We start from the raw sequence: 57,671 nt of genomic DNA, 5'->3' as shown, positions 1-57,671 counted from the left end.
AAGCGTGAAACCGGTGATGACCGGGAACGCGCCGGTGCCGAGACGGCGCAAGGACCCGATACCTAGCTCAAACCCGCCAACGATGAACACCATGCTCAAAGCCAGAAGCCCGGCCCCCCCGAGGGCTCCGACATATGTAAGAGACGGACGGGCGGTCTGATCCTTTCGACGCAAGCGCAATAGAAGGTCCTTCATGGTCCAGATCCTCTTGTGCTTGCTACCGATGTGAAGGTGGTTTCAGGCGCCCCATTAGTCGTGGGCATTGCGCCCGCCAGCTTGGCGAGCCGGGCCCGCATGACCGAAACGACCTCTCCCAGTGCGCAGGTCAATTCTTCATCCGGGTCGGCCGCAAGCCTGTGTTCGAATTGAGCAATCACGGCGGAAATGTCGGTTTGTGCGTGTAGCGCGATAACGAAAGGATACCCGTGATGCCGCAGGTACCGTCGGTTGAGCTCCGATAGTCGCTCTGACAGCTGAAGATCGGGCCGAAGCAATCGAAGCCGACCCTGCTCATTTTGCGATGCCTGTGTTATGTTGGCTGGGTCGGATGGCGACAACTCAGGATGCGCACACAGCAACAGCACGGCTTCATCGTGAGACAAATGGCTCACTTCGGTGGCAAGCCAGGCGGCCAGATGGTCGGCGTCGCGAAACGGTCGCGCCGCTGCCGCGCGATGGGCAAGCCAGGGCGAACGCTCGACGACCCTATCCATCATGGCGGCGGCTTGACTGTCTGTCGCCCTGTTCAAAGCGCTAATCGAAAAAGAGAGTGGCGCGGTGTCCGGCATGTGGTTCTCCGAGTGATCCCGCAGATACTAGCCTCGCTTAGCCATTGCCATCTATTGCAAAAGAATCCATGCTGCATACGCAAAAAGGCAACGCTCTAGGGAGATAGGATGCCGCTTCACCTTCTGCCGAGAAGCCTAAATTATCTCGAAACTGTCGCCCGGGTCGGGTCCATTCAGGCCGCCTCACGGGCACTTGGTATCGCCGCCTCGGCAATCGACCGACAAATCATCGCTTTGGAGGAGCTATGCCAAACTCCTCTTTTTGAAAGGCACGCACGTGGTATGCGGCTCACCTCTGCGGGCGAAACGGCAGTGCTGATGGCACGGCGTTGGCGCGCGGATGAGGCCCGTCTCGAAGAAGACTTGCGCACCATGCGCGGAGAGCAATTCGGCACTGTGCGTCTGGGCGCTATGGACAGCCTCGCAAATTCGGTTCTTCCGGATTTGATAGAGACGTTTGCAGAGCGTTATTCGCGCATCAGGTTCTCCGTTGACATCATGACCCCAAAAGAAGTCGCGCACGAACTCGAAATCGGAAGCATCGATCTTGCCTTGGCCTTCAATCTGCCGACAGACAAGTCTCGGCACGTTCTCTGGTCCGCGCCCTTGCCCCTTGGTTGCGTGGTCGGGGTGGGTCATCCGCTTTGGGGAGCTGAGCGAACCACCCTGAGCGAAGCCGCGAAGCACCCACTCGCTGTTCAAAGCCGCGCCTTGCCGGTGCGCGGATATCTCGACGAACGCTACGGCTGGCTGTTCGATCAAGCCGAACCCACACTGGTGACGAATTCCTTACAGTTTTTAAAACAAGCGCTGATCGGTGGCTCGTATCTTGCGATTACGTCGCAACTTGACACCCTGCGAGAACTAGAAGAAGGCAGCTTATTCTTTGTACCGTTAGCGGATAAGAATTTGCGACCCCAGACGATCAGCGTCGTTGTCGATGCCAGACGATCCTTGTCCCGTGCCGCGCGGTTGGTTGGCGAGGCGCTGTCTGAAATGCTGCCGGCAAGTTTGTTGCGGGTCAGCCTGTCAAAGAAACGCGATCCACCCACACCCATTCGTGTTCTCAAAACCTGATCCTGTTTGCTACTTCTCGGGCTTTTGTGCACCGGGGGCCATGGTCGCTATATTTTCTCGACAGAACCTTGCTCTTTTTCATTCGCTGATGACCTGAGAGATCAACGACATCTTAGAAACGGACAATAACTCTGTATACATGCACCTTCCAATATCGAGGTAACCGGTCAGACACGAGTAGCCCTTAGCAGACGACCAGCTGCTACACACGATGCTGTACTGCAGTTTGCCCGCCCCGGTTGGTGTGGATAGCTCCTGCTCCACCCGGCGTCGCAATGCGCCATACTGCAGTTGTCTATCACTGCTATGAAAGGAGCTACCCAATGCAAGTTACAACAATCGGTATCGATCTGGCCAAACATGTTTTTCAGGTTCACGGAATTACTGAGGATGGGGAGGTTGTCTTCAATCGAGCGATCCGGCGCGCACAACTCATGCAGTTCTTCATCAATCTGGAGCCCTGTTTGATCGGCATGGAGGCATGCGGGTCCAGCCACTATTGGGCGCGAGAACTGACCAAGCTTGGGCACGATGTTCGCTTGATCCCAGCCAATTATGTGAAGCCCTATGTCAAACGCGGCAAATCTGACGCGAATGATGCCGAAGCTATATGTGAAGCGGTGACACGCCCGACGATGCGGTTTGTTGCGCCCAAATCCGAGGAACAGCAGGCCGTCTTGTTCCTGCATTGTGCGCGCGATTTGATCGTCAGGCAACGAACACAACTCAGCAACATGCTTCGCAGTTTGCTCGCCGAGTTTGGTGTCATCATTCCACAAGGAACCGGAGCCGCAGTCAAATACGCCAAAGGTGTTCTGGAGGGAGAAAAGCCCGCCCTTCCGCAAATCGCAATTGATGTTCTGAAACAACTTAGCCACCAACTTGTCGCTATGCATCTCCGGTTCCGCTGGTACGAGATGCGCATGCGACTTCATTCGAAACTGGACAAACGCGTTATGCTGTTGCGCACGATCCCAGGCGTTGGCCCTGTGACCGCGTCCGCCATTGTTGCCACTATCGGCGACGCAAAACAGTTTAAGAATGGTCGACAATTTGCAGCGTGGCTGGGGCTCACACCTCTGAACATGTCGAGTGGCGGAAAAGAACGATTAGGACGGATCACAAAAATGGGTGACCGATACATTCGGCGTCTTTTGGTGACCGGGATGACAGCGAGATTGCGGCAAATGAAAGTGAATCCTGACCGCGTCGATCCATGGGCTATCGGCCTTCTTGAGCGCAAACCTGCTCGACTGGCGACCGTTGCAATGGCAAACAAGACTGCTCGAATTGTCTGGGCGGTGTTAACCAAGAACGAATACTACCGGCCTCACACAGCCTAACAAAAGGAACACCCGAGACAGCAAGACCTACGAAATGATGGCGCACAGTCAGCCCGCCAACCAAGACACCCCGTCGAATGTCCAGGACACATTGTTGTTCGATAAGCCGTTTGGGACTTGGTCGCGGAAACCATCAGGGCCGGCGGCTACGAGTGCCGCGCAAACAGGCCGGACACACGTCTGCTTCTGACCAGTGCGAAATTACTTCAAATATGTCTTGCTATGCAGGAGCTATCCACACAGGGCATTCATGCAGACCGCAGAACTTTCTTGAGCCAAATGATCGAAATGCGGAGTTTTCTGATCTGGGTATCAGCAAATGAACTGGCTGCCTTTTGGATGATCTAGAATACTAAATCTGATGGCAGGTAACTTCTTGGATAATCCGACCGTTTCCAGTCGGCCCAATGCCTATCGTGGCCTTTCAAAAATGAGTTTTGAAGACTTGGTTTCGGTCGAAATATTTTCCGCACTTGTTTACTCTGCGGCGCATGAAACACAGGCGATATCGAGCCGATGGTTGTATCAAGGTGCAAGTCATCCGGAACAGGCCACCAGGGTTGACAAGATGTCACCTACTGGTAGCGCTGAAATATGAAAAATACCCTTGCCAGATCCAAGCCCATTCGCACGCGTGATCCAGAGCGCACCAAAGCCCAAATCCTTGAGGCGGCATTGAATGAATTTGTATCGCATGGATACAATGGCGCAAAGGTCCATCAGATAGCGAAAAGCGCAGGGTGTAACGCGCGGCTTATCTACCATTATTTCGACAATAAAGAGCGCCTTTACGAGGCAGCACTGCGCAGCATTTATTCCGAGATCCGCAAGCGCGAGGTCGCTCTGCATCTGGATACCCTGCCACCTGAACAGGCAATCATGCGACTGACCGAGACAACGTTTGATTTCTTTGAAAACAATACGGCCTTCCTGTCCATTATCCGCAGCGAGAACCTTCTCGGGGGGCGCTTTATCGCCCAGATACCGGAAATCCAGCAGATGTCGGCACCGTTCTTAGACAATATTTCCGATGTGCTGAAGCGCGGCCATGCCGAGGGTGTGTTTCGGGCAGAAATTGATGCTTTGCAACTTTACGTCAGCATTGTCGCTTTAAGTGCGCACCACATTAATGCCAGCCACACATTGTCAGCCACCTTCGGGCTCAATGTGTCTGGAAGTGACTGGCGACGTGACCGCCGTCAGCATGTTTTGGACATGGTTAACAGCGCCGTCAGATAAGCGACGCGTTGCCTTGTCTCACGTTTGGGTCATGCGGCGGTATACCTCTGCATATGTATAATCCTTGCTCGGAGTACATGAAAACAGCCCAATAAGTAGGCAGACCCGAAATAATTCAATTTTCATTTACTTAACTGCTTCCCACTTCAGTCCTTGCCGCTGCTAGCTCTCTGGCATGAACATGACAGCTAGCATACCCGCAGTCGCCGCGCAGCAGGCCAAGCCTGCCAGCGCTCATCCTCGACCGGCGTTGGAACTGGATAACGCCTCTGTTGTTTTCGGCAGTGGAGAAAAAGCAGTCACCGCCCTGTCGCCCACGAAGCTGAAGATGGAAAAAGGCGATTTTCTCGCTCTTGTCGGCCCTTCCGGTTGCGGCAAGTCCACGATCCTTAAGCTTGTGAGCAACCTTATCCAGCCAAGTGCGGGTCTGGTTCTGGTCGGCGGTAAAGAGGCGAAGGCCAAAGAGTTGCGTATCGGTATGGCATTTCAAAACCCAACCATGCTTCCATGGCTCACGATTGAGCAGAACATTATGATGCCGCTTAAGATAGTTGAGCCGTTCAAACACAGTTATCGCAAAGATAAGACCGGCGCGTTCCGTGACCGTGTGCATGATCTGCTTGGGCAAGTGGGTTTGAAGGATTTCGCCAGCCACTTTCCGTGGCAGCTGTCAGGCGGGATGTTGCAACGATCGAATCTATGCCGGTCCTTGATCCACGAGCCTGATCTTCTGCTGCTCGATGAACCCTTCGGGGCGCTTGACCAGTTCACCCGCGAAGAACTGTGGCAAATCATGCAAAAACTGTATCTCGACCGCAAGCCGACCGTTCTTTTGGTCACCCATGACCTGCGCGAAGCCGGATACCTTGCTAACCGCATCTGCGTGATGAGCGCGCGTCCGGGGCGTATCATCTCGGATGAACCTGTAGACATCCCGATGCCCCGCGATATTGGCATGATCTACAGCCCGGAATTTGTCGAAATGACCCAAGGACTGCGCGAACTTATCGCGCAAGTTCGCAGCACATAAGGCCGCGCCATGACTGATAAACAACGCATTCGGGTACTCTCGACGTCGCTAATCATCGGGTTTTTCCTGACATGGGAGGTGCTATGCATCGTCCTGAACGTGTCGGACCTCGTTCTGCCGCGGCCATCTGAAATTCTGGTCACGATGTGGACCCGCTTTCCTGTGCTCTGGCCACATATCCTGCAAACGCTCTATTCTACGCTGATCGGGTTCTCGCTTGGGGTTATGATCGGCGTTACCTTGGGAGTGATTGTAGGCACATCTAAAGTGGCTTATGCGGTTGCCTATCCATTGCTGGTCGGGTTTTCCTCAATTCCCAAAGTGGCAGTTGTGCCGATCTTTGTTCTTTGGTTCGGCTCGGGCACAACGCCTGCAATCCTGACCGCGATGGTGATCTGCGTCTTCCCAATCGTCGTGAATATCGCCACAGGCCTTGCCACTACAGAGCCCGAGCTTGAGGACGTTCTCAAAACGCTTGGCGCGTCAAAATCTGAGATCCTTTGGAATGTCGGTCTGCCACGCGCAATGCCTTACTTCTTTGCCTCTTTGAAGGTGGCAATCACGCTGGCTTTCGTCGGTGCGGTTCTATCGGAAACGGTCGCGTCCAACATGGGCATCGGCAACGTGATGATGACGGCCTCTTCGAACTTCCAAGTCTCGCTTGTTTTTGCTGGATTGATCATCCTCGCCCTGATGGGTGTTGCCCTTTACGCGCTCTTCTCATGGCTTGAAGCGCGCGTGACCGGCTGGGCCACGCGCGGCAATGACATTGCCATTACCTAATTATCCGTCTCTCTCCTCCATCCAATCGAAAAGGACCTTCCCATGAAACACTCTCTGTTCGGTGCAGCCCTCACACTCATGGTCGGAGCCGTTCCCGCCCTTGCAGATATGACCGATATCCGCTTCACGCTGGGCTGGAAAACCCAAGGGTCCGACGCGCCGTTTCTTCTGGCGCTGAATAAAGGCTACTTTGAAGACGAAGGCCTGAACGTCACCATCGACCAAGGCGAGGGATCGGCTGCGACCGTGACGCGCATCATGGGCGGGGCTTACGATGCAGGTTTTGGCGACATTAATGCCATCATCCAAAACGCAGCCGCCCGCCCCGGTGAAGCGCCTGTCATGGTGTACCAGCTGTGGAACCGCCCTCCATTCGCGATTGTAACGCCAAAGACGGCAGGCATCGAAACGCCCGCTGATTTTGAGGGCAAGACACTCGGTGGTGCACAGGGTACGCCGACAACCCGCTTATTCCCAGTCTTTGCGGAACTGAACGGCATCGACCTCGAATTGGTATCGCAGGAAAGTATGGCGCCGAACCTGCAAGAGCCGATGATGATCCGTGGTGATATCGACGGTGCATTCGTCTTTACTTCGACAAGCTGGTTCAACCTGATCGCGAACCGCCAAGACCCTGCCAACGACTACAACTGGTTCAACTTCGAAGACTACGGCATGGACCTGTATTCTAACGGCATGATGGTGTCGCGCAAACTGATGGCTGAAAATCCCGAAGCGGTGGCCGGTCTGGTACGCGCGGTGAACAAGGCCACAATGGAAGTGGCTGCTAATCAAGACAGCTCGGTCGAGGCGATTATGGCTTTTGATAACCTTATTAACCCTGAGCTTGAACTTGCTCGCCTTGAGTTCGCGCTGACAAACCTGATGAACGCGCCTGAAGTGACTGAAATCGGCATGGGTGATCTGGTGGACGAACGACTGACGCGGTCGATCGAAATTGTCGCCAAAGGCTATGACCTTGATCGACTGCCCGAAGCGTCCGAAATCTTTGACCGCTCATTCCTGCCGCCCGTGGACGCGCGCGCCTTCGAAGTGACGCTGAACTAAGTAATCGAATATACATGCGCCAAGGCTCTTGCTTTGGCGCATGTTCTTCGTCTGGAAACCGTGGGCACATGACCAAAACTCTGATCCGGGGCGCTCAAGTTTTTGTTGAAAACGACAATTTTGCTGAAGTATCACTTCTCATCGACAAAGATCAGATCGCGGCGATCCTGCCCAAGAGTGAAACCGTCGCTGATGCAAAGCCTTTTGATGCCACCGGACGCATCATCATTCCCGGCCTTGTTAACGGGCACACCCATTCGCACGGCGCATTGGCGCGTGGAGGTGTTCCAGACGATGCGATCCTTGAAACATTCCTAGCAGGTTCGGCTTGGCTGAACCTTGACCGCAGCCACGACGATCTGGCCTTATGTGCGCAGCTCTCTGCGGTAGAGTTGATCCGCAAAGGCTGCACCAGTTGTTTCGATCTTTTCATCGAACTGCCCGGACCAACGGTTGAGGGCACATATGCGGTCGCACATGCCTATCATGATGTGGGTCTACGCGCAGTTGTGGCACCGATGATCGCGGATCAGACGATTTATCAAGCCCTGCCTGGACTGCTGGATACCTTTGAGGGCCCATTAAGAGAGGCCGTCGCAGCCATAACGCTGCCTGATTGGCGCAGCACATTGGCCGTATGCGATCAGGCACTAAGAAACTGGCCCGTGCCTACGGGTCGTGTGCGCCCAGGGCTTGGTCCAACCATCCCGCTGCATTGTTCGGACGCCTTCCTGCAAGCCTGCGCCCATCTGTCCGACGACATCTCTATGCCGCTCCAGACCCATTTGGCAGAAACGCGGCTGCAACAGGTCATGGCACAACGCAAGTTTGGCACATCACTCGGCGAACATCTGTCCGAACTTGGCGTCCTATCGCCCCGGTTCAGCGGTGCGCACGGCGTCTGGCTATCTGAAGCAGAAATGACGTTGCTGGCCGCGGCCGAGGCAGGCATTTCGCACAATCCGATGAGCAATCTCCGGCTCGGCTCTGGGATCGCCCCTCTGCGCAGGCTTGCAGATGCCGGTGTCGCGATGGGAATCGGCACCGATGCAAGTAATACATCCGACGGCCAGAACATGTTCGAGGCAATGCGCCTTGCCACCACGCTGAGCCGTGTAAACACATCTGACAGCGAACAATGGGTGCGCACAACAGAGGCCTTTGACATGGCGACGCGTGGCAGCGCACGTCTGCTGGGGTTCGACAGCGTGGGCCAGATTGCGCTAGGTTGGGCTGCGGATTTGGTATTCCTCGATCAAAGCTATTGTCACTACACACCGCAGCGCACGACACTGGACCAGATCGTCATGGCAGAAACAGGGGCCGCCGTACGCGAGGTGATGATTGCGGGGCAAATGGTATTTTCTGACGACCGGATCCTGACCTTGGACGAAGCGGCTCTGCGCCAACGCGCTTTGGTGGCGGCAGATCGCATAACCCACGCCAACGTCGGGGCCCGTACGATGAATGCCGCCGCTGCCGAAGTGGTCAAAGGCTTTTGCCAGCGCCATTGCACAGCTCACCTTCCGTAATGAAAGAGGATATTATGGACCAGAAAACCGACCCCGCCATCGCCGCGAAAATGATTGTCGAAGCTTATCTCGAACGTTCAATGGTGCCTGACCCAGTGGGTGCGCGCGCCTATGTGTCGGATGATTTTGATATCACCTTTACCGGTGGCCGTAAATTCACCGGGCCGGACCAGACGGCCGCCTTCAACGCTAAGCGTTATAAGTGGGTGAAGAAGAAGTTTCTGCGCACCGATGCCGCCCATGATCCGGCAACGGGGGACGTTCATGTTTACAATACGGGCTATCTCTACGGCGAATGGCTTGATGGCACGACGTTCGATACCAATCGCTATATGGACAGCTTTGTTGTCCGCAACGGTCAGATCGTAAGCACCAATGTTTGGAACGACAGCGCAGAAATACTGCTTGAAAAGGCAGGCTTGTCCGAGGCTCCGTTATGATCAAATTAAAGAGCCACGACCGATATGATTACACCGCGATCACAGCCAGATCTGATTACTCATGGCCCGGCGGCAAACGATTGGCCGTCTATATCGGTCTGAACCTTGAACACTTTGCCTTCGGTGAAGGGTTGGGTGCAGAACTTGCACCCGGCGGGCCACAACCCGATATTCTGAACTATGCATGGCGCGATTATGGCAACCGCGTTGGCGCATGGCGGATGCTCGAAATGTTCGACGCAATGAACCTGCCCGCGAGCGTCCTGGCTAATTCTGCGATGTATGATTACGCACCTGACCTTATGGCGGCATTCAGCGCGCGTGGCGATGAAATTGTCGGCCATGGCCGTACCAATTCGGAGCGTCAAAGCGCCCTGTCCCCTGCGGACGAAGAAGCCCTGATCGTTGAAGCGACAGAGGTTCTGACCAAGGCCGAAGAAAAAGCCCCAAAAGGTTGGCTCTCGCCCTGGATTGCGGAAAGTCCTGTCACGCCTGATTTGTTGAAAAAGACAGGTTATGACTATACCTTGAACTGGTGCATGGACGATCAACCCATCTGGATGAGAACCGCGCACGGACCGCTTCTTTCCATCCCATATCCGCAAGAAGCCAACGACATCCCCTCCATTGTTGCCCGTAAAGACGGTGCTGCGGCGTTTGCCGATATTCTGATCGACACCTTCGACGAGATGCTGGAGCAATCGAAATCGGAACCCTTGGTGATGGGCATTGCTTTGCATCCTTATCTTGTCGGCCAACCCTACCGCCTGCGTCACCTACGCCGCGCTTTGACCCATATTTGCCGATGCCGCGATGACATCTGGATAACCCAAGCGGGTTCGATCTATGATGTATTCCCCAAAAAAGTTGATGCGTAATACGCTAACCGATTGAGCGCTGCGTAGCGACCTTCTTTAGTGTCCGTCGTCATAGATTTTGGGTCAGAGGGGCGTTGTTACATGGGTCTCAAGTCCACTGATATCGGGTGCGGTCTGTCTTCTTGAGGATGCTGCAAATGCAGTACAATTTTAACGCTGATCGTCGCGCCAGAATCCCGAAGCAAAGGCGTTCTATGACCAACGGTGCCGATTACAATGAGAGCCTGCGGCGGCGTGGCGATCTGACTGTTTAGCTCAGCGAGGATGTACTTGCGGTGTGGCCGGTTCCACGACGCACGACACCTGATGGCCAGCCTGTGTATTCTGATTACGCGATTGAAATGTGGCTAACGTTGCGGATGGTGTTCAGGCAGGCGCTTCGGCAAACGCAAGGGTTGATGCGCTCTATTTCCAAGCGGATGAGGCTTGATACCACGGTGCCGCATTTCACGATCATGTCACGCAGAGGCAATGGGCTGAGCTTGGCCCCCAAAACTGCATCCGAGACCACCAAACCCGTTCAACTGTTTGTGGATAGCACCGGGCTCCAGATCTTTGGCGAGGGTGAATGGCTTGAGGAAAAGCACACAACAAAGAGTAAACGACGTGCTTGGCGCAATCTGCACCTTGGTCTTGAACTTGTGAGCGGAGAGATCGTTTGCTCTGAATTGACCGCGGATGACATTGGCGACCCCAATCTCCTGCCGGGCCTGCTGGATCAGATCGGTGGCCCTTTTGAGAAGTTTCTTGCTGATGGTGCTTACGATGGCGAGCCAACGGTCAGGGCTCTGACCGAGCACTTCGGCCCGTTGATCGAAGTCACCATCCCAACACCCAAGAACGCGGTTGTAAGCGTCGTCGTCGCGCAAAAGCCGAGGATTCGGGACCAGCACATTACCGAAATCGAAGCGCACTGTCGGATGGCTTGGCAGAAGTCATCCGGCTACAATCAGCACAGTCGCATCAAGACGCAGATCGGCCGTTGGAAGGCTGTCATCGGGCACAAGCTCAAGGCGCGCACCCTCAAAAATCATCAAACAGAAGCCAAAATTTGCGTCCGTTTCCTTAACCGGATGACTGAACTTGGCCGCCCTAAGTTCGAACGCAACGCCTGAAATCCGTCTCGGGTAGGGCGCGTTCCGACCTCTTTTTGCTCCATGCAACAACGTCGGTCGAAGGTGGCTTGGGATGCTTCTTTCTATTTGCGGGCTTGAAGCTGACACCTTCTGGGACCCAATAGTGCATTCCCCAAATCCGACTTTCGGACGAGTACAGCATTTCGGAAGACTGGGCTCTCAGCCGCCATTGACACCCTGTTCCTCTAACGACCGCTATGGGTTCATCAGCCTTTGAAATTCCACGATAGCAGCAGATCGATGTGTTTTTGCTTGTGGCCGTTGACGATGGCAGTGAGGACGCCGGTGAGATAGCGGTGCGGTTCGACGTGGTTCAATTTGCAGGTCTCAATGAGTGATGCGATGACAGCCCAGTTTTGCGCGCCGGCGTCATGGCCTGCAAAGAGCGCGTTCTTGCGCTGAAGGGCCAGTTTCCGTTTATTCTGCCCATGTCGGGTCAGTTTATCGCGTGCAGTATAGGTGGCACGCATATTTTGGTGCCAATGTAAAAGTCTATAGGTCCTATCGGCGCGGCGATGGGACGTATGTGGGGATTGAACGAGATCCGGGCGTTGCTGTCATGGCTCCGGCCTGGGTTCTGGATGCTACAGTTTGCGGGCTGATGACATTGGGATCACCGGAGGTGTCGGTGGCCGGATTGCTGGATTTGTCCTCAATTCTGACATTGCAAGGTTTTCGGCGAAGCTTTGATGAGAGCGACTCATCGAAGGAAGCCGAACATGACCACCCTCAGAACAACCAATCTGGCGCAACTGCCTCTTCCATTTCATCCGCCAGTGACTGCCCCGATGAACGAGCAGGAGCGAGAGATGCTGAGGCAGGCTCTTGCACAATTGCTTCTGGAAGCGGCCAGCCTGACACAGGAGGGATCAAATGATGGGTAACAATGACCTCACACCTATCGCAATATTGCCGCCTGCGTTGTTGCAGCGCCGGGCTATAGTCTATGTCCGGCAATCGACACAAAGCCAGGTCATGACCAATCTTGAGAGCCAACGGCGGCAATACGACCTGGTGTCTTCTGCACGCCAGTACGGTTTCCAAGCGGTAGATGTCATCGACGATGATCTCGGGATATCCGCGAGTGGAAGCGCTGTCCGACCGGGATTCGAACGTTTGGTTGCGGCTCTCTGTTCTGGCGAAGTTGGTGCAGTGTTTTGCTTAGAAGTCTCTCGATTGGCCCGCAACGGACGGGACTGGCACCATGTTCTTGAGATCTGTGGCATGGTTGAGGCACGCGTTGTGGATCACGATGGCGTTTATGATCCTCGCCTCCCGAACGACCGACTTCTGTTAGGCATGAAGGGCAGCATCAGCGAGTTTGAACTGGGGATACTGCGAACGCGGATGCTGGACGCTGCCCGTGCGAAGGCCAGGCGTGGCGAACTGCGCTACACCCCACCGATTGGCTATCTTTGGGACCGAGATGCCGGGATCATGTTTGATCCAGACGTGCGGATTCAGGAGGTGATACGCGGGATATTCACTCGTTTTGAAGAACTTGGCAGCGCCAGACAGGTCCTGTTGTCGATGGCTGATCAGGGTATCCATTTTCCACGGCCATCGGACGGTATCCGGCTGACATCTTTTGAGTGGCAGCCAATCCGGTATCGCAATGTCATCAGCATTCTCAAAAATACGTTCTACGCAGGCGTTTATGCTTATGGTAAAACTGGGAAGAAGACGGAGATCAGGGACGGCCGCGCCCATGTCAGCTACAAAAATCACAAATCGCCCGAGGATTGGGAGGTGGTTCTCCACGACCACCACGCTGCCTATATCGAGTTGGGGGCGTATGAACGCAATCAGGCGCAACTCGCGCGCAATGCGTTTGGCAAGGCCGGTGGGACAAAGTCGGCCCGCGGTGGTCGAGCTTTGCTCGCCGGGCTCATGTCCTGTGCCAAATGTGGGAGACGGCTGCACGTTGTCTATGCGGGCCGAACACACCGTCCTGTCTATCGGTGTGACAATCCCAACCTGCTTTTGGGCCAAAAGCGGTGCTTCACATTCGGTGGTGCGCGCGCAGAGACCCTCATTGTTAGCGCCGTTTTGCAAGCCGTTGCCCCGCTGGCCATTGAGGCAGCGCTACAGGCGCAAATCTACATGAGCAATGCAGAGGAAGATCGACGCCAGCTGTTGGAGCTGGAACTGAAGCAAGCGGAATATGACGCCACGCTTGCAGAACGTCGATATGCGGCGTGTGACCCGGAGAACCGCCTGATAGCCGCGACGCTGGAGAAACGCTGGGAGGAAGCTCTCTCGCGGGTCCAAGCCTTCAAGGAACGCATGGCGAGCTCTCCAGACGCGCACGAGACCTTTGATCCAAGCGCATTGAACGGATTGGCGCAGGATCTAAAAGCCGCATGGGAGGCACCTACGGTGAGCATGCGTGCTCGCCAGCAACTGCTCCGGACCTTGATCGAGGACATCGTCGCCGATGTGGATGACACAAGCCGTGAGATTGTGCTGGTCGTCCACTGGAAAGGCGGGCGACACACGGAATTGCGGGTCAAAAAACCAAAGACTGGCGAGCATGGTGCAAAAACCAGCGAGGAGGCCTTAGCGATCATCCGCGAGATGGCAGGGCGATGGTCAGATGGATCCATTGCGGCCTCGCTGAACCGCATGGGCATCCGCACCGGTCAGGACAAAACATGGAATGCAAAGCGCGTGTCCTCCATAAGGCGCGTGAACAACATCCGCGGCTACCTCTCCGCTGACAAGGATAGCCCGTGGCGCACCATGTCTGAGGCCGCAAAAGAGCTCGGTGTGACCAATCACGTGATCCGACGGCTGATCAAGGACGCAATTCTGCCTGCAAAACAGGTTGTCGATGGCGCGCCTTACCAAATCAGGACCGAAGACCTACAATCTGGTCAGGTAATACAAGCACTACGCCGCAAAAAGCGCCCGTGTCGCAGACAAAGCGACCAGCAGCTTTCAATGTTTACAAGCACTTAAAAAGGGGGTGCATAATGACCAACCATTCGCGATGGGGCGGATGGTGCGCTCGACGGCGTTGCTGCCCATCTCGATCCGGCCATCAGTCAGGAACAAGATCAAGCCGTCCCAGTATTTGGCGATATACTTCAGGGCTTCACCCGTTGGGGATTTGGCAGAGACCTGCGAACGTGAGCTATCGAGCCATTCTTTGAACGCTGCAATCTTCGGTGCGGATCGGTCTTGCCGGATGGCCTGGCGTTCTTCGGCTGTCAGCCCGCGGGCTTTGCTCTCTATCCGATAAAGCGCCGCAATCTGCCTGAGACCCTCCTCAGCAATGGGCGCGACATTGTTCTCGGTCAGCTCATAGAGCTTCCGTCGCGCGTGCGCCCAGCAGTAGGCCAGTTGGATTGGTTCATTGTCCCGTGGATCCAGCACGCGGTTGTATCCGGCATAGCCGTCGACGTGCAGGATGTCCTCAAAGCCCTGCAAGAAATCAACTGCATGTTGGCCGGACCATCCCGGCGTATAAGTGAAGACTACACCCGGCGGTTCCGGTCCATTCCAAGCGTGGTCATCGCGGGCCAGCGCCCAGAAATACCGCTTCTTGGTTTTGCCACGTCCCGGATCACGAACCGGCGCGGGCGTCTCGTCCATGAACAGTTTGCCGGATGTCTTGAGGTGCGCCAGCAGCGCTGCGTGGATTGGTCTGAGTTCATAGGCTGCTTTGCCAGCCCAGAGAGCCAATGTGGACCGGTCGAAATCAACGCCTTGGCGCGCATATATCTGGCTTTGACGATAAAGCGGAAGATGATCCGCATGTTTTGATACCAGTACACTGGCCACAGTTGCCTTTGTCGGCATCCCGCCTTCGATCAGGCGCAGGTTTGCTGGTGTTTGCACAATGCCGGTCTCACATGATCGACACGCATACTTCGGACGGCGTGTGACAATCACGCGGAACTGGGCGGGTACGATATCCAACCGTTCGCTCACATCCTCGCTAATGATGTGGCGGGTGGTGCCGTCACCGCAGGTCAGCTCATCCGGTTCAATGATCTCTTCGACACGCGGCAGGTGTTTTGGCAATACGCCACATCCTACGCGACGATTTGGCTTTGTTTGCTTTGGCGGATCAATCGCCGCATCTTCCGCGTGGACCTCAGCTATGGCCGCCTCGATATCTTCCAATGCGAGATGAATTTGATCAGGGTGCACCTTCTCGAACTTCGCGCCAAACATCGCACGCTCAAAGTCGGTGACCAGCTGCTCAAGACGATCAATGTGCACAATCTTTGCGGGCATCACGCGCACCAGCAGCGATCAAAAGAGCCTGCAAAGTGGCTACATCAGTAGGAAGATCAGCGGCAATATTCATGGTGTCCAGCTATAAAAGTTGACACCAATCCACCTGTATAAAACGCCACCCGAGTCATTCTGCCGCAGCTGGTGGACGGGTCTCCAGTGCGGTGACGCGCCGTCAGTCTAGCCCCGCAAAAAGTGCCTCGAACTGTGCCGGATCAAGCCGTAAAACACCGTCCCGGATGGCAGGCCACTTGAAGGCATTTTGTTCGAGCCGTTTGTAAGCCATGACGAGACCGGTGCCGTCCCACCAGATCATCTTAAGCCGATCGGCACGTTTGGCGCGGAATACATAGACCGCACCATCAAACGGCTTCTATTGCAGATGGCTCTGCACTAACGCCGCAAGCCCATCATGTCCCTTCCGGAAATCCACTGGCTTGGTGGCCACGAAGATCTGCACCCTATGCGACGGGTGGATCACAACGCAGCCACGATCTCGGCGATGCGCGCGGCAGGCGTGTCGCCAGCCAATCGGATCGTGACGCCACCTTTGAGAAGGTCGATTGTTGTGACCGGCACTGGCGGCGTTGGTGCAGCAATCGCGGGTACGGCCAGTTTGACAGGTGCAAAAACCGCGTTTTTATCTGCGGGCAAAACCAATTTGCCCTCACGCGCCTTGCGCCGCCAATCTGATATGCGCGTCGGCCGCAAACCATGCCTAGCGGCAACCGCACTTACAGTGATCCCCTTCACGAGCGTCTCAGCACCAATCCGTGCCTTCAAATATTCCGGTCAATGCTTGCGACCAGAGAAACTCCCAAAGTCTCTGCAGTGTTCTCCATAGATAAATTCCCTTCCAAAACCTGAAGGGCAGGAATCGCATCTACCAACCTTAGGCGGTAGTGTGGGGCTGAGCCAACGCTTACTATGATCTCTTCAAATCAAGGCTCGATAAAAAGGTTGATTTCGCTGATGTGTGCGATCTGCCTTTGGTAATTTCTTCTACTGAGGTATTATACGTGGTTTTATATTATATATTAATATCAATTTATTATGGAATATATAATACTGACCCTCGGTTCGCCATCAAAGTGTCTGTGAACTTTCATGATAAGATTCATTTCCCGTCACAAAACGTCATTTCGATTGCAAACTTAGTGTCCTGTGGAACGAACTGTTGCGTTAACTTCCGGCGCAGATAGTTTTATCTGCTGCCTTGGTTTCGGACGGCCGCGTTGAATAGCTCGTTGATGAAGCTGATCTCGCTTCGGACGCCCGACTGCCGTGTTTGTATGTGTCCGTTCTTGGTGGTTCTGATTGGTTCTATCCCCAGTAGTGTCGTTTTGGCAAATCGCAGAGATCGGACGCTTTACCGATATCCGAACAATCTCTTCAGGGCGGCATGGTCGCTTGCGACGCGGTTGTTCAGATACTTGCGATCAACATGGGTGATGGAGTCAAAGGGCGGATCGTAGCGAAGGTTGATCTCGCGGATCACCTTTCGATAGGTCGGCGCCTTATCTGTGCAGATTGAAACGAGGCGGTGCAGCAGCACACTTTCAATTGCCTTATTCAGAAAGGCTTTTACCGCTTTCGCCTCGCCTCGCCTCGCCTCGCATCGCATCGGGCCGTCCGCCTGAAATCCAAGCAATTGACCGTTCGCATCAATTGCGCGCCACATGTACCGCCATTTTCCACCGGCCCGTATGTAGGTTTCATCCATTGCCCGGCAGGCGATCACACGATGATCTGCCGAGAGGAGACGTGCTAGTTCAGGCTAGCGCGGCTGAGAGGGCGCTAAGCAGGCCTGAACAGTTCAGGCCCAAACTTCTGCACGCATCGAAAGACCGTCGAGCGGTCGACATCCAGCCCTCGCTCCGCCAGCAGGTCCGCCACATCTTGGTGGGATAGTGGGTACCGCAGATACTGCCGAACCGCACACAGGATGATCACTGAGGGGAAACCGGTAGCGCTTGAACGGCTGTTTGCTTGCCATGTAGAAGTCCCTTTGATCAATAATTCCACGACAAGCTGACCGTTAATGCAACAGTCCTACTTTGAGGTGCGTATGGTGGCTATCATGCGCGGTCTTTGGCTTCAGCGCTTGTGGGGCCAAATAGAGCGATTTGATGCAACACACCCCGTCTCAAGTAAGCTTGCGGGGTTGTCCAGTATCGTCGAGTTGCTTTCTCATACGGCCCGGCGTGAACAGGCCCGGCATTGTCCAGTTGGGAGTTTCGCCAACAAAATCTTCGAAAAAACCAATGGCGAGATTTACGTCTTCGTTCACGTTTTCGCGAAAAGACCACCAGGTCCGCAAATCACCCAGTTTGGGAGCTGTATCCGCGGACAGTGAAAAATCCTGTTCAATCACCGCATCGCGCACAGCAAGGCAAAACGAAACGTAGAGATACCCTTCAGGCCAAAAGGTTGCGGGTTGGTCGCGTTCACCTTCGTCTTCCTGCGCTGTGACGGGAGCAAAACGCACCATTTCTCGCAGCATAAGGCCAGCCGCAAATGTAACGTACTCCAGCCGGTGTTCCTGCGCTTTGAATTTCTGCGCCTCGAAAGACCGAAACCACGCGCTGAAAGCCTGCAACAGTTTGGCTTCGTCCAAGGATAGTGTCTTGCCGGTTTCGTGTTCCAGAGACGCGAGAAATTCGCGAAAAGAGCTGACAAACCACCGCGCGCGCAGGATCGTTTTGCGCACGGGCAGGTCGCTGTTTTCCAGAGCGTGCAGGGCTTCTTTCACGTCATATCCTTTCAGACACATCCAGCAGGATTTCGTTGAGCGTCTGTGGGTCGTTCCACGCCTTTTGACAGGCCTCCAGTGATCCTGCACCCAACCAGCCAGATATGCGCACCAGTTCTTCTTCGGGTGTGGCGCCATCCCCCGGCTCCGTCAGCAGCCACAGCACCGCCCCGATGCAGATGCGCAGCGGCAACCCCGCGTCGGGTCCGGCTCCGGAAGCCATAAAACCCGGGGCGACACCGAAAGGTTCACGCCGCACCATCGCATGCAAAAGGGCGGCAGCCCGGTAAGACTGAGTTTCAGCATCATGCCAGCACATGGCCAAGATCGTTTCGCTGACCAGCAGATCAGGTTTGCGCGCCTCTGCCAGTAACACTGAAATCGCGAACCCTGCGCAGGTCGCCATCTGAGTGGCGGACATGTCCGCACCTTGCATTGCCGCTGCGGCATTGGCGACGATCATCGGGTCAGGCGGGCCAGAAAGACCTGCCCCCTTAGGATCAAACGGCGTGATGTTTTCGACCGCATTGCGCAGCGGCCCCGGCAAGGATTCGAGCGCGTGTGAAATCATCGCAGCAGCGGGCCCCGCATGCTGGCGCACGCCGCGCACAAGGTCGCGCAACGGTAATTTCAGAGCACGTGGGTTAGGGTAGGAACTGCTCATTGTGGCAGACCTCTTGATGGTTTCAGCTGGCAGTATAAGCCTTGAGAGCAGTCTTTTCCATAAAAGAAAGTGTGTTCGCCAGATCGCTCACGCCAGCCTGAGAACCCAACCCAGTGGCGTTTTGCGCCGAACTCGCTTGACCCAGCCGGATGCAGTCCTCAACCGACTTACCCAGATGTAGCCCGGTGGCAAAGCCTGCGTTAAAGCAATCGCCGCAGCCGCAGGTACACACGACGTCGATGTCGTAGGCTGGGATTTCGATTTTTACGCCCGTCTGATCGCGGTACATTGCCCCTTCGGCACCCAGCGTCAGGATTACAGCCGCCGCCCCCTGATCCAGCAAAAACCGGGCGATGTCCTCGAGGTCAGTAAGGCCCGACAATGCCATCGCCTCTTCTTCGGAGGGCATGAACACATCCGTATGCGCCAGCAGTGGTTTTATCAGCGCAAGATCATCGGCGGTAGAGGCAAAGACATCCAGCGTTGTCTTGCAGCCGCGTTTCCGTGCTTCTGCCAGAACTTCCAAAGTGCGACCTTTGTCCATGGCGTCCATCAGACCGACCCCACCCACATGCAGAATTTTCGTATCAAGTACGCGATCCAGTTGCGTCTCATCCACAAAAAAGCCCGCCGTTGCGCCCAGTTTATGCAGGGCAGGGCGCGCGCCATCGGGGCGCGTGGTTACGATGCTCGATGACGTCGAAAAATCTGCGCAGCGCTGCATCATTTCACGGTCAACGCCGAAATCATCCAAGCGGCGCAACACCCAATCGCCCATCAGATCATTCCCAACCCCGCCGACCGCCTGCACCCGCAGCCCGTGTTTCGCGGCCACGATCGCAGCCGACCCAGCGGCCCCCGAAACAGCCAGGGCAAAATCATCAACAAAGAACGTATTGCCTCCGGGCGGGATGTCGTTCACCGGTCGGCACAGGGCATCAAAGGTGTAAAACCCCATGGACGTGTAGTCAAAAGTCATGACGCCTCCTTGCGCGTAAGGATTCAGCGCAGCCGCTGACCAGTGGCCGCATCAAACAGACAGATACGCGCAGGATCGAACGTCACAGTGATCGGCGTGTCAAGATCGGCGCGGTAATCCCGGTCGGCCTTGATCTCGACCATGGCGTCCCCGGCTTTGACGGTCAGGTAGGTCAGATCGCCCGTGGGCTCTACCCCAAAGACGGTCCCTGTCAAATGCGGGTCGCTGCCGCCGACGGTGCAGTCTTCGGGCCTGAACCCCAGAACCACACGTTCGCCCAGCGTGGCCGCCAGCCCCGAGACCGTAACCCCCGGCGCGGTGAATACCCCGCCCGTTACCGACCCCTCAACAAGGTTCATTGGCGGTGATCCGATAAACCCGGCCACAAAGGTATTGGCCGGATCATTGTAGATCTCATCCGGTGTGCCGATCTGTTGCACGCCGCCCCCTTCCATGATGACGATGCGGTCCGCCAGCGTCATCGCTTCGATCTGGTCGTGGGTCACGTAGACGGTTGTGACTTTCAATTGCCGCTGGATGTGCTTGATCTGCACCCGCATCGCCTGTCGCAGCTTGGCATCAAGGTTGCTGAGCGGCTCGTCCATCAGGAACACCTGCGGCTGGCGTACAATGGCACGCGCGAGCGCTGCACGTTGACGTTGCCCCCCGGACAAGGCACCGGGCTTGCGATCCAGATAATCGGTCAGTTCTGTCATCTTGGCCGCGCGCTGCACCAGCGCATCCTGATCGGCCTTGGGCACCTCGCGCATACGCAGGGGGAACCGGATGTTTTCATAGATCGTCATGTTGGGATAAAGCGCATAGCCCTGAAAAACCATCGCCACATCGCGGTCGCGGGCGTCGACGTCATTCATGACCTCGCCGTTCATGATGACTTCGCCTTCGCTGGGATCTTCAAGACCTGCGATCATCCGCATCGTCGTGGTCTTGCCACAGCCGGAGGGGCCAAGAAAGACCACGAATTCCTCGTCCGCGATGTCGATATTCACATCGCGCACACCCCAGACGCTGCCCCATTTTTTCTGGATGCCCGAAAGCTCGATCCTTGCCATGTTTTATCCTTTGACCGCGCCCATCGTCAGACCTCGTGACAGATGTTTCTGGATCAAAACGACCACGAGAAACACCGGCACAAAGGCCAGAAAGGCGACCAGTGCAATTGCGTTGTAAATCAACCCGTCCGACCCGCCGGTGAAATTCGCCAGCGCGACCGACATCGTATAGGCGTCAGGGGTCGAGGCGATCAGCAGGGTGAACAGGAATTCGTTGATGGCAAAGATCATCGCGATGACGCTGGCGGTGATGATGCCGGGTAGAATGGCGGGGATGATGATCTCCCACAGAATGCGCAGATCGCCTGCACCATCCGTGCGTGCCGCGTCTTCGAGTTCCTTGGGGATATCCATCATATAAGACCGGATAATCCACGTCACGAAGGACAGGTTGATCGCCGCATAGATCAGCATCAAGGCCCAGACGGAATCCAGCAAGCCCGCATTGCGGAACAGGAAAAAGATCGGGATGGCGACGATGGCCGGGGCCATCATCCGGGTCGACAGAATATAAAACCCGATGTCGTCACGCCCCCGATAAGTATAGCGAGACAGCGAATAAGCGGCAGGGATCGCCAGCACCAGATCAATCAGCACCGACCCGATTATGGCCAGGACTGAGTTGCGCAGGTATTTGGCCATGGGCCAGTCTTCCCAGATCATATGCCAAGCATCCAGACTGAACGTGGGCCAATAGATAGGCTGGGGTGTGATGATCTCTGTGCGGGGGCGCAGCCCGATGGACAGGAACCACAGCACCGGCATCAGGCAAAACAGCGCCCACGCCCCGAGGATCGCATAACGCAGGGTCAGGCTTTCGCCGCGGCGTTTTCTGCGCACAGAGGCCATCGCTACACCTTCGCCGAGACAAAGGCGCGTTTGACCACAAACTGCGCAACGATGATGGTCAGGATCAGCATGATCACCGACGCGGAGGACGCATAGCCAAAATCAAAGAACTTGAACCCCGTGCGGTAGATGAAATAGCTGATCGTCTCGGTCCCAAAGGCAGGCCCTCCCTTGGTGATGACAAAGACGTTGGTGAACATCGTTGTGATATCGATCCCCCGCAGGATCAGCGCCACTGCGATCACCGGTTTCATGATCGGCAGCGAGATGTTCCAGAAGATCTGATACCAGGAAGCGCCATCCAGACGCGCGGCCTCTTCGACTTCTTCATCCTGCCCCTGAAGGGCTGCGACAAAGATGATGAACAGGAACGGCGTCCACTGCCAGACGTCGGCAAGGATCAGGATCGACCGACTCATCCAGATCGAGGACTGGAACGCGATATTGCCGTCAATGAGCCCGATCCGCATGAGCAGATCTGCAAACACCCGCGCATCCAGAAAGAACAGCTTGTAGGTGAAAGCCACCGCCGAGGGCATGAACAGCATCGGGACCAGAAAGATGATCCGCCAGCCTGTGACCCAAGGGTCGCGATAGGCGTAAAACGCCAGCGTCAGCGCGATGACGCATTGCAGGGTCAGCGCAATCGACCCCATCACAAAGGTATTCCAAAGCGCGCCCCAGAATTGATAGTCATTGAATAGCCGTGCGTAGTTATCAAAGCCAACAGGCTGCCATGGACCGAATTTCACAGCATAGAAGCTTTGCACGATGGCATAGACACCCGGATAGAGCGTGATCATCATCAGATAAAGCACCGCCGGGGCCACCAAAAGGTAGGGAAACCACGCTTTTAGGCGCTTGCTTCGTCTTTTGTACGTTCGCGGCGTCGGCTGGCCCGGGGCGGATTGCGCCGCCCCGGGATCCGACAGGTTCGAAGTGCTCATGCTGAGGTCCTGCTCGTCTTGAGGTCGCTAGAACGGCAGAGCCTTGCCTTCGCCCACGTAAAGACCGGGCGCTGCCTCGGCATAATCCACCGGGTCACGACCCTGATAGAAGCCATTGCTGGTCATGATCCGTTTGACCGCTTCAGCTGCGTTGTCCAGCGCTTCCTTCGGCGTAATCTGGCCAACGACGGCGCGGTTGATCTCGTTACCGATGGCCTGTTCGATGGGGAATGCACCGGGCAAACGCGGCGAACACCACGCATGCTCAAGGCTATCGGCCCAGACTTTCGCAGGCTGGGACACCTCATGCAGGTTGGTGTTGGTCAGCACGGATTTGTACCCCGGTGCCACACCGTTTGCATTGGCCTCGTTCATTGCCATGATCGATGCGGTCGTCAGGAACGCGAGCATCAGGAACGCGCCCTCGGGGTTCTGAGCACTGGCCGCCACACAGGATGTAGATCCCGCGATATTCGGTGGTGCAAAACGCCCGCCGTCGATGCGTGGCTCATAAATGGTGACGAAATCATCAACAATCTGGCTTTGGTCCGGCCGCATGGCCTGCGTACCTGAATCCTGCCAGCTGATGTTGGTGGCCACCTGACCGCCGAGCCAAGCCGCCCGGTTTTCCGGCCAACCGGCCCCCGCATGACCCTCATTGGCGTTCTTGGTCAGGGCCATGATGATATCAAGACCCTTCATGCCTGCGTCACCGTTAAAGATCGGCTCCCAGTTTTCATCAAACAGCATCATGCCGGCCTGTGCCGAAATATGCTGCCATGTGTATGTCGACCAGAAACCGGGGGCTGCCATCATGCCGACACCCGACACACCGGGTTCGATCTTGTTCAACTCCCCTGATACGCGGATCAGCTCGTCATAGGTCGGGACCGAATTGACCTTGTCGACGGCACCGCCCAGCAGCGTTTCCATGTAGCCTTTGCGCACATGCACCATCTGAATGTCGCAATCGAACGGAATGCCGTACATCTTGCCGTTGAAGAACCCATAGTTCAGGCGGTACGTGTCATAGAAGTCGTCCAGCGGCAGACCCCATTTGTCAGCATATTCATCGAGGCTGGCCAAAAAGCCCGGCGCGGCGAAATCGCCCAACCAAGGCGAGAAGAACTGCAGCGCGTCAAAGGACGCATTGCCGGAAATGAACTCGGCCAGCGCTTTGTCATAAAAGCTGTCATCCGGAATCGGCACCAATTCGACCGTGATGCCGGACAGCTTTTCAAACGGCACTAGGCCCTCGGCGGCTGATTCCGCATCCGCCGCACCGATGGCAAAACGCACTGTGGTCCCTGCAAGCTCGGACCGGACAGCCTCCCAATCAACAGTGCGGATCCAGTCCTTGTTGCTGTCCCAGATCGGCTTGTCATCGGACATGCCATAAAGCTCGCGGTAGTCCTGCCGTACATATTTATTGATTGAGATATCCGCCAGAACGCTTTGGGGGTCCGGCAGGTTGCCTTGTGCAAAAGCAGCGCTTCCAAAGCCTGCGCCCCCCGCGACGATGCCTGCAGCAGAGGTGCTTTTCAGGAATGATCGGCGAGATAGAGTGTTGCGAGTTGTCATGTAAGTAGTCCTCCCAGTTAGTTTTAACTTGATGTTTTCGCCGAGCAAATTTGAATGCTCAGCTCCAACATCGATTCTTTCCATCCAGACTTGAACACCTGTGTTTATCGCCAGACGGTTGTCCATTTTTAATGATTGGTCAACTTTTATCATCACAAAGTCAATGAACAATTGATTTGACAACTGTACCAAAGTTCACCTAGTTGACTCCTGCACTCCAGCTCAGAAAGATACCATTCCATGGCTGCAAACATCTCACTTACAGGGCTTGCAAGAGACCTTTCTGAACGGGCCGCAACTGGAAAGCCCGTGCGTATCGGTCTGATCGGGTCTGGCGAGATGGGCACTGACATTGTCACCCGCGCTGGGATGATGGACGGTGTCGAGGTTGCCGCCATATCCGAGGTAAACCCCGCGGCCGCCCACAAAGCCGTCGAGATCGCGCATGCTGCAGCAGGATTTAGCGCAGACGCAAATTCGACCGACGCCCTTAATGCGGCAATCGAGAACGGTAAGACAGCTGTGGCCGACAATGCTGATGCGATCCTCGAATCTGGCTTGATTGATGTGGTGATCGACGCAACCGGCATCCCGGCTGTTGGTGCTGAAATCGGCCTGCGGGCGATGGAGCGTGGCAAACATCTGGTGATGATGAACGTCGAGGCCGATGTGACCATCGGGGCCTACCTGCGCCGCGAGGCCAACCGCCTCGGCGTCGTCTATTCGTTGGGCGCGGGCGACGAGCCATCATCCTGCATGGAGCTGATCGAATTTGTCTCCGCCATGGGGCACAAGATCGTCTGCGCGGGCAAGGGCAAGAACAACCCGTTGAATTTCGACGCCATCCCCGAAGCCTACATGGAAGAGGCCGCGCGCCGCCACATGAACCCCCGCCTATTGGTGGAATTTGTCGACGGGTCCAAAACCGCCGTCGAGATGTGCGCGATTGGCAATGCCACCGGATTGATCCCGGATTGCGATGGGATGCACGGCCCCGCCGCTGGTCCGAAAGACTTGGCCAAAACGCTAATCCCAAAGAAAGACGGCGGACTGCTAGAGGGTATCGGCCGGGTGGACTATTCTATCGGGAAGGGCGTCTCACCGGGTGTGTTTGTCATCATCGAAGCCGAACACCCGCGCATCCGTGAACGCTTGAAAGACCTGAAAATGGGCGATGGCCCCTATTTCGAGTTTATCCGTCCCTATCACCTGACTTCGCTCGAAGTGCCACTGACCTGCGCGCGCGCTGTGCTTTACGGCAAGGCGGACATGGTGCCGCTGGACAAGCCTGTGGCCGAGGTGGCCGCCGTTGCCAAACGTGACCTGAAAGCAGGTGAAACGCTGGATCAGATCGGTGAATACACCTACCGCGCATGGGCGATGGAAACATCGCGTGCGCGCACCGCGCGTGCCTTGCCTGCGGGTCTGCTGACCGGGGCCGTGACCACCGCCGCGATCGCCAAGGGTGAACTGATCACAGCGCATAACACCACGCTGCCTGATGCGCGCATCGTCGAATTGCGCCGCCGTCAGGATGAGATGATTTACGGCAAGGATGCCGCGAATGTCTGATCCGAAAAACACACCCTACGCCATTCGCACCTATGACGCCGATGAACTGAAGGGTGCGCTGCGCAAGATGTTCCTGATCCGCAAGTTCGAGGAAGGCGCTGAAGACAGCTACACCCGGGGTCTGATCCACGGGACGATGCACCTTTCCATTGGGCAGGAGGCGTCCGCAGTCGGGTCCTGCATGTCGCTGAGTGATGATGACAAGATCACTTCGACCCACCGGGGCCACGGGCATTGTGTCGCCAAAGGCGCCGATCTGGGCCGGATGTTTGCGGAGTTCTTCGGCAAGGAGGACGGCTATTGCCGGGGGCGTGGCGGGTCGATGCACATCGCGGATGTGGCAAAAGGCAACCTTGGCGCAAACGGCATCGTGGGCGGCGGTTTGCCCATCGCGGTTGGCGCTGCTTTGTCGGCCAAACGCCTTGGCACCGGCGCTGTGACCGTGTGCTTTTTCGGCGACGGGGCCAATAACGAGGGTGCCTTCCACGAGGCCCTTAATATGGCGGCCATTTGGAAATTGCCCGTGGTGTTTGTTTGTGAAAACAACCGCTATGGCATGTCGACTTCGACAGAAAAATCCACGGCGGTCAAACATATCGCCGAACGGGCGGCAGCCTACAACATGCCGGGCGTCACCGTGGACGGCAATGATTTCTCAGCTGTGACCGAGGCCGTGGACTCCGCTGTCGCCCGTGCCCGCGCGGGCGATGGTCCAAGCCTCGTGGAAAACCTCACCTATCGTTGGCGCGGACATTCAAAATCTGACCGCAACCGCTATCGCACCAAGGAGGAGATCGCCGATTGGATGGAGCGCGACCCGATCGGACAGATGTCCGCTTTGCTTGTCACACATAAAATCATGTCCGAAAATGACGTCGCAGCGCTGGAATCCGAGACCGAGCAGGTCATTCAGGACGCCATCGCCTTTGCCAACGCCAGCCCATCACCCGCCGTGGCTGACGCCACCCGCTTTGTCTATACCGACGACGCTGCCGCATGAATATACAAGCCAAACCTGAGATCCGCGAATTGTCCTACGCCGAGGCTATCCGCGAGGCGATGGACATCGCCCTTGGCAGCGACCCGCGCGTCATCCTGATGGGTGAGGACATTGGCATCTATGGCGGGGCCTTTCAGGTGACCGGCGATCTGGTGGAGAAATACGGAACTGACCGGGTGATGGATACGCCCATCTCCGAGCTTGGTGGCGCAGGTGTCGCCGTGGGGGCCGCCTTGACTGGCTTACGCCCGATCTTTGAATTCCAGTTCTCGGATTTTGCCACGCTCGCGATGGAACAGATCGTCAACCAAGCTGCCAAGATACGGTTCATGCTGGGAGGGGCAGTATCAGTCCCGGTTGTCATGCGGTTCCCCGCAGGGTCTGGCACGGGTGCTGCTGCACAGCACAGCCAAAGCATCGAAGCGTGGTTTGGGCATGTCCCCGGTCTCAAGGTCATTCAACCGTCAACGCCTGAGGATGCCAAAGGCATGTTGCTGGCAGCTCTTGAAGATCCGGACCCGGTGATGATCTTTGAACACAAGATCCTGTACAAGATGAAAGGCCATGTGCCCGAAGGGTACTACACCACGCCTATCGGCAAAGCCGCCGTGCGTCGCGAAGGGCAGGATCTGAGCATCGTCGCGACCTCACTGATGGTACACAAGGCCCTCGCTGCCGCCGAGGAACTGGCAAAGGATGGCATTGACGTCGAGGTCATCGACCTGCGTACCGTGCGTCCGATGGACCGCGATACCGTGCTGGCATCAGTGCGCAAAACCGGACGGCTGATCTGTGTCTATGAGGGGGTAAAGACCCTTGGCGTGGGTGCCGAAATATCAGCCATGGTAGCCGAAAGCGATGCGTTCGATTTTCTGGATGCGCCGATCATTCGATTGGGCGGGGCGGAAAGCCCGATCCCCTACAACCCAGAGCTGGAAAAATCTGCTGTGCCGCAGGTGCCGGATATTCTGGAAGCTGCAACAGCACTGGTCAAAGGCCGCCTCTGATGCCTGTCGAAGTCATCATGCCAAAGGTCGATATGGATATGGCCAGCGGAACTGTGAGCGCATGGCATGTTGAGATCGGTGCGACTGTTGTCAAGGGAGACCCCCTGTTTGATATCGAAACCGACAAAGCCGCGATGGAGGTCGAGGCCCAAAACGATGGTGTGCTGTATCACTGCGTTCCTGCGGGGACCGAAGTGGCCATAGGCCAGCCGGTTGCTTGGCTTTACGACAAAGACGAGGAAGTCGGGGATGCCCCCGTTGCTACGCCGGAGACTGTCTCCGAAAACACAACTGAATGCTCTGAACCGGCCTCTGATCAGGCCGCTGACGTGCCAAACCCTTTAGAGACGCAAACCGCACGGACTGACAAAACCCGTGCGACCCCACGTGCCCGCACCCTCGTGCGCGAAGCCGGTATCGACATTACCGCAGTAACGGGCAGTGGCCCGCGCGGGCGCATACAAGCCAAAGACGTGCCGCAAACGTCTGACCCTGCGTTCGCATCACCGACAATATTCGTGCCGGAAACTGGGCTCCTGAACATCACTTACAGAAACGGGGGCACGCGAAACCCCATCGTTTTGATCCACGGTTTCGCCAGTGACACTAAATCATGGAAGCAGATCGAACCCTTTTTAGCGGACCATCCCCTGATCCGCATCGATCTGCCCTGCCACGGTAAATCCCCAAACCTGCGTATCAGCAGCTTCTCCGACCTTGTAAAAACGGTGCGCCAAACATTTGATGATCTGCATCTGGACGGAACACAACTCATTGGCCATAGTCTTGGCGGTGCCGTCGCACTGGCGATTGCAGATACCCGGCCGAGTAAAGTTAACTCGCTTTGCCTAATCGCACCTGCTGGCCTTGGCCCTGATATTAACGGTGCGACCCTGAGCGGCATCGCAAAGGCATCCCGTGCAGAAAGCATTGCGCCATGGCTGAAAACGCTCGTCCAAGACGACACGCTGATCAGCGAAGGTTACGTCCGTTCCGTTATGGCGACGCGCACACAGTCCAACATGCGGGCTGCTCAAATCGCTCTTGCGGGCATTGTTTTCCCGGATGGGACTCAGGCTTTTGATCTAAAAGCTGCTCTCAGCAGGGTTGAAATGCCCACCCGTCTGATTTGGGGTCGCCGGGATAAAATCATACCATGGCAGCACGCGCTGACAGCGCCCGGTAACGTCGCAATCCACCTTTTTGAGGACACTGGGCACCTACCTCATATCGAACGTCCCGAACAGATCGGCAAACTGCTGGCAACGTCAATTTGACAGTATAGAAAGTGCGAGAATGATACCGATATGTGCTCTCGATGCAGGCACTTGAAAGCTGTTGTCATTGGCAGTCAACCGGGCCAAGAATACCACCACAGGTTTCGAAATAGGAAATGTCCATCGGTGGCCGACAAGGTTGCAGCCATTCACATTAATCCATTTCACCATTTAAAACTGCCTGATCGCTCCCGTCTGCGGGCGTTTCACCACCGCAGTTTGATATCACCGTCCTCAGGCTTTTGAGGTCCGGAGCAACGCAACGGCTGCCATTCGAAATAGTAATTCGGGGGCACATTCACAGTTCGCAAACAACATCAATTTGCCCCCGTTAGACGGATAACGAGAAAGCGTTCATCACACTTCGGACATTCTCTTCTTTCTTGTACGAAAGAGTCTTTGGTGAGACTGCAAATCTTTTTCTATCATCTGATGGGGCGGCTGATTTGGCCAGTTGGTCTGGCCGTTTGCATTTAATTGTTTGACCCGAATCAATCGGTATGCACAATTGTAATATAAGTGTTACAATTGTAGCTTAAAGAAAAAAATCATCTGGATGGTGAGCAATTACAACCAAACTAGAGAAATATTCGAAGAATCCCAAGGCAAATGCCGGGGGGGTACTAACACCATGGGAGAGATACAAATGACGCGAACTTTGATTAAATCTGCATCCACCGCCATCGTTACACTGATGGTTTGCCAGGCGTCTTATGCCGGTGAGTTGACGCTTTACACGTCGCAGCCCGATGCAGACGCCGCTGAAACCGTTGCCGCATTCGAAGCCGCAAATCCGGGTGTTGAGGTGCAGGTTTTTCGCTCTGGCACAAGCGATTTGATGAGCAAACTTGCTGCCGAGTTCGCAGCCGGTGCACCGCAACCCGATGTGCTTTTGATTGCTGATGCCGTGAGCATGGAAACGCTCAAGGCTGACGATCGCCTGATGAAATACGACGGCGCCGTCACCGACGGTTTTGACGCGAACGCGATAGACCCCGAAGGGTATTACTTTGGTAGCAAGCTCATCACGACGGGCATCATGTATAACACCGGTGCTACCGAAAAGCCCGCGACCTGGAGTGATCTGACAGGTGATGCCTACAAAAACCTCGTCGTGATGCCCAGCCCGCTTTACTCCGGTGCGGCTGCGTTTCTGCTTTCCGGCTTTGTCGAAGATCCGGAACTGGGCTGGGAGTTCTTTGAAACAATGCAGTCAAACGGCCTGACGGCTGTACGCGGCAATGGCGCGGTGTTGAAATCGGTCGCATCAGGCGAAAACGCCTATGGCGTCGTTGTTGATTTCCTCGCGATGAATGCCATCAAGGACGGCTCACCCATCGGATTCGTTTTTCCACCCGAAGGCGTACCAGCGGTGACCGAACCGGTTGCAATCATGTCCACTGCGGATAACGTGGAAGACGCACAGAAATTCGTTGATTTCATCCTGTCCGATGAAGGGCAGAAACTCGCACTAAGCCAAGGCTACCTTCCTGCCAAAGCCTCGGTCGGCCAGCCCGACTGGTTGCCCGCAGGTACCAAGGTCAAGGTTATGGATATCTCCGCATCTACGGTCTCTCCGAAAGTCGGTGATAACAAAAAACGCTTTGCCGATATGTTCGGCGGGTAACGCCAACCGTGGCGATACGTGGCAAAACCGATCAGGGCCAGTTTCTGGCCCTGATTTTCCTTATTGGCATCGTCGTTTTTGTGCTTTCTTTCCTGCCGATGTTGCGGCTGTTGCAGGAAACCGTATTTCCAGGTGGAGACTTCTCGCTTGATGCGATCCGAGATGGATTATCGGACCAGACAGTTTGGCGCGCGACGCGCAACACGATAGTGGTTGGGATCGGTGGCACCGTTGCGTCCGTCATTCTGGGTGTCACAGTTGCGCTGATCGTGACACTGACCGATATTCGGCAGCGCCAAGCGCTTGTTCTGTGTTTTGTCACACCGCTGATGATTGCGCCTCAGGTAACCGCCCTTGCGTGGCTGCAGGTCTTTGGTCCCTCCAGTCCGATTCTGAATTTCTTCGGCATTGCCCCACCGCTGGGCACGCCGAACCCGCTCTATTCTCCCGAGGGCATTATACTGTTGCTTTCGATCCAGTATTCGCCGCTCGTTTTCCTGATCGTGCGTGCCGGGCTGCGCCAGCTTCCTCGCGAATTGGTAGAAGCAGCGCAAAGCGGTGGGGCTGGGCCTTTCCGCGTTGTCGCGACGATTATCCTGCCACTGGCGACTCCGGCGATTGTGGCGGCTGCGGCGCTGACGTTTGTCTCTTGTGTCGGCAACTTTGGCATCCCCGCTTTTCTGGGCATTCCGGCCAATTATCTGGTCTTGCCGACGTTGATCTTTCAACGCCTTGCGGGTGGCGGCCCTGCGGTCCTGTCCGAGGTTGCGGTGCTGTCGATGCTGATCGCTGTCATCGCCATGATCGGGATATTCATGCAGGATTACTTCAGTTCGCGCAGGGATTACCGCATTTCCGGAACCTCGGCATCGCTTGCGCCTTATATGCTTGGGCGTTGGCGTGTGCCTCTTGAAGTGGTCATGTGGCTACTGATGATGATCATTCTTGTGCTGCCCCTTACCGGATTGGTCCTGACCTCGCTGGTGCGTGGGTACGGCGTCACCCTGACCGCCGACAGCGTCACGTTGGACAATTACCGCTTTGTGGTGATGGAACACATCGCGGCGCGGCGTGCCTTTGCCAACAGCTTCATGCTGTCCATTGCGGCGGCTGTCTTCGCCATGTTTGTTGCCATTCCCATCGGGTATTTGATTGCGTGGCACAGGGGACGCTGGACCAAGGCGTTAAACATTGTGGTCGAGATGCCGTATGCGCTGCCCGGTGTAGTGCTTTCCATCGCAGCGATCCTGTTGTTCCTGAAACCAATCCCGGTTCTGAACGTACAGCTTTACAATACGGTCTGGATCATTCTGTTTGCCTATCTGGCGCGTTTCCTTGTTCTGGGCGTGCGTCCTGTCGTGAACGGCTATCTCCAGATTGATCGCGCGCTGGAAGAAGCAGCGCAGGTCAGCGGCGCGCGGTTGCTCACCCGGATGCGTACGATCATTTTGCCAATGATCGCACCGGCGGCAATGGCAGGTGGGCTGTTGATCTTTATGACCGCATTTTCAGAGTTGACTGTTTCAGCACTTCTTTGGTCGTCAGGGTCTGAAACACTTGGTGTCGTAATCTTTTCCTTTGAACAGGGGGGTGACACAAAATACGCCGCCGCGATTTCCGCCTTGCTTGTTGCGTTCACGTTTCTGTTGATGCTGACGGCGAACCTTTTTGCCAAGAAACTTCCAAGTGGGGTGCTGCCGTGGCGGGACTAACGATCGACAACGTCACCAAGAAATTTCAGTCGTTTGCGGCGCTAAAGAATGTATCCATCGACGTGCGCGAAGGGGAGTTCCTCGCGGTGCTTGGCCCGTCGGGATGCGGCAAGACCACTCTGTTGCGTATCATTGCCGGGTTCGAGCAGGTTAGTCAGGGCGAAGTCCGGATTGGCGGGAAGGTGGTGTCATCAAGCAATTTTAACGTGTCACCAGAAAAACGCCGTATCGGCATCGTTTTTCAGAACTATGCGTTGTGGCCGCACATGAATGTCGCAGAAAATATCGGCTATTCGTTGAAGGTTGCAAAAGTTCCAAACGCCGAGCGTGAACAACGCGTGGCAGAAGCGCTCAAGCTGGTGGATATGGAAGGATATGGCGAGCGGGCACCTGCCAATCTGTCCGGTGGTCAACGCCAGCGCGTTGCCTTGGCGCGCTGCCTTGTCGCGACGCCCGAACTGGTGCTGTTTGACGAACCCTTAGCCAATCTCGACGTGCATTTGCGCGCATCGATGGAGGATGAGTTTGCCGATTTCCACAAGCGATCGGGCACCACAGTAGTGTATATTACGCATGACCAATCCGAGGCGATGGCTCTCGCGGATAGGATTGCGGTCATGGATCATGGGCAGCTTGTGCAGCTGGATACGCCGCATAAGCTATATCATGAACCCGCCACGCCGATGGTGGCATCCTTTATTTCTCAGGGTATCGTGCTGCCAGTGGACGTTTTGGCAGCGGGAACAGATGGCACCTGTGCGGCAAACTTGTTCGGCCAGCCCCTGTCCCTGCGATGTCGGCCCGGTGACGGCCCCCGCGCCGGGGCATTGGCCTGCTGCCGGTCTGAGGCTGTCAAAATCGTGAACACCGATGCGCCCGGCTTTGACGGCACGATCACCCGTGTTGTCTATCAGGGTGGTCTGGCGCGGATCGAATTTAGACCTGACGCAACATCAGACCGGATCGTGCATTTTGTTCAACCCGACCCGGTGACGCTGGAAGTGGGGCAAACTGCACGGCTCGCTTTTGAGGGCGGATGGCTTATTCCTGCGCAGGAGCCAAACTGATGCAAGTTCACCTTCAGGGCGGCTTTGGCGAGAAGGGGCGCACAAGCGTTTGCGTACAAACGCAAGGCTGCAGCGTGATGCTGGATGCCGGGATCAAAGTGGGTGCGGGTGATGACAGCTATCACCCCCGGCTTGCACTGTCCGCGCGCGATCTGGACGCTCTCGTCATATCTCATGCACATGAAGACCATGTCGGTGCCCTTTGCTGGCTTGCGGCGCAAGGGTACACCGGTCCGATCTATATGACTGCCGAAACGCTCGCTGAAACGCCGGCGGCACTTGCGCAATACGCGCGGCCTGATGATCTGGCGGCCCACCCTCTGGCGTCGATGGACATCAGAACTGTGCAGATCGGGACACGGTTTTCAGTCGGGCCACTTGCTATTGACACCGGCCATTCCGGCCATGTTGCAGGCGGCATGTGGATCGCGGCGTCAGACACGTCCGCAAAAGTGGTCTACTGCGGTGATGTGGTGCCCAATAGCGAGGTCTTCCCGATGACTGCCTTGCCGCAGTGCGATCTGTTGGTGATTGATGCGTCCTACGGAGCCGATCCAGTATCAGCCCATGATCGTGCCATCGCAATTAGAGCGTGGATAGCAACGCATTCCGGGGGGTGTGTTTTGCCGACGCCGCTTGCGGGGCGTTCGCTGGAATTGATCGCGATCCAAGAGGGCCCTTTTGCCATTTCCGGTGATATGGCCGACCCGCTGCTTGCGCAGATCAGGGCAATTTCTGGTCATAACCCCAAAATTACAAAGCGACTGGTCGCCAAGGTAGAACGCGCGCATCTGTGGAATAGGGGCGATCAATTCCCAACTCTTCCTTTGTTGGTGCATGACGGCATGGGTGTCGCTGGGCCCGCTGCAACTGCAATTCCCCTGGCGGTGACGCGCCAAACCCCGATGCTATTTACAGGCCATCTGCCCGACGGGTCACCCGGTGCTATCGCATTTGCTAACGGACAGGCAGACTGGATACGTCTGCCCACCCATCCTACGCTGCATGAAAACAATCAAATGTGCGGGACGGTCGATGCAGCTCGTGTTTTTGGCCATTCCTGCGCCACGGCGGATTTGACCGATCTTGCGGACCATATAGACGCGCTGGATCCAACCGCAAAGACCGGGCAAACCCACTTCGTAAATGGAAGGGACAGGTAATGCGCATTCTGATCGCCAACGACGACGGCATCGACGCACCGGGAATTGCGCTTGCAGAAGAGGCAGCGCGCAAGTTGTCCGATGATGTCTGGGTCGTCGCACCCGAAGCAAAGCGCACGGCAGCAGGGTCCTCCTTGACTGTTGGTCGCCCGCTATTCATGACAGAAACCGCCCCTCAACGGTTCAGCTGTTCCGGCACGCCCGCCGATTGCGTTGTCACGGCGATGACATGGGTGTTCAAAGACGGAGCGAAGCCCGATCTGGTTTTGTCGGGCATAAACGATGGTCCTAACGTGGCAGAGGATATCGCCTATTCCGGCACGCTGGGCATCGCGCGCGAAGCAACCTTTTGGGGCATCCCCGCAATCGGTATGTCGCGGGTCAAAAACCCGCAGCTTGGCACAGATGATACCGATTACCTGGCACGATTGATCGGACGGTTATGGCAAGAACGGCAGCACTGGGTTCTTTATGGTCACTGGCTGTCGATCAACTTGCCCGCTGCACTGCCTGCGCAACTCCGGCAGGCCCGTATCGGGCGCGACAAGATCGCGTCAACAAGCGATGTCATTTCCCAAAATGGGGCACGCACCGAATTGCTGGTGCCACGCGGCAGAATGGGCACTGGCAAGGACGGTGATGAAAACGATTTGCTGGGACAAGGACATGCCACGCTGACGCGGCTTTCGTGGTTGGGGCATAGAACTGTCGACGACGCAGTGATGTCGGCGCTAACCGGCAAATAAGAGCGAACAGTGCGACACGGCTTTGCGACGAAATGCGAACAGTGTAATGTTGATCCAACGCTCCCTTAGAGGAAAGTTACCATGAACTCCGCCGCCATTGATAAACTGACAGAAACCTCTCTGCCGACCCGCAAATCCGTGCGCCAGCTTCGTTGGTTCGAAACGTCTTTTCGTGCGCAGATGGCCGCCGTTTCGGCGCAAACCGGACAGCACTACGACCTGAGTGACCAGCGTCTGATAGACACGTTTTTATCTTGGCACCATGCGTTTGACAGCCAGAAACCGGCCTCGCGGATGGTCCGCCGCGCCTATGTCAGTTTTGCCGCTGGTATGATGTTTTACGAACTTTTGCACAAACGACCTGTGTCGGTGCGGACTGGATCAGCACCCGCAGAAGCAAAAACCCCCGCCTTGATGCATCCTGAGGCCTATCTATATGCCTCCTATTGCCATGTGATCCGGCAAGCCATTCTTGGAGAAGACTTCTGGCTTGATACAAACGCGCCGGATCGAATGGATGAAATCGCTATATGGCAGACCTTTTCAAAGGAAACTACGCAGGACCGAGCTGCCGCAATTGCGTTTCTAGACCTTTTTACAAACGGAAGCAGGACATGGGCCATTCCCAAAATGACGCATTCACAGGGTGGTTTTGGTAATCGGCTCTGGGACCTTGCCGCACGACAAAGCGATGCGGATGTGCCAACGCGTGTTGACATACCGAAGGGAGCAGCCCTGCGGAACATCTCTGATACCGCGCGTTTGGGCCAGATACAGCTTTCTGCTGCCACAAAGCTGGTTTTGATCGCATTCGAGGGGGTCGCAGCACAAACGGACTTGATCGACAGTGAAGAACTGTCTGCCTTGCTCAACGACTATGGTGTGCCGCTGACGCCTCAAGAAACCCGTGATCGTTTTTCCGGCCAACCATTATCATCGGCGCTGACCTATATTGCGGAACGCACCGGGAAATTGTGCCCCAAAGATTTTCTGGAAAAGCTCGACCAGCGTCTGGTTGATCGCGACACGGTCGACCTGGCGCTCACACCCGGTTTTGAACTGTTCCTGGGGCGCCTAAAAACCGCGAACCTTGATGTCGCCATCGTGTCTCATGGTCGGCACCGCCGCGTCGACGCAGCCCAGAACCTGCCCGCCCTCTCGGGGTTAGAATCTGCCGGGCCAATTCATTATCTTGATCCCGCGAACAGGGTCGGAAACGGACTGCGATCGACAATTCGCGCCCGCGGCCATGCCCCTGAAACGGCGATCCTGATCGACGCAAGCAGCACCGGTGTTGGGATGGCAAAAAACTTGTCGATGCCAGTTTTCGGTTTTGTCGATAAGACCCGGATAGTTGATCGCAACATGCTGATTTGTGCAGGGGCTCAAGCGGTTCTGGTTGACTTCGAAGAGTTGACCCTAGGGCGCTGAGTCAACCAGTGTCCGCGCTGTAATCTCGTCTGTCACCAAGGTCGTCGGGGCCAGCGCATTCAGCGCCGCGCGGATAACGGTGATCTTGTTGCTTCCCCCGGACACCAGAATGCGTTTGGGAACATGGGCCAGCTTGTCCAACGAAATTGAGATCACGCGGTTATTGATCGGATGTTCAACCCGCCGTCCGTCTGCATCGATGAAATTGTACAATACATCACCGACCGCACCAGCTTTGGTCAGTGATTTACGCTCTTTTTCGGAGAGATGACCCTGCTGATACGTTGTCGATGTTTCCGAAATGCCACCAGCGCCGAAAACTGCGATTTCTCCTGACTGTGCCATTTTGAAAACATGATCCAAACCGCTTTGCTGCAGCAAGACATCGCGCGCTTCGGCGCTGTCCACCAAGGCAGGTGCAGGAACAAGGTATCCGTCTGCCTCAAAAAGCTCGGCAAAACGCCAGGCAAATTCTGACGGGTTGAAACGCCGCGCCTCCATGATCCCACCAAGCAGCGAAACCACACGCACATCCCTCAGATTGCGCCCTTCGATATGCGGCAGGCTTTCGTGCAAGGTCCGGCCCCAGCCAACCCCGATGGTCAGCCCCGCGCGCATCAGCGATGAAATATGCACCCCTGCTGCTGCTGCAATCACGGGGGTTGGATCAGCTTTTGCATCCGACAAAGGAGCGACAATCGCCCGCTCCAACCCAAACCGGGTTTCCAGATCGCGCTGCAGCGACACCAAGGACGCAAGTTCACCTTTGATCTGGATTGTCGCTTCCCCACGTCGCCGTGCCTCAGAGAGCAGGCGCGTCACTGTGATGCGATTGATCCCAAGGAGGGCAGCGACCTTGCTTTGGGTCTCCCCTTCCATGTAATAGATCCACGCAGCACGCAGTCTCAGTTCGTCTCCGGTATCGGTTTTCGAACGTTGTTTAGTCGCATGCGACAGAGTTTTGCGGACGCGGCCTACCATACAAATAGGAAACGCGATTTAGCTTGCCGTCGCAATAGAAAAACAGTTCGGGTTGGCTTTTCCATATGCGGTTTCTATCAGACCCGTGGGCCGTCACATTCGTCGAGCCAAATGGTTTTTTGCTTAAATTACAGGCAATTTTCACGATTCCGGACGCAGCGGCATTGTGTTACAATAACCGGGTAATCCCCGCTTTGTAACGATATCGGGGGCAAGAAGGATCAACATCAGATGGCACTACGCTTTCCATATCCCGGTGAACTCGCTTTGCCACTGCGTGATCTGATGCGGGGTGCGCAACAGATATCTCATATTCCCATGACAATGGCTGCGCCTGTGGTGTCTCACTTGCCGGAGCCATTGCGTAGCACCTTGTCCGAAATTGGATTAAAGGCAGAAGACATTTACAAGTCCAGCTTGCAAATGTGGCACCCGAAAAATACGGAAATTCAGCAGGCCGCGAGGTTGTTGGCCGAGCCGTCGCTTTCAGATTTGGCCGTGTTTGGTCGCGTGGTTTCCTGGGCAATGGAGGTGGCACTGGCGCAGGATCAGCAGGACTCTTTCTTTGTAAGCGAAACAGTGGTGACACTGGCGCTGAAGGACACGTTGGACGACGTTAAGTGCGAAACATGTGCCGCAACCCGTGCGGCAGGTGTGTATCTCGCTGTTGTCGCACAGGGGCTTGGACCTTCGACGCAAAGACTGCCAATCTCCCGGATGTCTCCGGCGCGGTCTGTTCGGCTGCGCTCCGCAGCTTTTTCCGCAATGCTGTTTCTGCTGGCAGAACAGGCGAAAAGCGCCGACGAAGAAATGAAAATCTTGAGCTATGCTATTACCATCACAAACCTGATCGCCGAAGATATTCACGCTGCAGGTAAGGACACTGCCCAAATTACCAGTCTTCTACGCAGTCACGCAAAGATGATATAATCGGGACTGGTGCATTGACTGCGGAATTTTTTCGCTGGATGTTCTGAAGAGACCTCATCAGGTTCTGTCGTAAAGTATTCGCGGCTGGTTAGATTGCCTCGCGCGTGGCAGGTGCGCGTTTTTATTACTGAAAGCAAGTGCTTAATGATCCTTCCCCACTGAACTGGTCCGCCGTTGTAATTAAGAAAGGGAGGATCAATTATGGGGATCAAACGACACAAGCCGGAAGAGATTGTCACGAAGTTGCGGCAGGTTAAGGTGCTGTGTGGCCAAGGGATGCCGCGTGTTGATGCAATCAGACAGGTGCAGATAATGGAACAGACATATTATCGCTGGCGTGCGCGGTATGGGAACTGACCAACTTAAAGAGCACAAACGGCTTCAGAAGGAGAATGACCGGCTGCGCAGAGCCGTGTCGAACTTGACGCTGGACAGGATGATCCTGTCGAAAGCTGCACCGGGAAACTATTAAGCCCGTCACGTCGGCACGCCTGTATCGATCACTTCCGGGATAACATCATGGTCTCGGAACGGCGGGTCTGCCGCGTTGTGGAACAGCACCATGACAGCCGGCTCTGGCTTAACGACGGCGCATGTGTCCGGTTGCGACCTGAGTATTGCAATCACGTTTGCTTGTATGACTTCCATGCACCACCGGACCGATGACGGGAAGGCATTCCGGACCTTGAACATGCTGGATGAGCACAGCCGGGAATGCTTGGCGATCCGTGTGACGCGCAAGATGAACTTAGGGCCGTAACACCTTCGGAATGTCGCTCGTTTGGAAGCTTTGTGGCAAAGCGGCGCCGCCCGTGAGCGGCGCCACACTGGTATTTTAAGTGAACAGGAACGCGTCAACAGGCAGGAAATCCGCGATGTCGATGATCCCGTCGAAACGCGCGGCCTCTGCCACGGCAGCGCCTGTAACGAGGTAGGCCTCGCCCGCATCGCTGCCCCTTAGATCGCCGCGCCATGAAGAGAGCAGTATATCATCGCGCCCGTCGCCATCGATATCTCCGGCATCTGCCACGCTCCATCCTGCGGTGTTGTCCTCGCCGAGGCCAAGGATTTTGATGCCTTCGTCGGGCGTCATATCGGCAAAGTGGAAAAAGCCATCACCCGCAGCGGTGAAATCCGCTGCCAAGGCCTCGCCGAAGACGAGATAGGCACCGCCACTTTCGCCCAACCCATAGGCACCGACAAGCACATCAGGCGCACCGCCGCCATCGACATCACCCGCCGTTGAGACCGAGAACCCGGTCAGGTCCCGCTCATCCGCACCGACAAAGCGCACCCCGCGCCCGCCAGACAGATCAGAGACATCAACCGACACATCAAGGCCCGGCAGTGTTTCGGCCGTCAGTGCGGCACCTGACAGCAGATAAGCCTCCCCGCCGAAGGGGATGCCATCCGCATCAGACAGATACGCGCCAAAGAGCACATCGCCAAAGCCGTCACCATCAATATCGCCCGCATCCGCGAGACCCCGACCAAGCGCATTCCCTGCCTCAGGGCCATAAATGACAAGGCCCTCTCTGTTGGTCATTGTGCCTGCATCGATTTCGCCGCCGGTACCGCGCGCGGCGAGGATTGCTGAGCCAAAGATCACGGCACCGACCCCGTTTTGTGCGCCGGAGCCGTCCGGCGACCCGGTCCAACCCCCTGCGATCACGTCCAGCAAGCCATCTCCGTCCACATCGCCCGCACCGGACACCGCAAAACCCAGCAGGTCCTGCGCCTTTGCACCGGTAATGGTGACACCATCGCCGCCGGACAGATCGCCAAGCGCAATTTCACCGTCGCCGTCTTCGCCGGTCTCTGCGACAATGGCAGACCCAAAGACGACATGGGTTTCGCCCCTGCGCCCGTCGGCTTGGCCTGCACCGATGATGATGTCATCAAAGCCATCCCCATCCAGATCACCAAGGGCTGCGACCTGATGCCCGGCATAATCAAGGATCGCAGAGCCGGTGAGCGTCACGCCCTGATCCGGTGTCAACGCCCCGAGATCGATGGCGGTTTCAGTCGCGCGTGCATCTTCGATCGCGTCGCCGAAGACGACAAAAGCGCGTCCTGCAAAGATATTGGCACCAAACGCGCCCACAATGACATCCGCGCGGCCATCTCCATCGACGTCGCCCGCGTCGGCCACGCTCCACCCTGCGAATTCGGCGTTGAGAGCGCCCTGCAAGAGGACCCCAGCGCCCTCCGAAAGGTCACCAAGGTCGAACGCCGCAAAACCGTTGGTTGGTTCCAGCGCACCTAGCGTGGCTCCGTCGAGCACATAGGCCTCACCGGGTGACAGCAGCGCATCGCGGTCTGCGCTGAAGGCGCCGATGACAACCTCTGGCGTGCCGTCACCGCTCATATCCCCGGCGGTGGAGACCGAGATGCCCGCGTTGTCGCCCGCGTCTACCGGCGGAACAGGCGGCGTTGAAGCCATGCAAGTCATCAATCGCGAGGCCTTTCGCTGGGTTTTCATGACGCTTTTTCTCGGTATGGCCGTCGTGTCGGTATTCGTCGTCGTTTACAGCGCGACGAACCTTGCCGGTGGACCGGGAAGGCTCATCCTGCTTGGCGCACTGGTCTACCTGTTCGGGTGCTTCGCCGTCACAGTGTTCTTTAATGTGCCGATGAACGAGGCGCTTGCAGGCATGGAGCTGTCAGCAGACGCGACCCGCGACTACTGGACCGGCACCTACCTGCCGCGTTGGACCATGTGGAACACAGTGCGCACGCTGGCCTGCGCGTTGGCCGCTGCGATGATGCTTTTTGGGCTTGTCTGGCTTACACAGTCGCACATGCGACTGGTGTGAAGCGGTTGGTTGCCCTCATAGTAGGGCGGCCGTTTCGATTGTTTGAATACTGGAGGTCAGATATGTCCCAAAAGTCCCCCATGCTCCACATGGTCTGTGGAAAAATCGCATCCGGGAAATCCACGCTATGTGCAAAGCTCGGTGCTTGCGCAGGCACAATCGTTATATCTGAAGATGACTGGCTCAGCGCGTTGTTCGCCGACCAGATGAAAGACGGAGCCGATTACGTGCGATACGCGTCCAAACTGCGAACGGCGATGGTTCCGCACGTGTCGGCTCTGCTGAATGCGGGACTAACGGTGGTTCTGGACTTTGCTGCCAACACTGTCGCGCAACGAAAATGGATGCTGGATGTGGCTCGCGCCAGTAACGCGGGGCATCAGTTGCACTACCTGGATGTGCCGGACACCGTCTGTCTGGAACGCCTTCGCGCCCGCAATGCCGAGGGAAATCATGCCTTCGCGGCGACCGAGGAACAGTTCAGGCGGTTCACGGCGCATTTTCTGCCGCCCACTGAGGATGAGGGTTTCAACATAGTCCATCATTGAACGTAGCTTTTCAGTCTAATCCGATGCACGTAAAAGCCAACGGCAGCTTTGATGGGTCGCACTGCAGAATGGCGCTTGCCAATCGAATGGCAGTTCAGGCCGTTCCTCATCCGAGCGAAATGCGTCCAGCGCCTGGATGCCGCGTTTGCTCCAATGGCGGTAGCGAGCCCACTTTGTACATTCGATTCTCTCGCTGCGCTCGCTGCATGAAAATTGCGGCAGGTGCATATTACTCTGGGTCGTCAAGCGGTAAAAGAATCAATCCTTTTCCGGACCGTATCGGCAGCAGGCCATTCTGTGACACCCATGGGCAAACTAAGCTGCCCATGGGAAACCAACAGGACTATTGTTTAGCCGAAATCAAAACCAAGATCACCAAGCGTTGCGATAAATGCGCCATCCTCATCGAGCAGGCCAGAATTCGCGTCTGCGGTCAGGTTATCATCAGACAGATCTTCTGCTTGTAAGCCAAGGATCGTATAAGTGTGACCGCCATTGTTCAGAATTTCGATGACGAGGTTTCCTGCCTCTTCGGTGACCCCGACATTTGCCGCCGTCAATGCGCCGAAATCGAATGTGTCGGTTTCCAGATCGAAGTCAGAGACAATTTCCTGCACGCCCCATTCGTACTTGATTTCCAGCACATCGGGCGTGTCATCCGTCCCATCATCGGGTTCATCTTCGCCACCTCCCGTTGGCGTCATTGTCCCGGGACGGACCTGTTCACCATCCGTCGTGGCACCAGCGGGTGCATTCGGGGTGAGTAACTCCGCGCGTGAAACAAGGCTGACGTCCTCCTGAGAAAATCCAAAGGAGTCTTCCAGGTTGTCTTCTATCACCTGATCGTGATGGAATTCCACAAGACCGGGAATAAGGTCAGCCAATGCAACATCCGTCAGAGTGAGGCTTTGGCCCGTTGGCAGACTTGAGATAACCAGCCCGTCCTCGCTGTCCTCAACGGTCAGTTGCTCGCGGGTACCAAAATACAGAAAGTTGATTTTCATCGTTGAAGGGTCGAAGCCGTCAACAGTTTCCTGCACCCCATACTCGTGACTGCGCACATAGACCGTGTCCGCTTCGCGTGGGCCGACTCCCTGCTCCCAGCTGATCACGCCGCCCATGTCCTGACGGAAATGCTCATTGCCGACGATGCCGAAATTATCGATCGTAACATCCTGATAGGTGATGCCCTGCACGATTTGGGCGGCAGGCGACCATGGGCTGTCGATCACGATTTCGCCGGTTTCGGATTTGGTCACGATCATGCCGTGTACGGATGTCCCACCGAAATCGAGCGCGTCCCGTGTCGGATCAAATCCAACGATATCATCCGCATTACTGTCGGCTTTGAACCTGGTGCCACCTTCATCGGTCGTTCCGGTGCTTTCGACCGGATTGGATCCGTCAGCATCATAGCTCGGCGACTCGATCGTGCCTTCACCCTGCGTAAAGATGACTGCCCCAAGGGTCGAGGCAACTTCGTTCAGGACACCTTCGTTGGAGATGGAAAAGTTGCCAAGGCTCAAATCGCTCAGACCAAAACCGGTCAGAATGATCTGTTTGATGGATCCCCCGTCACTGATTTCGATCCGGACAGTCTGCCCCAGAGCTTCGCCAGATTCCTCGAAAATCGCAAAGTTTTCGGCGTAGACGTCCCTCTCGATCTCGATCACATCCCCCATGCCCGGCATAAAGCCCGTGATCGTCTGCGCTGGCGTGGCAAGGTTGATGGATACGTGCATATGCGTGTGGCTGTGCCCACCGTCACCATCATCGCCCCCGTGGCCGTCATTGCCGTCGTCATGCCCACCATCGTCCCCACCGGTGCCATCACCAGAGCTGTCCTGAGCGATCAGCGACAGAATTTCCGCCTCGGCGGTCGCGTCCAGAATGGTGAAATTGGAAGGTGAAAGATCCGCCAGAGCGACACCGGACAAGGTCGTCGTCTGCGCATTTCCGACGATTGCAAAGGTCACGCCCGCGGCTGTCTCTTCGATCTCGAGCAGGTCAGACGAGACCCAGTCTACAAAGATCGTGTCATCTTCCGTGTCAAAGTCTGTAACGGTGACACTGGTCCCGTAGTCCCAAGTGATCACGACGTCCGCTGTGTCTTTGGTGACCCCCGCCGTGCCTTGTCCAAGGGTATCGTCAGAGCCGCCGCCTGCGTCGTGGCCCGCGCCGCTGTCCCCACCGGTATCGTCGTCGCCCTGTCCACCATCGCCGGTGTTACCATCGCCGGAGTCCGCGTCACCGGTGTCGACATCGCCCGTGTCGCCGTCTCCCGTACCGTCGCCCTCGTCATCGGCTGGATCGTCATCCTCTTCTTCACTGCCAACCAGCGCCAATACTTCCTGCGCTGCGGTCGCATCAAGGAATGTGAAATTTGCAGCCGTGAGGTCGTCAAGCCCGACATCTTCGAGGGTCAGTTTTTGCGCGTTGGACGGGATTTCGAAAACCGTGTTGCCCGCTATCTCCAAAACCTCCAGATCTGCCGCTCCGACCCACCCGACAAAGATCGTACCCGTATCGGCGTCAAAGTCAGAGACTGTAACATCCGCCCCATAAGACCACGTAATGACAACATCTGCGGTTTCTGCTGTCACGCCGGCAGACCCGGCTGCCGAAGTACCCCCCGAGTTGTTCTCGTCAAAGATTGCGATCAATTCTTCGGATGGTGGCGCGTCAAAGCCGCCAAAACGTTCCATATAGTTCAGGATGGACGTACCATTTTGATCGAACGACACAGCATCGCTGAGCAGGAGATCCAAGGTTCCAAAGGCACCGCGCAGATGTGCGGCCGATAGCAAGCCCGTCATTGTGATTGTGACCGAGACTTCAACACCACCCTCTATGTAAGTGCGCGTGGTTCCCAAATAGTCGTCAAGTGTCTGGCCTGCGTTGGCAAGGCCATCTTCGATGGTTGTCAGATTGAAACCAAAGGCTTCACGGATCGCTAATTCCTGCGGCGCTTCGTTCTTGAAGTCGTCCAGCGAATTTATGCCGTTTTTGCCTGTCCATGTGCCTTCCCACGTGTTGGTGGGCGCGCCACCACCACCTCCGACAAGCCCATCGGCCTCATAATACCCCAGATCGATCATCAGCGCCTCGCCGAACTGATATCCGACAAACCCCAGCGTATTTTCGGATCGGTAGGACATCTCCTCCCACTGCTCCGGGCTCATCTGGCCCCAGCTGGTCAGATCCGGGTAAAAATCGGACACAACGCCGCCCGCCCACTGGTTCAGCTGTGCATCAATAATGTTACCCGTCGCGTAGCGCGCACTGTCCCAGCCAGACTCAAACGTCCGCATGGCGTCAAGAAAATCCGCAAAAGTTCCGTTAGACATATCTGTTTCCTGTTTTGAAAGCGACGGGCGAGGCATCACATCATGTGGTGCAGCCTTCGTGCCTGAGTGAGGCAGATATGGGGGAACGAAATACATCCGTATTGTTATGAGGTGCCAATCTCTGTTGAATACACGCCATACGAGAATATCTTGTCGAGCTCAGTCAACAACGCGGTAGGACAGGCGATACTGGTTTGGTGTTTGACCGGTGGCCCTTTTAAAGGCGGCGCCAAATGCGCTTTGGTCGGAATACCCCAGCAAATAGGTGACTTCTGCCAGTGGCGTGTCGGTCTCGGCAAGCATTTGCCGCGCAGCAGAGATCCGTAGATTATCGCGCAGCATGCTGTAACTGGTGCCATTGCGTGCAAGACGGCGGGCCAATGTGCGCCGCGACAACCCAAGCGCATCAGCCGTTTCTTCAATTCCGGGAGGGGTTCTCGTAAGATGATCTGCGACGTAGTTGATGACCAACTCCTCCACGCTCAATGACGCCGGCGCAGTGTCACGCAACAAAATCCGTCCATAGCTGAACATCTCGCGATAAAGGTTCGGATCTCGGTGCATCACTGGCCGCCCAACGTCAGTCGAGTGCAGGACAACCGTGGTTACCGCCCCGTCAAACGAAACAGGACAACTGAAAAGGCCCTTTAGGATTCCGGCATCAGCGGATCGCTGGTGAGCAAAGGTGACGGTGACAGGACAAATGGCGCTCTCTGAAGCCCGGCGCATCGAGTTGATCAGCATTGCTGCGCAAAACTCAACATATTGCGCATTCATGGCGACGTCTTTGATCCGATTGGCGAAATGGACCGAGACCTTGTCTGCTTCGCGCGTCATGCTCACTTTCGAGGAAGGCCGCATCAGGGGAAGAAAGCGCACAAGGTTCTGAAGCGCATGATCCAAGTTTTGAGAATTGAACAGCAAATAGGACAAGAGGCTTGTCTTGCGAACGTCGAGGCGAATTCCCGATTGAGCGCCCAGAAAGGGTTGATTGCTCCGACGCGATACGGCGTCCAGAAACTCTGCTTCCTTTCTCTGGTCGATTTTTTGCTCCGGATCTGTGAGATCCAGGCGATCCAGACCGAGGTCCCGAAGGACCGAACTCACATGAGGTGTGCCGGGACCCAAGTGATCGACCAAATGGCGCAGCCAAAAGATTGGGACAAGTTGGTTCGGTGGCGGGTTGGGTTGCATTTGTTTTCGACGGATTTGATGATGTATGCTCTGCAAGGCACTGTTGCATTAGTTTGGTCTGGTGCAACAGCATCCATCCACCTATTTGTTTATGTAGCCTCTTTGAACAGGTTTCCGGCGAAGGCGGTCTTGATCAGGACACCCGTTTCGTTATCTGCAAAGTGGTCCTTTTTTTGATCTGCGGGCCTCGATGCCTTTCAGTGAAACTTTTGTATTAACTGAAATTCTTGGCCACGTTTCCGATTTTGGGGACCGGCATGCTACGCAAATCACGGTTCAAGCACCACCGATTTCCGCGAGACGTCATCCGTTGCGCTGCGCGCTGGTAATTGCGGTATCCGCTGCCGTATCAAGTCGTTGTGGATCTGCTGGCTGAGCTTGGCGTGAGTGTGGCTCGATCCACGGTTTACCGCGGGGTTCAGGAATTCGGACCTGAACGGATCAAAACGAGCCGAAAAACATCTGCGCCGAACAAGTGTTGAATTGCATGTGCTCTCGTAACAAATCACTTCGTGAGCGCCTGCCGAGTAATAGATGAGACCTATATCCGCTTCGGTGCGGCCCACATGCCGCAGCAGACCATGTACCAATTCTATTGTAACGCGACGGCCAAGCTTAGCTACGCGGTCACCACCTTTCTGCTCCACCTGGACCTGTCGCGGTTTGATGCCGCCCCTTTGATAGCATTTACTGCAACAAAGGAGACTGACTATGGGACTGAAACGGACGGACGAATTTCGCCAAGATGCGGTGCGTATCGCGCTGACCAGTGGGCTGACACGCAAACAGGTGGCTGACGATCTGGGTGTAGGTATGTCCACACTGAACAAGTGGATCACAGCGCATCGAGACACGGATGTGGTGTCAAAAGAGGATATGAGCCTCGTTCAAGAGAATGACCGGCTGCGCCGCGAGAACCGTATTCTCAAGGAGGAGAGGGAGATCTTAAAAAAGGCCACCCAGTTCTTCGCGGGCCTAAAGCAATGAGATTTAGGTTCATTGAAGAACACAGCGAGAGCTTCCCCACCAATCGGCTGTGTGATGTCGTTGGCGTCAGCACACGCGGGCTACGCGCATTTCGAAGCCGGCCAGCCAGTCGCAGACAGCGGTCTGATTTGGTCACGCTGGCGCACATCAAAGAACAATCTCGTCTGAGCCTTGGCAGCTATGGCAGGCCGCGCATGACTGAGGAGTTGAAAGAGATTGGCCTGGATATCGGTCACCGCCGTGTTGGCCGCCCCCTCTCGGCAGATTTGGCTTTGCCAAATCGCCTGTCGGGCAGTGGATGCGCCAGAACGGCATATCAGTGGTCAGAACACGCAAACACAAGGTCACGACGGATAGAGATCATAAGTTCAATATAGCACCGAACCTACTGGATCGTGACTGCGCGGCAGATGCGCCAAACCAGAAATGGGCAGGCGACATCAGCTATGTCTGGACCCGTGAAGGCTGGGTGTATCTGGCTGTGATCTTGGACCTGCATTCTCGCCGTGTCATCGGCTGGGCCGTCAGTAACCGCATGAAGCGTGATCTAGCGATACGGGCGTTGAACATGGCCATCGTATTCCGTGCGCCACCAAAGGGCTGCATCCATCACACGGATCGCGGTAGCCAATATTGTTCTCACGACTATCAAAAGATTCTGCGCCAACATGGGTTCAAGGTGTCGATGCCTGGGAAGGGCAATTGCTACGACAATGCGGCTGTCGAGACGTTCTTCAAAACCATCAAGGCCGAGCTGATCTGGCGGCGGTCATGGGAAACCAGGCGGCACGCTGAGATGGCAATCTTTGAATACATCAACGGCTTCTACAGTCCACGCCGCCGTCACTCAGCACTGGGATGGAAAAGCCCTGTCGCATTCGAACGGAAGGTGGCTTAAACGAGCACTAGGGGCGGCACTAAAGCGGGACAGCTCCATACATATGCTCTCATCGAAAGGAGCATTGCCGTCTTTCGCGGGGATTGAGGCAACGCACTGTACTATCAACCTTGGTATGGCCAAGAGCGTAGCAACGAGCCGGATGGCGGTTTTCCTAAAGCACTAAAACGCATTATCTCTGCATGTGCATTGGGCCGCAAAGATCCCATTTCTACCAGGCTGTTGCAACGCAGCGAATGTCGGCTTCAAAAGAGATCAAAACGCGATCCCTAGGGAATTCTTGACGCCTTTGCCTTAACCCGCCGCAATGGAATTGATGACTCGATGGAAGATACGCCCCGCACTTTTGTCAGTCTTTGAGTTAAAAACCGTTCAAATTCCCTTAGGTCGGTTGTTGCGATGCGCATCAAATAATCGCGCGTTCCAGTCATCAGCCAGCAATCGAGAACTTCTTCGAACGCAGCGACGGCTGCCTCGAATGTTGCAAGTGCTTCATCGACTTGTTTGTCCAGTTGCACCGAGACGAAGACAGTCACAGGATACCCGAGTGCGTCATCGTCAAAGCGCGCGTTGTAACCGGTAATCAAACCGCCATCTTCAAGCGCCCGCACGCGACGCGCGACAGGTGTGGCGCTTAGCCCAACGGCGTCGCCAAGGTCACTCATGCTGATGCGGCCATCAGCAGCCAGACGGCGCACGATTCGTTTGTCAATATCATCCATTACGATACTTTCTGTCACAAAATCAAAAGAACCTGAAGGATACATCCAACATTATGACCTCAATAAACGAAAGTTGCGAGAATATGAGTTCTCCTTTCTGCTAAATCTCGAATAATCTCGAAGGACTCCACGATGCCACTCTTTAACCGTACCGAACTAGAAGCCGCCGCTGGCCTTGTTCATCACCATATGTCGCCAACGCCGCAATATACGTGGCCTTTGTTGAACCAAGAAATTGGCACCGAGGTATGGGTGAAACACGAAAACCATACACCAACGGGTGCCTTTAAGGTACGCGGCGGGGTGACATATATCGACCATCTGAAACGCTCTAAGCCTAATATACGCGGCATTTGCACCGCCACACGCGGCAACCACGGCCAGAGCCAAGCCCGCGCGGCGACGGCTGCAGGGCTGATTGCCAAGATTTATGTGCCCGAAGGCAATTCGTCAGAAAAGAACGCGGCCATGGCAGCGTTCGGTGGCGAGGTTATCGTGTATGGCCCCGACTTCGACGTTGCCCGCATGGAGGCCATGCGCGTTGCCGAGGACGAAGGGCTGGCTCCCGTGCCGCCGTTTCACCCTGAACTTGTTCGCGGTGTCGCGTCCTATGCGCTCGAGTTTTTCACTGCAGCGCCTGAACTGGACACTGTGTATGTGCCCATCGGCTGCGGGTCTGGCATCTGCTCAGTTATTACCGTGCGCGATGCATTGGGGTTGAAAACCAAGGTCGTCGGTGTCGTGTCTACTGAGGCGCAGGCCGCCAAACTATCCTTTGAAGTGGGTCGGCTGATTGAGACGAATTCGGCGAATACCTTTGCCGATGGCATGGCCGTGCGCATTCCGGTGCAGGGTGCCTTTGACATCTATTCCAAGGGAGCGGAGCGGATCGTTGCAGTGAGTGATGCGGAAGTGGCCGAGGCGATTAGGGCTTACTACCGTTGCACGCATAATGTCGCCGAAGGTGCAGGTGCCGCACCATTGGCAGCCTTGATGCAGGAACGCGAAGCGATGCGCGGCAAGCGTGTCGGCGTTATCCACTGCGGTGGCAATATCGACACCGAACAGTTCATCACTGTTCTGAAGGGTGGAGTACCGCAGGTTTGACCCATCTCAAGACGGTAGAACAGCGCCTGTTGTGGCTGTCCCATTGGATGATCCACAACGCCAACCATTTGCGCCCCAAGAAGGACGGGATCAAGGTCGGCGGGCATCAGGCATCGTCCGCCTCGATGGTCTCCATCATGACTGCGCTCTACTTTGAGGTGCTGCGAGCGGAAGATCGTGTCGCTGTCAAACCCCACGCCTCACCGATTTATCATGCGATGCACTATCTGATGGGAAATGTGACACGTGAAAAGATGGAGAATTTTCGAGGGTTCGGTGGCGTACAAAGCTATCCGTCGCGCACCAAAGATATTGATGATGTTGATTTTTCAACGGGTTCGGTAGGGCTGGGTGTGGCAATCACGTCATTTGCGTCGATCATTCAGGACTACGTCCACGCTAAGACGTGGGGCAGGGACATTCCCTTGGGCCGAATGATCGCGCTGATGGGTGATGCGGAACTGGATGAAGGCAACATTTACGAATGTCTGCAAGAAGGTTGGAAACATGATCTGCGCAACACGTGGTGGGTGATTGATTACAACCGTCAATCGCTTGATGGCATCGTGCGGGAAGGGCTGTTTGAGCGCGCGGAGAAGGTATTCGAAGCGTTCGGATGGGATGTTGTTCGGATCAAATACGGCGCTTTGCAGCGGGCCGCTTTTGAAGAGCCGGGCGGCGACAAGCTACGCGCGTGGATCGATGGGTGCCCGAACCAGCTCTATTCGGCGCTAACCTACATGGGTGGTGCTGTATGGCGCAAACATTTGATGGATGATTTGGGCGATCAGGGTGATGTGACGGCCTTGCTGGACGCACGCAATGACGATGCATTGGCCGCGTTGATGGAAAATCTTGGCGGAAACTGCGTGGAGACAATGGCGGCGACTTTTGGAGCGGTGGACCACGACCGGCCGGTTTGCTTTTTGGCGTACACGGTCAAAGGATGGGGCACGCCGATTGCCGGACACAAAGACAACCACGGCGGTTTGATGACAAAGGCGCAAATGGCCGCGTGGCAGTCTGACATGGGCGTGCCAGAGGGGGCTGAATGGGAGCTGTTCGCCACGGTTGATGACGTTTCAGCTTTCACAGCCTACCTGAAAGACGTGCCCTTCTTCTCCAAAGGACCACGGCGCTTTAGCGATGAGGTTTTGCCCGTTCCGCAAATCGCGATGACCAGTGATCGCGAAATTTCCACACAAACGGGATTTGGTAAAATCCTCGATGATCTGTCAAAAGGCGACAGTGGCTTGGCCGCTCGTATCGTGACCATGTCACCGGATGTGACGGGTACGACGAACCTTGGAGCGTGGGTGAACCGCCGCAAACTGTTTGCACGCCGCGCGCAGGCCGACACGTTCAGAGATCACCGCATCCCTTCGACGGCGAAATGGGAATTTGCGCCGGACGGCCAGCATATCGAACTCGGCATTGCGGAAATGAACCTGATGCTGGTGCTCGGCGCTGCAGGGCTGTCCCATTCGCTTTTTGGCAAACGGTTGATCCCTATTGGCACGGTCTATGACCCTTTCGTGTCTCGCGGTTTGGATGCGCTAAATTACGCTTGTTATCAGGATGCCCGCTTTATGGTGGTGGGCACACCGTCCGGCGTAACCTTGGCCCCTGAAGGCGGCGCGCACCAATCCATCGCATCTCCTTTGATCGGGATGTCGCAAGACGGGCTCGCCGCGTTTGAACCGGCCTTTGTCGATGAACTGGCAGTGATCATGGAGTGGGCCTTTGATTACATGCAACGCGATGGAGGTGGCGATCCAGACGAGCGCACATGGCTGCGCGATGAAACAGGTGGCTCGGTCTATCTGCGACTGACGACAAACCCCATCGAACAGCCTGGCACGCGCGTTGATGACTCGTTTCGCCAAGGCGCGATTGATGGGGCCTATTGGTTGCGTAAGCCGGGGCCAAATTGTGAAGTCGTCATTGCCTACCAAGGTGCCGTTGCACCCGAAGCAATCGCCGCCGCTGGTATGATTGGCGAATATCGCCGTGACATCGGGGTACTGGCCGTCACGTCAGCGGATCGCCTCAATGCAGGATGGACCGCCGCCCAACGGGAACGCGTACGTGGCAACGGGCAGGCTATCTGCCATATTGAGAAGCTTTTGGGTGAATTGCCCCGCAGTTGCAGCCTCGTCACAGTCATCGACGGTCATCCTGCAACACTGTCATGGCTTGGCGCGGTTGCGGGCCACAAAACTATTTCCCACGGTGTTGAGCACTTTGGCCAGACCGGATTGATCAAGGATCTTTACCGGCATTTCCGAATTGACCGGCACTCCATTCAGCAATCGATAAGCGCGTTAACTGTCGGGGGCTCTTGTTCGAAAAAGTAAGGGCCTTAGCTGAATTCTTGGTGCACATCATCTCTGGTTTAGAATTTTTCCTGAAGCAGACCGTCGCGCAGTTGCCGCCGAAGGGTGCTTAGTCCCGCAGACCGCTGTTTGACCAACCCCTGATTTGGTGCATGCCGCGAATGTCTGGAACGCGGGCTGCGACTGCAGCAATTCCAAACAGTACTTAAGCTCGGCTATGGGCCGTGTATGTGATCTTAGACTAGTGTCGCTGCGCGTGCTGTGATCAACTGTCTGGCCGCGATCCTTTCACGATGGATCATGTACAGCCCTGCAGATATGATTATTCCGATGCCGAGCAGGCTCAGCATGTTTGGGAAATCGTTGAACACCAGATACCCAAATATAGTTGCCACCGGCAGTTCGAAGTACTGCAGAGGTGCAACTGTTGCAGATGGTGCAAACGACAGAGCATAGGTCATCATCATGTGGCTCACAGTTGCAAAAAATCCGGCTCCGAAGAGCCAAAGCCAGGCAATGTCTTCCGGCCAGACAGGGTCAAACAGCGCTGATCCGGAACCTCTTGCCAGCAGCAAGACCGGAAGACAAAACAGACTGGCGATCAGGCCTGTGTGAAATTGCAATGCTACGGGATGCATTCGTCGCGACAGGCTGCGCGTCACAAGTATGTAGGCGGCGAAGGCGACTGCGGTTCCAAGAGGAATTATAGCGATCGCACCAAAGGCTGCGAAACTGGGCTGGATGACGAACAGAACACCGACAAATCCCACAAGTGCCGCGCCGACCCGGCGTGGACCAACCTCTTCATCAAGGTAAAACTTGCCGACTAACAAAACAATGAATGGGGCTACGAATACGATTGCCAGGGCATCGGCAAGCGGCATTACGCGGATTGCGGCAATGAAGCAAAATGTGGCGAATAGCAAAAGCAAGGCTCGGGCGATGAGGGTCAAGATCTGTCCTTGCGGCACGCGCAAGGACACTCCCATCGCCCAGACAAAGGGAGCCATAAGAGCGCACTGTACAATGAATCGCGCCGCTGTAATCTGTCCGACTGGCACGCTCCCTGAAGCAAGCTTTGCTGCGACATCCAACAAAGGAGCGGTCAAACAGAACCCAAGCATAAGCGCCACACCGACGAGTATACGATCTGTAGATTGAGGAGTGGTAGCGACAGTGCTCATCCGCCCACTAACAGACATTGCTAACTGCTTGTCTACCCTCAAAACGATACTGCAGTCGATGCCTGCATTGCAGTATTTCGCCCCAACTGCGAAGAAATGCTGCGTGAGCAGTAGCTGCACCTGCACAAGTCCGCTGTGCGGAGAGGCTGTGTGAAAACTCCCCCATTTTGACCGGACTGATGGTATAATTTTCGTATTCGATACGGAGGTTGTTGATGACGCAATTTATCGAGGGTCTGGACCGGCAGCAGAGGATGTTGCTGCCCGAATGTCTGGACGATTATGTTGATGAGAACAGTCCTGTCCGCGCCATTGATGCCTTTATAGACCTGCTTGATCTTGCGGTGCTGGGCTTCAATGCGATGCCAGCGGCAACTGGACGGCCTGGCTATCATCCTGGCTTGTTGCTTCGGATTTATCTCTACGGGTATTTGAACCAGATCCAGTCATCGCGTCGCCTGGAGCGCGAGTGCGGTCGCAATCTGGAACTTGTCTGGCTGACGGGTCGGTTGAAGCCGGACTTCAAGACGATTGCAGACTTTCGGAAAGATAACGGCCCCGCGATCCGCAAGGTGTGCCAGCAGTTTGTCGCGCTCTGCCGCAACATGAACCTGCTCGATGGGGATGTGGTTGCCATTGACGGTAGTCGGTTCAAGGCGCTGAACTCCAAGGCCAAGAATTACACGCGCGGTAAGCTGCGCCAGAAGTTGGGTGAGATTGACAAGGCAATCGAGCGCTATTTGGGTGAGTTGGATCGCGCCGACGAAGTGTTTGAACAGACCGGCACGGTGCTGCCAGAGGCCCGCATGGAGCGCACTCTACGCAAGCTGGAGCATCTGCAAAAGGAGGCGGTGCGCTACAGATCAATCGAGCAGCGCATGGATGAGACCGGCGAAACCCGAGTCTCACTTAGTGATCCTGATGCCCGATCCATGGCAACAACGGCCCGGATGCCCCGCATTGTCGGTTACAATGTTCAAACGGTCGTCGAAGCCAATCACCACCTGATCGTTGCGCATCAAGTAACAATGCTTGGGTTCGACCGGGATGCCTTGTCGATGATGGCCGCGGCAGCAAACGATGTCATGACGACAGATCAGCTCACAGCAATCGCGGATAAAGGTTATTACAAGAGCGAGGAAATTGTTGCCAGCGAAGAGGCTGGTATCTCGGTTGTCGTTCCCAAACCAATGACATCGAACGCCGCTGCGCGCGGTCAGTTTGACAAGGCTGACTTCACATATGACAGCGACAAGGATGTCTATGTCTGCCCGGCAGGCAAGCAGCTGACCTACAGATTTACCGGCCAGCAAGACGGCAAAGCTATCAGATCATATTGGTCGGGAGCCTGCGCCGATTGCGTCATCAAGGACAAATGCACGGCCAGCAAGGAACGGCGCGTGCGTCGATGGGAGAAAGAGGATGTGCTTGAGCGGGTGCAAGAAAGGTTGGACGCAGACCCAGCCCAACTGGCCGTCCGCAGCATGACCGTCGAGCATCCTTACGGCACGATCAAATCTTGGATGGGGGCGACACACTTCAAGATGAGACGGTTGAAAAATGTCGCCACCGAGATGTCGCTGCATGTGCTCGCCTACAACATGACCCGCGTCATGAACTTGATGGGCATCCCGGCAATGATCGCGGCGATGAAGGCGTAAGGGGTATCGTTCGGCTTGAAATTAGCCTCGAGAACGCCGGGGTGAGCCGGAGATTGCCTCAGCCGCCTTCTCAACCCATCTAAGTAGTGGAAATGACGATGCCGAGCCAAAATGCCCAAAAAAACACCGAACGCTCACGCCGACACCACAATCAACAGAGTTTCCACACAGCCTCCGGACAAAGCGGACTTTCGCTGCTGCCGAACTAAACGCGTAGTGCTCTGGTGCGCCAGAACCGCCAACATTTGATGTGCTACACGTTTATTTTTTTCGTTCAATCAGTTTTTCTAAATATCTCACAGTTCCAACCACTGAAATGATCGCCCACGCTAACCAAACCCAACCGAAGGCATTTGCAATCGAAATCGCATGATTTGGGAAGGCTGACATGGACCAAACTCCGAGTAGTGCAAACAAAAAATGTGATCCCAGAACCATAATAGCCGTGGTTATTGGCCGTTTTTCATAAGCAAGGTCTAAATCCAGAAAATTCACGATTTGAGTTGGTCCTACTGTTTCATGACAAACTGACATCATTGCGCACCGACAATGCCTTCGCTCACCGCCACGCCACAAGACACATTCTGCAATTGCCGCCCAACAAAGCACCGGATGTATGCGCATTTTTAGGCTGCGGACTTAAATTTTGAGCGCAACCCGATTGTCCTGAGACAGTCATGGTAGCAGATTGACAGGGCGTTACTTTGGGCTCATTGCCGACTTCGAATACAGCGCAGCAAGGTTGTGATATGGTGCCTTGTCAACGTCGGGTTGTCATTGGGAGGGCATGGCGGATCGGAGGATCAGTTATGGAAACACCAAACCTGCCAGCCGTTTGCGCACTTCGCCCTGCATGGAACAAGTGTCGCATTGTCGGTTAGAAACGCCCGCTAAAGCCAAAGCATGTATGGGAAATCCGACTTCGACTTGAACTTGCCGAGAACCATCGCGACCTCGCGCTGTTCAACATGGCAATCGATAGCAAGCTGCGCGGATGTGATCTGGTCAAGATGAAAATCGTCGATGTCATGACGTCCCGGCCAGATCAAAGAGCCGGTATCGGTACTGCAGAGCAATACATAGAAACCTATGCGATTCGAGATTTCAGAAGGCACATGCGCTTCGGTCGAAAAGGGGATGGAAGACCATCTAATGGTTGGTTCTGAACACCTTTGGTCTGCCGTTTCCATGAGCACCTGCACATTTTGACCCGCCAATATGCGCGGATCGTCCGGGATTGGGTGACTTCGATCGGTTCCGAGGCAAGCGCGCATGGAACTCATTCAATGCGCAGAACCAAGGTTACTCAGATCTACAGGAAGACCGGCAACCTCAGAGCTGTTCTGCTCCTCCTTGGTCACGCCAAGACGGACAGCACAGTCCGATATCTTGGTGTGGAACTTGAGGATGCCTTGAGCATTGACGAAGCTATCGAAATCTAGCGCTGACGGGTCGCCGTCACGGGTGGCCCAGATGAGACATTCGCAGTGCCACTTTAAACATAGACGGAAGGTTATTGATGTGGGTCAACGACACGCAGGCCCAAAGCATATAGCTTTTGCTGACAGGAGAGGAGGCCTTTGAAAATGTTGAAAATCTCGAAATTATCGGCAGATCGTCTGGACTTAGAACTTTCAGGTGCTCTTGACAGGGAGGCCATGCAAGCGGGGCTCGACGACCTGATCGAGCAATCGAAGGATATCACCCATGGTAAGATGCTCTATAAGGTTCTGGATTTTGAGATGCCGACCATGGGTGCGCTCGCCGTTGAACTGCGGCAGATGCCAAAACTCTTCGGCTTGATCAACAAGTTTGACAAATGTGCGGTGCTTTCCGACGTCGCATGGATTCGAACGGTTGCGGAGATCGAAGGCGCGGTTATCCCCTCGTTTGAGATCAAAAGCTTTCCGCTCTCGGCCGCCGCCGCTGCAGAGCACTGGCTGGATGGTCAGAT

46 protein-coding genes and 9 pseudogenes (2 of these 55 only partly in view) are annotated in these 57,671 nt (G+C 55.7%); 34 read left to right on the top strand and 21 right to left on the bottom strand.

The window, feature by feature from the left end; genetic code table 11:
- On the bottom strand, window positions 1-195 hold the beginning of the coding sequence (locus RLO149_RS22940) for a tripartite tricarboxylate transporter TctB family protein (RefSeq protein ID WP_013963145.1). The gene continues 294 nt to the left of window position 1, outside the view; only the first 195 of its 489 coding nucleotides appear in the window; it begins with the start codon at window positions 193-195; the stop codon falls past the left edge of the window.
- Window positions 192-788 (bottom strand): 2-oxo-4-hydroxy-4-carboxy-5-ureidoimidazoline decarboxylase, encoded by a 597-nt coding sequence (locus RLO149_RS22935; RefSeq protein ID WP_013963144.1) that lies wholly within the window; start codon window positions 786-788, stop codon window positions 192-194. The genes RLO149_RS22940 and RLO149_RS22935 overlap by 4 nt, the downstream gene beginning before the upstream one ends.
- A gap of 108 nt (window positions 789-896) precedes the next feature.
- On the opposite strand from RLO149_RS22935, the gene RLO149_RS16010 reads away from it, so the two are divergent.
- The 11 genes and pseudogenes from RLO149_RS16010 to RLO149_RS15965 form a co-directional block, all read left to right on the top strand.
- Complete coding sequence (locus tag RLO149_RS16010) at window positions 897-1,865, top strand: LysR family transcriptional regulator (protein WP_013963143.1); 969 nt, start codon at window positions 897-899, stop codon at window positions 1,863-1,865.
- A gap of 323 nt (window positions 1,866-2,188) precedes the next feature.
- Window positions 2,189-3,208: an IS110 family RNA-guided transposase gene (locus RLO149_RS16005; RefSeq protein WP_013960549.1), complete on the top strand. Its 1,020-nt coding sequence runs from the start codon at window positions 2,189-2,191 to the stop codon at window positions 3,206-3,208.
- A gap of 376 nt (window positions 3,209-3,584) precedes the next feature.
- Window positions 3,585-3,806: a hypothetical protein gene (locus RLO149_RS23605; protein ID WP_148264379.1), complete on the top strand. Its 222-nt coding sequence runs from the start codon at window positions 3,585-3,587 to the stop codon at window positions 3,804-3,806.
- Complete coding sequence (locus tag RLO149_RS16000; protein ID WP_013963140.1) at window positions 3,803-4,447, top strand: TetR/AcrR family transcriptional regulator; 645 nt, start codon at window positions 3,803-3,805, stop codon at window positions 4,445-4,447. The genes RLO149_RS23605 and RLO149_RS16000 overlap by 4 nt, the downstream gene beginning before the upstream one ends.
- Before the next feature lie 175 nt (window positions 4,448-4,622).
- Window positions 4,623-5,477 (top strand): ABC transporter ATP-binding protein, encoded by an 855-nt coding sequence (locus tag RLO149_RS15995; protein ID WP_013963139.1) that lies wholly within the window; start codon window positions 4,623-4,625, stop codon window positions 5,475-5,477.
- Between the two features lie 9 nt (window positions 5,478-5,486).
- Window positions 5,487-6,260 (top strand): ABC transporter permease, encoded by a 774-nt coding sequence (locus RLO149_RS15990; protein ID WP_013963138.1) that lies wholly within the window; start codon window positions 5,487-5,489, stop codon window positions 6,258-6,260.
- A gap of 42 nt (window positions 6,261-6,302) precedes the next feature.
- Window positions 6,303-7,328 carry an ABC transporter substrate-binding protein gene (locus RLO149_RS15985; RefSeq protein ID WP_013963137.1) on the top strand — a complete coding sequence of 342 codons (1,026 nt, stop codon included), beginning with the start codon at window positions 6,303-6,305 and terminating at the stop codon, window positions 7,326-7,328.
- A 68-nt stretch (window positions 7,329-7,396) separates the two neighbouring features.
- Entirely contained in the window at window positions 7,397-8,860 is a 1,464-nt protein-coding gene (locus tag RLO149_RS15980; protein ID WP_013963136.1) for an amidohydrolase family protein, read from the top strand.
- A 14-nt stretch (window positions 8,861-8,874) separates the two neighbouring features.
- On the top strand, window positions 8,875-9,300 hold the full coding sequence (locus RLO149_RS15975; RefSeq protein ID WP_013963135.1) for a nuclear transport factor 2-like protein: 426 nt from the start codon (window positions 8,875-8,877) through the stop codon (window positions 9,298-9,300).
- Complete coding sequence (locus tag RLO149_RS15970; RefSeq protein ID WP_013963134.1) at window positions 9,297-10,178, top strand: polysaccharide deacetylase family protein; 882 nt, start codon at window positions 9,297-9,299, stop codon at window positions 10,176-10,178. Before RLO149_RS15975 ends, RLO149_RS15970 begins: the two co-directional genes overlap by 4 nt.
- Before the next feature lie 266 nt (window positions 10,179-10,444).
- A pseudogene (locus RLO149_RS15965) lies at window positions 10,445-11,293 on the top strand (IS5 family transposase); the annotation flags it as partial.
- A gap of 227 nt (window positions 11,294-11,520) precedes the next feature.
- Here the strand turns inward: RLO149_RS15965 and RLO149_RS15960 are convergent.
- A pseudogene (locus RLO149_RS15960) lies at window positions 11,521-11,730 on the bottom strand (transposase domain-containing protein); the annotation flags it as partial.
- 303 nt (window positions 11,731-12,033) lie between these two features.
- Here RLO149_RS15960 and RLO149_RS23810 point away from each other — a divergent pair.
- Both RLO149_RS23810 and RLO149_RS15955 read left to right on the top strand, forming a co-directional pair.
- Window positions 12,034-12,198 carry a hypothetical protein gene (locus RLO149_RS23810; RefSeq protein ID WP_158308131.1) on the top strand — a complete coding sequence of 55 codons (165 nt, stop codon included), beginning with the start codon at window positions 12,034-12,036 and terminating at the stop codon, window positions 12,196-12,198.
- Complete coding sequence (locus RLO149_RS15955) at window positions 12,188-14,275, top strand: recombinase family protein (protein ID WP_013963133.1); 2,088 nt, start codon at window positions 12,188-12,190, stop codon at window positions 14,273-14,275. The genes RLO149_RS23810 and RLO149_RS15955 overlap by 11 nt, the downstream gene beginning before the upstream one ends.
- Here RLO149_RS15955 and tnpC read toward each other — a convergent pair.
- The 11 genes and pseudogenes from tnpC to RLO149_RS15900 form a co-directional block, all read right to left on the bottom strand.
- Window positions 14,261-15,632 (bottom strand): annotated as a pseudogene (gene tnpC / locus RLO149_RS15950) (IS66 family transposase); the annotation flags it as partial. The gene RLO149_RS15955 and the pseudogene tnpC overlap by 15 nt on opposite strands.
- Before the next feature lie 102 nt (window positions 15,633-15,734).
- Window positions 15,735-15,920, bottom strand: a pseudogene (gene tnpB, locus RLO149_RS24010) (IS66 family insertion sequence element accessory protein TnpB); the annotation flags it as partial.
- A gap of 116 nt (window positions 15,921-16,036) precedes the next feature.
- Window positions 16,037-16,312, bottom strand: a complete 276-nt coding sequence (locus RLO149_RS15940) for a transposase (RefSeq protein WP_245538073.1) — start codon at window positions 16,310-16,312, stop codon at window positions 16,037-16,039.
- A gap of 451 nt (window positions 16,313-16,763) precedes the next feature.
- A pseudogene (locus RLO149_RS24520) lies at window positions 16,764-17,555 on the bottom strand (IS6 family transposase).
- A gap of 150 nt (window positions 17,556-17,705) precedes the next feature.
- Window positions 17,706-18,311 (bottom strand): hypothetical protein, encoded by a 606-nt coding sequence (locus RLO149_RS15930; RefSeq protein ID WP_013963131.1) that lies wholly within the window; start codon window positions 18,309-18,311, stop codon window positions 17,706-17,708.
- A 1-nt stretch (window position 18,312) separates the two neighbouring features.
- Window positions 18,313-18,975: a hypothetical protein gene (locus RLO149_RS15925; RefSeq protein WP_013963130.1), complete on the bottom strand. Its 663-nt coding sequence runs from the start codon at window positions 18,973-18,975 to the stop codon at window positions 18,313-18,315.
- 22 nt (window positions 18,976-18,997) lie between these two features.
- Window positions 18,998-19,954, bottom strand: a complete 957-nt coding sequence (locus RLO149_RS15920; RefSeq protein ID WP_013963129.1) for a carbohydrate kinase family protein — start codon at window positions 19,952-19,954, stop codon at window positions 18,998-19,000.
- A gap of 23 nt (window positions 19,955-19,977) precedes the next feature.
- Window positions 19,978-21,027 (bottom strand): ABC transporter ATP-binding protein, encoded by a 1,050-nt coding sequence (locus RLO149_RS15915; RefSeq protein ID WP_013963128.1) that lies wholly within the window; start codon window positions 21,025-21,027, stop codon window positions 19,978-19,980.
- 3 nt (window positions 21,028-21,030) lie between these two features.
- A complete protein-coding gene (locus RLO149_RS15910; RefSeq protein WP_013963127.1) occupies window positions 21,031-21,876 on the bottom strand; it encodes a carbohydrate ABC transporter permease in 846 nt (281 codons plus the stop codon).
- Window positions 21,877-21,878: 2 nt separating this feature from the next.
- Window positions 21,879-22,823, bottom strand: a complete 945-nt coding sequence (locus tag RLO149_RS15905) for a carbohydrate ABC transporter permease (protein ID WP_013963126.1) — start codon at window positions 22,821-22,823, stop codon at window positions 21,879-21,881.
- 27 nt (window positions 22,824-22,850) lie between these two features.
- A complete protein-coding gene (locus RLO149_RS15900) occupies window positions 22,851-24,404 on the bottom strand; it encodes an ABC transporter substrate-binding protein (protein ID WP_013963125.1) in 1,554 nt (517 codons plus the stop codon).
- A gap of 240 nt (window positions 24,405-24,644) precedes the next feature.
- On the opposite strand from RLO149_RS15900, the gene RLO149_RS15895 reads away from it, so the two are divergent.
- The 10 genes from RLO149_RS15895 to RLO149_RS15850 all read left to right on the top strand — a co-directional run bounded on the left by RLO149_RS15895 (window position 24,645) and on the right by RLO149_RS15850 (window position 37,006).
- Window positions 24,645-25,976: an NAD(P)H-dependent oxidoreductase gene (locus RLO149_RS15895; protein WP_013963124.1), complete on the top strand. Its 1,332-nt coding sequence runs from the start codon at window positions 24,645-24,647 to the stop codon at window positions 25,974-25,976.
- Window positions 25,969-26,976 (top strand): thiamine pyrophosphate-dependent dehydrogenase E1 component subunit alpha, encoded by a 1,008-nt coding sequence (locus RLO149_RS15890; RefSeq protein ID WP_013963123.1) that lies wholly within the window; start codon window positions 25,969-25,971, stop codon window positions 26,974-26,976. Before RLO149_RS15895 ends, RLO149_RS15890 begins: the two co-directional genes overlap by 8 nt.
- Window positions 26,973-27,983: an alpha-ketoacid dehydrogenase subunit beta gene (locus RLO149_RS15885; protein ID WP_013963122.1), complete on the top strand. Its 1,011-nt coding sequence runs from the start codon at window positions 26,973-26,975 to the stop codon at window positions 27,981-27,983. The genes RLO149_RS15890 and RLO149_RS15885 overlap by 4 nt, the downstream gene beginning before the upstream one ends.
- Window positions 27,983-29,260 carry an acetoin dehydrogenase dihydrolipoyllysine-residue acetyltransferase subunit gene (locus RLO149_RS15880; protein ID WP_013963121.1) on the top strand — a complete coding sequence of 426 codons (1,278 nt, stop codon included), beginning with the start codon at window positions 27,983-27,985 and terminating at the stop codon, window positions 29,258-29,260. The genes RLO149_RS15885 and RLO149_RS15880 overlap by 1 nt, the downstream gene beginning before the upstream one ends.
- A 646-nt stretch (window positions 29,261-29,906) precedes the next feature.
- A complete protein-coding gene (locus tag RLO149_RS15875) occupies window positions 29,907-30,887 on the top strand; it encodes an ABC transporter substrate-binding protein (protein WP_013963120.1) in 981 nt (326 codons plus the stop codon).
- Between the two features lie 8 nt (window positions 30,888-30,895).
- On the top strand, window positions 30,896-32,599 hold the full coding sequence (locus RLO149_RS15870) for an ABC transporter permease (protein ID WP_013963119.1): 1,704 nt from the start codon (window positions 30,896-30,898) through the stop codon (window positions 32,597-32,599).
- Window positions 32,587-33,666, top strand: coding sequence for an ABC transporter ATP-binding protein (locus RLO149_RS15865; RefSeq protein ID WP_013963118.1), 1,080 nt, complete (start codon window positions 32,587-32,589; stop codon window positions 33,664-33,666). Before RLO149_RS15870 ends, RLO149_RS15865 begins: the two co-directional genes overlap by 13 nt.
- Entirely contained in the window at window positions 33,666-34,829 is a 1,164-nt protein-coding gene (locus tag RLO149_RS15860) for an MBL fold metallo-hydrolase (protein WP_013963117.1), read from the top strand. Before RLO149_RS15865 ends, RLO149_RS15860 begins: the two co-directional genes overlap by 1 nt.
- Complete coding sequence (locus RLO149_RS15855; protein ID WP_013963116.1) at window positions 34,829-35,575, top strand: 5'/3'-nucleotidase SurE; 747 nt, start codon at window positions 34,829-34,831, stop codon at window positions 35,573-35,575. The genes RLO149_RS15860 and RLO149_RS15855 overlap by 1 nt, the downstream gene beginning before the upstream one ends.
- An 81-nt stretch (window positions 35,576-35,656) precedes the next feature.
- On the top strand, window positions 35,657-37,006 hold the full coding sequence (locus RLO149_RS15850; protein WP_013963115.1) for an HAD family hydrolase: 1,350 nt from the start codon (window positions 35,657-35,659) through the stop codon (window positions 37,004-37,006).
- Here the strand turns inward: RLO149_RS15850 and RLO149_RS15845 are convergent.
- A complete protein-coding gene (locus tag RLO149_RS15845) occupies window positions 36,995-37,885 on the bottom strand; it encodes a sugar-binding transcriptional regulator (RefSeq protein WP_013963114.1) in 891 nt (296 codons plus the stop codon). The two genes, RLO149_RS15850 and RLO149_RS15845, sit on opposite strands and share 12 nt — an antisense overlap.
- Window positions 37,886-38,272: 387 nt before the next feature.
- Here RLO149_RS15845 and RLO149_RS15840 point away from each other — a divergent pair, with 387 nt between their 5' ends.
- Window positions 38,273-38,917 carry a hypothetical protein gene (locus RLO149_RS15840; RefSeq protein WP_148264377.1) on the top strand — a complete coding sequence of 215 codons (645 nt, stop codon included), beginning with the start codon at window positions 38,273-38,275 and terminating at the stop codon, window positions 38,915-38,917.
- 201 nt (window positions 38,918-39,118) lie between these two features.
- Window positions 39,119-39,662 (top strand): annotated as a pseudogene (locus RLO149_RS23215) (transposase); the annotation flags it as partial.
- A gap of 90 nt (window positions 39,663-39,752) precedes the next feature.
- Here the strand turns inward: RLO149_RS23215 and RLO149_RS15825 are convergent.
- Entirely contained in the window at window positions 39,753-41,360 is a 1,608-nt protein-coding gene (locus tag RLO149_RS15825) for an integrin alpha (protein ID WP_245538071.1), read from the bottom strand.
- On the opposite strand from RLO149_RS15825, the gene RLO149_RS15820 reads away from it, so the two are divergent.
- Together RLO149_RS15820 and RLO149_RS15815 are read left to right on the top strand one after the other, a co-directional pair.
- Complete coding sequence (locus RLO149_RS15820) at window positions 41,359-41,733, top strand: anthrone oxygenase family protein (protein WP_245538070.1); 375 nt, start codon at window positions 41,359-41,361, stop codon at window positions 41,731-41,733. The genes RLO149_RS15825 and RLO149_RS15820 overlap by 2 nt on opposite strands.
- 62 nt (window positions 41,734-41,795) lie before the next feature.
- Window positions 41,796-42,281, top strand: a complete 486-nt coding sequence (locus RLO149_RS15815) for a P-loop nucleotide/nucleoside kinase family protein (RefSeq protein ID WP_013963110.1) — start codon at window positions 41,796-41,798, stop codon at window positions 42,279-42,281.
- Between the two features lie 350 nt (window positions 42,282-42,631).
- Here the strand turns inward: RLO149_RS15815 and RLO149_RS15810 are convergent, their stop codons facing one another.
- Complete coding sequence (locus RLO149_RS15810; RefSeq protein WP_013963109.1) at window positions 42,632-45,628, bottom strand: hypothetical protein; 2,997 nt, start codon at window positions 45,626-45,628, stop codon at window positions 42,632-42,634.
- A 159-nt stretch (window positions 45,629-45,787) separates the two neighbouring features.
- Window positions 45,788-46,822, bottom strand: coding sequence for an AraC family transcriptional regulator (locus RLO149_RS15805; protein ID WP_013963108.1), 1,035 nt, complete (start codon window positions 46,820-46,822; stop codon window positions 45,788-45,790).
- 257 nt (window positions 46,823-47,079) lie between these two features.
- Here RLO149_RS15805 and RLO149_RS24515 point away from each other — a divergent pair.
- Both RLO149_RS24515 and RLO149_RS15795 read left to right on the top strand, forming a co-directional pair.
- A pseudogene (locus RLO149_RS24515) lies at window positions 47,080-47,314 on the top strand (IS6 family transposase); the annotation flags it as partial.
- Window positions 47,315-47,533: 219 nt separating this feature from the next.
- Window positions 47,534-48,707 (top strand): annotated as a pseudogene (locus tag RLO149_RS15795) (IS3 family transposase).
- Between the two features lie 269 nt (window positions 48,708-48,976).
- Here the strand turns inward: RLO149_RS15795 and RLO149_RS15790 are convergent.
- Window positions 48,977-49,474 carry an Lrp/AsnC family transcriptional regulator gene (locus tag RLO149_RS15790; protein ID WP_013963107.1) on the bottom strand — a complete coding sequence of 166 codons (498 nt, stop codon included), beginning with the start codon at window positions 49,472-49,474 and terminating at the stop codon, window positions 48,977-48,979.
- An 87-nt stretch (window positions 49,475-49,561) separates the two neighbouring features.
- Here RLO149_RS15790 and RLO149_RS15785 point away from each other — a divergent pair, with 87 nt between their 5' ends.
- Window positions 49,562-50,536: a threonine dehydratase gene (locus RLO149_RS15785; protein ID WP_013963106.1), complete on the top strand. Its 975-nt coding sequence runs from the start codon at window positions 49,562-49,564 to the stop codon at window positions 50,534-50,536.
- Between the two features lie 47 nt (window positions 50,537-50,583).
- Window positions 50,584-52,893: a transketolase gene (locus tag RLO149_RS15780; protein WP_083825508.1), complete on the top strand. Its 2,310-nt coding sequence runs from the start codon at window positions 50,584-50,586 to the stop codon at window positions 52,891-52,893.
- 215 nt (window positions 52,894-53,108) lie between these two features.
- Here RLO149_RS15780 and RLO149_RS15775 read toward each other — a convergent pair whose 3' ends face one another.
- Window positions 53,109-54,056: a DMT family transporter gene (locus RLO149_RS15775; protein WP_044025696.1), complete on the bottom strand. Its 948-nt coding sequence runs from the start codon at window positions 54,054-54,056 to the stop codon at window positions 53,109-53,111.
- Window positions 54,057-54,271: 215 nt separating this feature from the next.
- Between RLO149_RS15775 and RLO149_RS15770 the strand changes: the two genes are divergently transcribed.
- Window positions 54,272-55,717 carry an IS1182 family transposase gene (locus RLO149_RS15770; protein ID WP_013960868.1) on the top strand — a complete coding sequence of 482 codons (1,446 nt, stop codon included), beginning with the start codon at window positions 54,272-54,274 and terminating at the stop codon, window positions 55,715-55,717.
- Window positions 55,718-55,978: 261 nt separating this feature from the next.
- Here RLO149_RS15770 and RLO149_RS23595 read toward each other — a convergent pair whose 3' ends face one another.
- Complete coding sequence (locus tag RLO149_RS23595) at window positions 55,979-56,212, bottom strand: hypothetical protein (protein WP_148264375.1); 234 nt, start codon at window positions 56,210-56,212, stop codon at window positions 55,979-55,981.
- A 419-nt stretch (window positions 56,213-56,631) separates the two neighbouring features.
- Here RLO149_RS23595 and RLO149_RS23210 point away from each other — a divergent pair.
- Both RLO149_RS23210 and RLO149_RS15755 read left to right on the top strand, forming a co-directional pair.
- Window positions 56,632-57,159, top strand: a pseudogene (locus RLO149_RS23210) (tyrosine-type recombinase/integrase).
- A 144-nt stretch (window positions 57,160-57,303) separates the two neighbouring features.
- Window positions 57,304-57,671: the 5' portion of a SpoIIAA family protein gene (locus RLO149_RS15755; RefSeq protein WP_013963101.1), read on the top strand. 46 nt of this gene lie beyond the right edge of the window; only the first 368 of its 414 coding nucleotides appear in the window; it begins with the start codon at window positions 57,304-57,306; its stop codon lies off the right edge, out of view.

Origin of the sequence: Roseobacter litoralis Och 149 (assembly GCF_000154785.2) — a bacterium.
Classification (GTDB): domain Bacteria; phylum Pseudomonadota; class Alphaproteobacteria; order Rhodobacterales; family Rhodobacteraceae; genus Roseobacter; species Roseobacter litoralis.
This window is presented reverse-complemented; position numbering and strand designations above follow the sequence as displayed.

Coding starts and splice junctions, on each gene's coding strand:
- RLO149_RS22935 (WP_013963144.1), bottom strand. CDS start 788: ATGCCGGACACCGCGCCACTCTCTTTTTCGATTAGCGCTTTGAACAGG.
- RLO149_RS15850 (WP_013963115.1), top strand. CDS start 35,657: ATGAACTCCGCCGCCATTGATAAACTGACAGAAACCTCTCTGCCGACC.
- RLO149_RS15810 (WP_013963109.1), bottom strand. CDS start 45,628: ATGTCTAACGGAACTTTTGCGGATTTTCTTGACGCCATGCGGACGTTT.
- RLO149_RS15905 (WP_013963126.1), bottom strand. CDS start 22,823: ATGAGCACTTCGAACCTGTCGGATCCCGGGGCGGCGCAATCCGCCCCG.
- RLO149_RS16010 (WP_013963143.1), top strand. CDS start 897: ATGCCGCTTCACCTTCTGCCGAGAAGCCTAAATTATCTCGAAACTGTC.
- RLO149_RS15875 (WP_013963120.1), top strand. CDS start 29,907: ATGACGCGAACTTTGATTAAATCTGCATCCACCGCCATCGTTACACTG.
- RLO149_RS15915 (WP_013963128.1), bottom strand. CDS start 21,027: ATGGCAAGGATCGAGCTTTCGGGCATCCAGAAAAAATGGGGCAGCGTC.
- RLO149_RS15820 (WP_245538070.1), top strand. CDS start 41,359: ATGCAAGTCATCAATCGCGAGGCCTTTCGCTGGGTTTTCATGACGCTT.
- RLO149_RS15785 (WP_013963106.1), top strand. CDS start 49,562: ATGCCACTCTTTAACCGTACCGAACTAGAAGCCGCCGCTGGCCTTGTT.
- RLO149_RS15925 (WP_013963130.1), bottom strand. CDS start 18,975: ATGAGCAGTTCCTACCCTAACCCACGTGCTCTGAAATTACCGTTGCGC.
- RLO149_RS15900 (WP_013963125.1), bottom strand. CDS start 24,404: ATGACAACTCGCAACACTCTATCTCGCCGATCATTCCTGAAAAGCACC.
- RLO149_RS15880 (WP_013963121.1), top strand. CDS start 27,983: ATGCCTGTCGAAGTCATCATGCCAAAGGTCGATATGGATATGGCCAGC.
- RLO149_RS15990 (WP_013963138.1), top strand. CDS start 5,487: ATGACTGATAAACAACGCATTCGGGTACTCTCGACGTCGCTAATCATC.
- RLO149_RS15975 (WP_013963135.1), top strand. CDS start 8,875: ATGGACCAGAAAACCGACCCCGCCATCGCCGCGAAAATGATTGTCGAA.
- RLO149_RS15995 (WP_013963139.1), top strand. CDS start 4,623: ATGAACATGACAGCTAGCATACCCGCAGTCGCCGCGCAGCAGGCCAAG.
- RLO149_RS16005 (WP_013960549.1), top strand. CDS start 2,189: ATGCAAGTTACAACAATCGGTATCGATCTGGCCAAACATGTTTTTCAG.
- RLO149_RS15955 (WP_013963133.1), top strand. CDS start 12,188: ATGATGGGTAACAATGACCTCACACCTATCGCAATATTGCCGCCTGCG.
- RLO149_RS16000 (WP_013963140.1), top strand. CDS start 3,803: ATGAAAAATACCCTTGCCAGATCCAAGCCCATTCGCACGCGTGATCCA.
- RLO149_RS15775 (WP_044025696.1), bottom strand. CDS start 54,056: ATGAGCACTGTCGCTACCACTCCTCAATCTACAGATCGTATACTCGTC.
- RLO149_RS15845 (WP_013963114.1), bottom strand. CDS start 37,885: ATGGAAGGGGAGACCCAAAGCAAGGTCGCTGCCCTCCTTGGGATCAAT.
- RLO149_RS15910 (WP_013963127.1), bottom strand. CDS start 21,876: ATGGCCTCTGTGCGCAGAAAACGCCGCGGCGAAAGCCTGACCCTGCGT.
- RLO149_RS15770 (WP_013960868.1), top strand. CDS start 54,272: ATGACGCAATTTATCGAGGGTCTGGACCGGCAGCAGAGGATGTTGCTG.
- RLO149_RS15980 (WP_013963136.1), top strand. CDS start 7,397: ATGACCAAAACTCTGATCCGGGGCGCTCAAGTTTTTGTTGAAAACGAC.
- RLO149_RS15890 (WP_013963123.1), top strand. CDS start 25,969: ATGTCTGATCCGAAAAACACACCCTACGCCATTCGCACCTATGACGCC.
- RLO149_RS15840 (WP_148264377.1), top strand. CDS start 38,273: ATGCGGGGTGCGCAACAGATATCTCATATTCCCATGACAATGGCTGCG.
- RLO149_RS15855 (WP_013963116.1), top strand. CDS start 34,829: ATGCGCATTCTGATCGCCAACGACGACGGCATCGACGCACCGGGAATT.
- RLO149_RS15970 (WP_013963134.1), top strand. CDS start 9,297: ATGATCAAATTAAAGAGCCACGACCGATATGATTACACCGCGATCACA.
- RLO149_RS15885 (WP_013963122.1), top strand. CDS start 26,973: ATGAATATACAAGCCAAACCTGAGATCCGCGAATTGTCCTACGCCGAG.
- RLO149_RS15920 (WP_013963129.1), bottom strand. CDS start 19,954: ATGACTTTTGACTACACGTCCATGGGGTTTTACACCTTTGATGCCCTG.
- RLO149_RS23810 (WP_158308131.1), top strand. CDS start 12,034: ATGACCACCCTCAGAACAACCAATCTGGCGCAACTGCCTCTTCCATTT.
- RLO149_RS15985 (WP_013963137.1), top strand. CDS start 6,303: ATGAAACACTCTCTGTTCGGTGCAGCCCTCACACTCATGGTCGGAGCC.
- RLO149_RS15790 (WP_013963107.1), bottom strand. CDS start 49,474: ATGTATCCTTCAGGTTCTTTTGATTTTGTGACAGAAAGTATCGTAATG.
- RLO149_RS15815 (WP_013963110.1), top strand. CDS start 41,796: ATGTCCCAAAAGTCCCCCATGCTCCACATGGTCTGTGGAAAAATCGCA.
- RLO149_RS15780 (WP_083825508.1), top strand. CDS start 50,584: ATGATCCACAACGCCAACCATTTGCGCCCCAAGAAGGACGGGATCAAG.
- RLO149_RS15805 (WP_013963108.1), bottom strand. CDS start 46,822: ATGCAACCCAACCCGCCACCGAACCAACTTGTCCCAATCTTTTGGCTG.
- RLO149_RS15895 (WP_013963124.1), top strand. CDS start 24,645: ATGGCTGCAAACATCTCACTTACAGGGCTTGCAAGAGACCTTTCTGAA.
- RLO149_RS15825 (WP_245538071.1), bottom strand. CDS start 41,360: ATGGCTTCAACGCCGCCTGTTCCGCCGGTAGACGCGGGCGACAACGCG.
- RLO149_RS15860 (WP_013963117.1), top strand. CDS start 33,666: ATGCAAGTTCACCTTCAGGGCGGCTTTGGCGAGAAGGGGCGCACAAGC.